Below are 57,671 nucleotides of genomic sequence, written 5' to 3'. Positions count from 1 at the left end.
CATCAATGTTTTTCCGGCTACTACGGGCGTACGGGAATTTACGAGATACTCAATATCACGCCCAGGTTACAGCAGGCACTGGTCGCCGGAGCGGGCGTCACTGAGCTGAGTAAAATCGCCCGTGAGCAGGGGCAGAAAACCTTGCAGGAAGCGGGAATGTTGCTGGTCGAGCAAGGCATTACCTCGCTTGAGGAGCTTTACAGAGTCACCGGCGAAGACACTGGCTTATGAGCGAAATCGGGGCTATTTCTAAAAAATGGAGGCTTTATCAATGGCAGGCAGTTGATACCCAGGGAAGCATTCAGCAAGGCAACAGCATTGAGATAAATAAAGACATCATCTACCAGCAGCTTTTTGCTGCTGGCTTACAGCCGGTCAGTATCAGGATGAGGCAACGCCTGAGAGGAAGTTGTTGGAAAAATCAGGATCGCGTCGCCTTTGTCAGACAGCTGGCGACACTATTGCAGGCCGGATTACCCCTGATGAATAGCCTGACGCTGCTGGGCAATGAGCATACGAAACCGGCATGGAACTGCGTGCTGTTAAATATCGCCAAAGGAGTTCGTGAAGGAAAGCCTCTTTCAGAGATGCTGGGGCATTATCCCGACACGTTCCCTGATATTTACCGGCAAATTATTTCGATTGGAGAACTGACAGGACAACTCGACAAATGCTGCCTGCAACTGGCGAGTCAGCAGGAACAACAGGCGGAGTTAAGAAATAAGGTGAAAAAGGCCCTGCGTTATCCGCTGATTGTCAGTGCAATCGCCACGATTGTTACCCTGCTGATGCTGACCCTGGTGTTGCCTGAGTTTGCGAAAATCTATGCATCCTTTGATGCTAAGTTACCGTGGTTTACTCAGATGTTAATCAACACATCAGAAGCATTAATCACAGCAGGCCCGTGGATAGCAGGAGGATTATTGTTTTGCTGTTTTGGGTATCTGCAAAAAATGCATCCGCACGTACGCTGGAAACGCCGTGAACAGATGCTTCTGCTGCGGTTGCCCCTGACTTCACGGCTGGTCACCGACAGCAGCCTCGGACAGATTTTTCAGACACTGGCCATGACACAACAGGCCGGAATGACGTTAATTGCGGGGCTGGCGGCGGCTTCTGCGTCTGTATCCAATTTGCATTTTCAGGCCGCGCTGAGCCAGATACGTGAGCAGATCATACAAGGGGTTCCGTTACACAAAGCTTTTGTTCAGTCACCACTGTTTCCGAGCTTATGCCATCAATTGATTAAAATCGGTGAGGAGTCAGGTTCTCTCGATGAGTTACTGCAAAAGCTCGCGCAACTGCATAATCATAAGGCGAATTCACTGGCGGATACGTTATCGCAAACCATTGAGCCGGTACTGATGGCGGTAATGGGCGTCATTGTGGGCGGGCTGGTGATTGCAATGTATCTGCCGATATTCCAGCTGGGGTCAGTGATGGGATAGGAAGAGGATAAAGCAGAAGGAGCAGAAAGCGGCGAAATCGAGTCTCGCCGCATCAGCCATTGCCGGCTTATTTGCTGCCGAACAACCGGTTTTCCTGTTCCGCGACGCGGATAAAGGTCGTGCGTTTTGTCAGTTCTTTAAGACGCTCAGCACCCACATAAGTACAGGCAGAACGCAGGCCACCGAGGACATCGCGCACAGTGTTTTCAACCGGACCACGCAGAGGTAATTTCACCGTTTTACCTTCTGCCGCACGGTATTCTGCAACACCACCGACGTGACGTTTCATCGCAGATTCTGAACTCATGCCATAGAAAAGCATGAATTTTTCGCCATTTTCTTCAACGACTGTACCTTCACATTCGTCATGCGCAGCCAGCATACCGCCAAGCATGACGAAATCAGCACCGCCGCCGAAGGCTTTCGCTACATCGCCAGGAACCGCACAGCCGCCATCACTGACAATCTGTCCGCCCAGACCGTGCGCCGCATCTGCACATTCAATTACAGCAGAAAGCTGCGGATAACCCACACCGGTTTTCACGCGAGTGGTACAGACAGACCCTGGACCGATACCGACTTTAACGATATCTGCACCTGAAAGAATCAGCTCTTCAACCATTTCGCCGGTGACCACATTACCGGCACAGATCACTTTATCCGGACAGGCTTCACGAACACGTTGCAGGAAACCGACAAAATGCTCGGAGTACCCGTTCGCTACATCCAGACAAACAAATTGCAACAGCGGGGAAAGAGCCAGAATTTGCAGAGTTTTAACGAAATCCGCTTCTGATGTTCCGGTCGACACCATCACATTGCGCAGGACGGATTCATCCGAAGACGTGATAAATGCCTGCCACTGTTCTACGGTGTAATGCTTATGTACCGCGGTCAAAAGACCGAAAGAAGCCAGAACGGTCGCCATACGGAATGTTCCGACGGTGTCCATGTTCGCGGCAATGATCGGTGTGCCAGACCAGCTGATACCAGAGTGTTTGAATGTGAATGTGCGTTCCAGTTCGACTTCGGAACGACTTTTGAGAGTGGAGCGTTTAGGGCGGATGAGTACGTCTTTAAAACCTAACTTCAAATCTTCTTCAATACGCATGACGGGTTTGTCCTGGTTTGGCGACGGGTCGCTAGGGTGTACAGCAAATTTTTAGACACCCTTTCCAGTGGTTTTATCATACACAGGAAAATGACAACGGCAAGATGGCTTTTGCAACTCACATCACAGACTTTTGATTGTGCTGCTGAATAGTTTTCGCATGAAAAGCGGGACGACGACGGCTTGCACTTAATCACAATCTCTTTATCATTTACCTGTCTAATTTTATCAGAGCATCCGCATGAGCTATATCGTTGCATTGACCGGAGGTATCGGGAGTGGCAAAAGTACAGTTGCCGAAAGTTTCGCCCGCCACGGTGTAAACATTGTCGATGCCGATATTATCGCCCGTCAGGTAGTAGCGCCGGGAGAACCTGCGCTGGATCAGCTCCATCAGCGATTTGGTAACGAAATTATTCTTGCCGATGGCTCACTGAACCGCCCGGCTCTGCGGGAAAAGATATTCAGTTATCCGCCTGATAAAGAATGGGTTAACCAGTTACTGCACCCCATCATTCATGCCAGAACACAGCAGCTTTTTGCACAGGCCGATACGCCCTATGTGCTCTGGGTAGTGCCATTGCTGATTGAAAATGGATTACAGACGCGGGCAAATCGCGTACTGGTAGTGGATGTTGAGCCTCAGATTCAGCTTTCACGCACCCTACTTCGCGACAGAATTAGTCGTCAGCAGGCAGAAAATATTATTGCTGCGCAGGTAAGTCGTGAAAAGCGGCTGGCCTGTGCGGATGACATCATTGATAACAGCGGTGACCCGAAATCCATTGAACCGCGTGTTGCCCTATTACATTGCCGCTATCTGGAATTTGCGGCATCAGTAAACAGACAGGATATTGCCAAGCATGACTGATGTAGCTGCAACCGTTCTTTTTGAACATCCCCTGAATGAGAAAATGCGCACCTGGCTGCGTATCGAGTTTTTGTTGCAACAGATGCACTCTAATGCACAAATCACTTCCATTGCTTCTGCCCTGTTATTTTTCCGTACCGCATCTGATTTGCTCGACGTACTGGAGCGCGGAGAAGTCCGTACTGATTTACTGAAAGAACTGGAACGCCAGCAACAAAAATTATCCCAGTGGAAAGACGTTCCGGGCGTGGATCTTTCAAGAGTTGACGGCCTGCGTAGCGAGCTCAAACAGTGCGCCTCCGTGCTGATGAAAGCCCCACGCATCGGACAGGCGCTGAAGGAAGATCGCCTGATTGCCCTGGTCCGCCAGCGTCTGAGTATTCCAGGTGGCTGCTGTAGTTTTGATCTCCCGACGCTGCACATATGGCTGCATCTGGCTCAGTCCCAGCGTGACAGCGAAGTTAAAAACTGGCTCGAAACGCTCGCCCCGCTGAATAACTCACTCACTATGGTTTTGGGGCTGATCCGCCAGTCTGGCGCGTTTCGTAATCAGATCAGCCTGAATGGTTTTTTCCAGGACAACGCAGAAGGCGCAGATCTGTTACGATTGCGCCTCTCGATGGAAAACCAACTTTATCCGCAAGTATCCGGGCATAAAACCCGTTATGCCATTCGCTTTTTACCCCTGGACAGCGAACATGGCGTGGTTCCCGCGCGACTGAATTTCGAACTTGCCTGCTGCTAGGAGTTGCACATGGATCCTGAAATTATTGAAGTAAATTGCCCGACGTGTGGCAAAACGGTGGTTTGGGGCGAACAAAGCCCTTTCCGCCCTTTTTGTTCCAAGCGCTGCCAGTTGATTGATCTCGGTGAATGGGCCGATGAAGAGAAACGCATCCCGAGTAAAGGCGATGTGAATGACCTGGACGACTGGAGTGAAGAAGAGATTTAAGTCAAATCATGAGTATGCAAAAAGGGGCTTTGGCCCCTTTTTTGATCATGTCATCCACAACAAGTGCGTCATCAGTACTGATTGTTTTTAAGGGCCGTTACGATGGCTTCGTTAGCCGGAGGAAACTCTTCCTCTTTCAAATCAGACTGTGCAACCCAGCGTTTAGGCTGCCCTTCTTTGCCATAAGGTTCACCTTGCCACTCTTCCACCAGGAAGAAATGCAACGTGATGATGCGGTCGGGGAAACGATGCTCCAGCGTTTTCAGCAGTACCGGTGATTGCGCATCGATTCCAACTTCTTCCTGCAATTCGCGGATCACTGCCTGATCCGGCGTTTCACCTGCTTCAATTTTCCCGCCGGGAAACTCCCAGAAACCTGCCATATGCGATGACACATCGCGCTGAGTAATAAAGATTTCTTTCTGAGCATTACGAATAATGCCGACTGAGATATTCAGTTGTTTAAGCGTCACAGTATCCACCTATCCGCTGACTGCAAAGACTGTCCTGTACGAACTTTTAGACAAAATTAAAGGCGGTGATTAGCCGCCTTTAAGATTAACACGATGACTTAGCCTGATATGTTACTTTTGCAGGCGGCCATGGCATTGTTTGTATTTTTTACCGGAACCGCATGGGCACAGATCGTTACGTCCCACTTTGCGTTCACCGGAGGCAGCCAGACGTGCGGCTTCCGCCACTTCGATTTCCTGCTGATCCTGATGACTCAGCTGCTGCTGACGGGCCAGATGTTCCGCTTCTTCACGGCGCTGGATTTCCATCGCTTCAATTTCTTCAGGCATACGCACCTGAACTTTGCTCAGCACGCTGACCACTTCATATTTCAGGGATTCCAGCATCGCAGCAAACATCGCGAAGGACTCACGTTTGTATTCCTGCTTAGGATCCTTTTGCGCGTAACCGCGTAAGTGGATGCCCTGACGCAGATAATCCATCGCTGCCAGATGCTCTTTCCAGAGGGAATCGAGGGTCTGCAACATTACGCCTTTCTCGAAGTTACGCATCATTTCAGCGCCAACCACTTCTTCTTTACGGGCGTAAGACTCTTTCGCGAGTTCCATGATACGTTCGCGAAGGGTTTCTTCATGCAGTTCCGGCTCTTTATCCAGCCACTCAGAAATCGGCATTTCCAGCTCGAAATCGTTTTTCAGGCGCTCTTCCAGACCTTTCACATCCCACATTTCTTCCAGAGACTGTGGTGGAATGTAGCTGTCGATAGTCGCTTTGAACACATCTTCACGGATGCTGGCAATGGTTTCGCTCACATCAGACACGTCCAGCAGTTCGTTACGCTGGCTGTAGATCGCACGACGCTGATCGCTCGCCACATCATCGTATTCCAGCAATTGCTTACGAATATCGAAGTTACGGCTTTCAACTTTACGCTGAGCGTTGGCAATCGCTTTGGTCACCCATGGGTGCTCAATCGCTTCGCCTGGTTTCATACCCAGTTTACGCATCATGCTTGATACACGGTCAGACGCGAAGATACGCATCAGGGCATCTTCCATAGACAGGTAGAAGCGTGATGAACCGGCATCACCCTGACGACCCGCACGACCGCGCAACTGGTTATCGATACGACGTGATTCGTGACGCTCGGTACCAATGATGTGCAAACCACCAGAAGCCAGAACCGCGTCATGGCGAATCTGCCATGCGGATTTAATTTCAGCAATTTTCTCGTCGGTCACTTCTTCGCCCAGGTTTTCAACTTCAACCTGCCAGCTGCCGCCCAGCACGATATCGGTACCACGACCCGCCATGTTGGTAGCGATGGTTACTGCGCTTGGCTGACCCGCCTGTGCAACGATGTCTGCTTCTTTGGCGTGGAATTTGGCGTTCAGAACGCTGTGAGCGATGCCCGCTTTCGTCAGCTCGTTAGAAACCACTTCTGACTTTTCAATCGAAATGGTACCGACCAGAACCGGCTGGCCCTTAGCGGTACACTGACGGATATCTTCGATAATCGCGCCAATTTTTTCCATCTCAGTCATGTACACCAGGTCGGCCATGTCTTTACGCACCATAGGGCGGTTAGTTGGCACAACAATGGTATCCAGTTTGTAGATAGAGCTGAATTCGAATGCTTCGGTATCCGCAGTACCGGTCATACCGGCCAGTTTTTCGTACAGACGGAAGTAGTTCTGGAAGGTGATAGAAGCCAGCGTCTGGTTTTCGTTCTGAATCTCAACGCCTTCTTTAGCTTCTACTGCCTGATGCAGACCGTCGGACCAGCGACGGCCTTGCATGGTACGGCCGGTGTGTTCATCGACGATAATGACTTCACCGTCTTTCACGATGTAATCGACATCGCGGGTGAACAGCACGTGTGCGCGCAGTGCCGCAGTCACGTGGTGCATCAGCATGATGTTAGTCGGGGAATACAGAGATTCACCTTCTTCCATGATGCCTGCTTCTACCAGCATTTCTTCGATCAGCACCAAACCACGTTCGGTCAGGTGAACCTGACGCGCTTTCTCATCCACAGAGAAGTGGCCTTCACCCTGGAAGGTGTCGGAATCCTCTTTTTCCTGACGGATCAGTTTAGGGATCAGTTTGTCCACGCGGGTGTACATTTCTGAGCTATCTTCAGCAGGACCGGAGATGATCAGCGGAGTACGTGCTTCATCGATCAGGATGGAGTCAACCTCATCCACCAGCGCGTAGTGCAGTTTACGCTGTACACGTTCTTCCGGGCTGAATGCCATGTTGTCGCGCAGGTAGTCAAAGCCGTATTCGTTGTTTGTACCGTAAGTGATGTCAGCAGCGTAAGCAGCACGCTTAGCCGGTGAAGGCATACCCGGCAAGTTGATGCCGATGCTCAGACCGAGGAATTCAAACAACGGACGGTTATTTTCGGCGTCACGCTGGGCTAAATAGTCATTGACGGTCACGACGTGAACGCCCTTTCCGCTCAGTGCGTTCAGGTAAGCTGGCAGCGTTGCAGTCAGCGTTTTACCTTCACCGGTACGCATTTCCGCGATGCAACGCTCGTTCAGAACCATACCGCCGAGTAACTGCACGTCAAAGTGACGCATCCCGAACACACGTTTACTGGATTCACGCACCACAGCAAAAGCTTCCGGGATCAGGTTTTCCAGCACTTCACCTTTTGCCAGACGCTCACGGAACTCATTGGTTTTCGCCTGCAGTTGCTCGTCGGTCAACTTTTGAATTTCAGGTTCCATGCGGTTGATCAGATCAACAACTTTACGCATGCGACGCAGTGTACGATCGTTACGGCTACCAAAAACTTTGGTCAATAATTTGATTAACATTATGCTTAATATCTCTTGGAGGCCATCTAAAAATGGCCACTAATTTATTGATTTATAGATAGAGTTTGAAATTACAGTCTGTTAAATCAGGAAGGTTGGCCCAGCACGAATACCTTGTACCTGTGCTAACCACAGGCCGGTCTGGTGCGGTAAAGAGAAGGTAAGGAAAGGTTGTTGCGTCTGACGGATGATAACCGGTGGCTTGGATTCATGGGTCAGTAAAGCATTCAGAGTGACCAGCAGGGCCAGTTGCTGAACGTGTAATGGTCCGGCTTCTTCAGCGACCACTTCCGGCGCGGCAACGGTATAAACCACCTGCGGAGCCAGAGCAAAAGAGAGATGACGGATAACTGTGCGCAACGCATGTTGCTGCCAGTAATCCACACCAAAAGACGGGCGGCGGTTCGCCTGGAGCAATGCAAGATTACTCAGCCCTGTACTACTGATGTTAAGACGGTTTAGACTTGAGGACGTATTGGGAACAGCAGGCAGTTCCGTTTGCGACAGGTTCGTTGACACGCCAAGGCTGGCCGCGACCATCCCCAAAAGGAGATGCGGCCAAAAATACCTTCTGCCAAATTGTCGCCAACGATTTAGAATGCCAATCACAAGTTTACAATCCGCCGGAGCCCGTCATGCGCGATAGTCGCCCACAATTATTAGATATCCTGTTCGATGACGCTTCTTCCACAGAGCAAAGCCCGCTGCGTATTGTTCAACAGCGTGCTGCGGCGTTATTAAAACTCAACCGCGCAGTCAAAGGTCTGTTACCGGCGCCCATGCAACCATGGTGTCGTGTCGGTAATTATCGACAGGGTGTTTTAGTACTCGAGATTGCTAATGCCAGCTGGATGATGCGATTACGCTATGAACAACCTGCATTACTCTCTGCACTTCGAGCGCAAATTCTACCATCTTTGTCATCAATCGACATCAGGATTAATCCTTCGCTCATGTCGAAAATGGAAAATGCTTCGCAGATTGCGATTAAAAATAAAGCAATCGCTTCAGAGTCCATGCCTGTCAGACATTTGAGTGCGCAAAGTGCTGAAGAATTAAGAGGACTGGCGAGCCGTAGCCCGGAAAAACTGAGGAAGGCATTAGAACGACTGGCTGAATTGGCCGGAGAGGGTGCCAAAACAACCAGTCGTAATAAGTAATACGAGTATCGATTACGCCATTACTGTGGAAGGCGCTTTAAAAGCCAGTGGCAATTCAGCTTCATCCTGGAAGGTGACTAATTCCCAGGCTTCCTGCTTAGCCAATACCGCTTGCAATAACTTGTTGTTCAACGCGTGGCCAGACTTGAATGCGGTAAACGCACCAATGATGTTATGCCCACACATGAACAAGTCACCGATAGCATCCAGCATTTTGTGACGAACGAATTCATCTTCAAAACGCAGGCCATCTTCGTTAAGCACGCGATAATCATCCACAACGATAGCGCAATCAAAGCTGCCACCCAGGCACAAACCACGTGACTGCAGGTACTCGATATCACGCATGAAACCAAAAGTACGTGCGCGGCTAATTTGGCGAACAAATGCTTCTGCGGAGAAGTTCATTTTGTAGCGCTGAGAGCTGGAATCGATCGCCGGGTGGTTGAAGTCGATAGTGAAGTCCAGAGAGAAACCATTGAATGGTTTGAACTCAGCCCACTTATCACCGTCTTCAACACGCACGGTTTCTTTGATGCGCAAGAATTTCTTGGCGCTGTTCAGCTCTTCAATCCCTGCATCCATCAGCAGATAGACGAAAGGTGCAGCACTACCGTCCATAATCGGCACTTCAGGCGCATCGACTTCGATAACAATGTTATCAATGCCCAGGCCAGCTAATGCCGCATTAAGGTGTTCAACCGTAGAAATACGTACGTCATGCTCATTAACCAGGCAAGTACAGAGCATGGTATCACGCACGGATTTTGCATCTGCCGGGAAATCAACCGGTGGATTCAAGTCAGTGCGACGATAGATGACCCCGGTATTTGCCGGTGCAGGACGCAGAGTCAGGGTGACTTTCTTGCCGGTATGTAAACCGACGCCCGTCGCCTGAACGATACGTTTTAATGTACGTTGTTTGATCATCGTTTTTATCTCGCAATGTTTATCCATCCAACCGACCTAAGCATACCTTAAGGTCGGCGGGACAGTTTAGCACAAAGAGCGGAGATCCTACAATTCGGACTAGTCTGCCTGCTTACGCAGGAAGGCAGGGATGTCCAGATAGTCGGGCTCTTTATTAGATTGCGCGCTTTGATCATTGACCACTTTAGCAGCGGGTTTCGTTTCCTGCGGCAGCGGAGACATCCCGTGCTGCTGATAACGATGATCCATCACTGGCTGTGCGGCTGGCTTATTTGTCACCAAAGTGATTTCAGGACGTTTGTCCATGCCAATACCGGTCGCAACCACGGTGACGCGCAATTCGTCATTCATTTCCGGGTCAAGGGAAGTACCGATAACCACGGTAGCGTTGTCAGAGGCGAAAGCACGGATAGTGTTACCCACAGTTTCAAACTCATCCAGACGCAGGTCGAAGCCAGCGGTGATGTTGACCAGAACGCCGCGAGCGCCTGACAGGTCGATATCTTCCAGCAGCGGGCTGGAGATCGCCATTTCAGCCGCTTCTTCAGCACGGTCTTCACCACATGCCACGCCGGAGCCCATCATGGCATAACCCATTTCAGACATAACGGTGCGCACGTCAGCGAAGTCGACGTTCATCAGACCCGGACGGGTGATCAGCTCTGCGATACCCTGCACCGCGCCTTTCAGCACGTCGTTGGCCGCACCGAAGGCGTCCAGCAGAGAGATACCGCGACCCAAAACTTTTAACAGCTTGTCGTTCGGGATAGTGATCAGGGAGTCCACATGCTTGGACAGTTCAGCGATACCCTGCTCGGCGAATGCCATACGCTTTTTGCCTTCGAAATTGAAAGGCTTAGTCACGACAGCAACGGTCAGAATACCTAAATCTTTAGCTACTTCAGCAACCACTGGCGCTGCACCGGTACCGGTACCGCCGCCCATGCCCGCTGCGATAAAGACCATGTCAGCACCTTCAAGCGCAGCGCGCAGGGCTTCACGGTCTTCTTCTGCAGAATTGCGACCCACTTCCGGGTTCGCACCAGCACCCAGACCTTTGGTAATACCGCTACCGATCTGAATAGTCTGGCCTACTGCCGTTTTACGTAACGCCTGTGCGTCGGTGTTAACGGCGAAGAATTCAACACCTTCGATGCGCTCGCGCACCATGTGTTCGACAGCGTTGCCACCGCCACCGCCGACGCCGATGACTTTAATCACCGCGTCATTGGTCAGTTCCATAGGTTCAAACATAGTTTCTCTCCGTTTTGTGCCTGTCGCGTCGGGATCAAAAACCTTAACAGCATGATCCCGTTGTTAAACCATTAAAACTCTTTTCTCAGCCAGCTGTTGATTCGTTTGAACCAGTTGCCCACTGAGGCGCGTTTTTCCACTTCGGCCTCACCGCTCAGGTGAGACTCCTTCCCGTAGTGCAGCAGCCCTACAGCCGTTGAGTAGTAAGGTTCCTGCGCATAATCTGTCAGCCCGGTGATGTTCAGGGGTTGCCCGATACGCACCTGGGTATGGAATACCCGCTGCGCACAGGCTGCCAGACCATCAATTTGTGCTGCACCGCCTGTCAGAACAATACCGGCGGCCAGATGATGTTTTACGCCTTGCTGGCGTAACTGCTCCTGCAATTGCAAAATTTCGTCGTTCACTAAATTCAGCAATTCTGTGTAACGTGGCTCGATAACTTCAGCCAGTGTCTGACGTTGCAGACTGCGTGGTGGACGTCCACCTACGCTCGGCACTTCGACGTTTTCGTCTTTGCCGACAATCGAACCTAATGCACAACCGTGGCGAACTTTGATCGCTTCGGCATCGGTCGGTGGTGTACCAAACGCATAAGCGATGTCGCTGGTGACCACGTTCCCGGCATAAGGGATAACCTTAGTATGACGTAGTGCGCCGCCGGTATAAACCGCGATATCCATGGTTCCGCCACCAATATCGACCACACACACACCTAATTCACGCTCATCTTCGGTCAGAACGGCATAACTGGCGGCCAGACCGGCAAAAATGAGCTGGTCAACTTTTAAGCCGCAGCGTTCTACCGCTTTAACAATGTTCTTCGCCATATCGTTATGGCAGGTAATCAGGTGAACTTTAGCCTGCATACGCACGCCGGAAAGTCCGACCGGGTTTTTGATCCCTTCCTGATAATCAATGGCATATTCCTGAGGGATCACATGCAGAACCCGATGTTCATCACGCACACGCACAGATTTTGCGGTATGCACGACGTTCTCTACATCTTCCTGTGTGACTTCCTCTTCTGAAATAGGAACCATCCCTATTTCATTCTGACAACTGATATGTTTACCAGACAAAGCAAGGTAAACAGAGGAAATCTGGCAATCCGCCATCAGTTCAGCCTGATCGATGGCGCGCTGTACGCATTTCACCACCGATTCCAGATCATTCACGCCACCCTTGTCCATGCCACGGGATGGGCAACTGCCCACGCCGATAATATTGACCATGCCATCGGGCAGAACTTCCCCCACCAATGCGGCGACCTTTGCCGTACCGATCTCCAGCCCAACTACCAGTTTTCTGTCCGTCGACTTGATCATTGTTGTTTAGCCTGTGCCTGATTCTGTTGCTGATTACTGTTTTGCTGGTCAATAAACTCTGGCGCCCAACCTACCGACGCACCGCTGTCATAACGTAAATCGACATAAGTGATGCGTTTCTTATCGGCCTCTGCCTGTTGCTGGAATCGCGGGTAGAGCTCGATAAAACGTTGTAAACGCCCCATCCGGTCATCTCTCCCCAATTCCAGCCGGACGTCATTATCCAGAGTTAACTGCCACGAGTGACGCGCACTCATTGCCACTGCTTTCAACTGGAACTTACCGGCGGCCAGCGCCTGGCTCATTGTTTGAAAGCCCTGCAAAACATCCTGTTCGCTGCCTTCCGGACCGTAAAGCAACGGCATTTTCTGTTTGACCACACGTTCAGCGGGTATGCTGAAAGATTTGCCCTCGGCATCTACCATATGCAAATCATTCCAGTGTGCGACCGGCACATACTCCACCAGGTGTATCTTCAATTCATTCGGCCATTGCTTACGGACGCTGACCTGTTTTATCCAGGGTAAACGCTCAATCTGCTGCTGAATGACGTTTACATCCTGCGTCATGAACGTTCCCGGAGCCCCTAAGGACAGGATCGCCTGACGAATATCATCATTGGTCGTGTAATGACGTTCCCCGGTAACCACTAACTGGGACAACGGCAGTCGGTTCGCATCCTGCATCCAGCCAACAACGGCCCACGCACTCCATAAAATCGTTCCTACAACCAACAACAGAAACACGATCCCAGCCAGCTGGCCACCGTTACTGCGACGGCCGTTGTTTTCGACCGTCTCACGCTCTCGGGTATTCAGGGCGGCTTGAGACATATCAGTCCGCCAGTGCCAGAATACGGGAAACGAGCTGCGGGAAACTTAACCCGGCGTGTTTGGCTGCCATTGGCACCAGACTGTGGCTGGTCATGCCCGGCGACGTATTTACTTCCAGCAGGTTAAAGCTGCCGTCGCTGTCTTGCATCACGTCAACACGCCCCCAGCCGCTGCAATCGAGCGCCTGATACGCCTGCAATGCCAGCGCAGAAAGCTGTTGTTCCTGTGCTTCGCTTAAACCGCTCGGACAGAAGTAATGTGTTTCATCAGACAAATATTTTGCCTGATAGTCATAAAATGTTCCGGCTGGCTGGATGCGAATGGAGGGCATCACGTCGTCACCCACGATGGCGACCGTGTATTCCGGGCCGCTCAGCCATTTTTCAATCAGTACGTTATCGTCATGGCGGAAGCCTTCCTGCAGGGCTGGCAGCAACTCTTTTTCCGTAGTCACTTTGCTCATGCCAACGCTGGAACCTTCGCGGCTGGGTTTGACGATTACCGGCAGACCCAGTTCGGCGATTTTTGCCGCCAGAGCGCCCTGCCCTGCTTCTTCAATTTGTGAACGATGCAGTACAACAAACGGTGCGACTGGTAAACCTGACGCCTGCCACACCAGTTTGGTGCGGAATTTATCCATAGTCAGCGCAGACGCCATTACACCGCTGCCGGTATAAGGCAAACCGATTTGTTCCAGCAAGCCCTGCAACGTACCGTCTTCACCGCCGCGACCGTGCAATGCGATAAAGACTTTGCTGAAGCCTTCTTCTTTAAGAAGCGCCACATTAAACGTTTTGGTATCGATGCCGTGAGCATCAATGCCTGATTCACGTAAGCCAGCCAGCACTGCGGCGCCGGACTGTAATGACACATCGCGTTCTGCGGAAGTACCACCCAACAATACTGCTACTTTCTCAGACATGATGTTCTTCACCTTTCTTCACTGGTTGCAGCTTTTGATCAGCCAATTTACGGGCCACTCTGCCGACATTACCGGCGCCCTGAACCAGAACTAAATCGTCACCTTCGAGGATCTGCGCCAGACTTTCCGGCACGGCTTCAATATCAGAAACCAAAATAGGATCCAATTTTCCGCGCGCACGGATGGTGCGGCACAGCGAGCGGCTGTCAGCGCCAGGGATGGGCGCTTCACCAGCCGGATAAACATCCAGCATGATCAGCACATCAACCTGAGACAGCACATTCGCAAAATCGTCGTACAAATCACGGGTACGCGTGTAACGGTGCGGCTGGAAAATCATCACCAGACGCTTATTCGCCCAACCTGCCCGTGCGGCTTTGATCGTCGCATCGACTTCCGTCGGATGGTGACCGTAGTCATCAACCAGCATCGCGCTACCGGCTTTGCCGTTCACATTTTCCAGCGCATATTCGCCCAGGAAATCGAAACGACGGCCTGTACCCTGGAAACCTGCCAGCGCGCGAAGAATGGCGTCATCACTGATCCCTTCATCTGACGCAACGGCTACTGCGGCCGCGGCGTTCAGGGCGTTATGACGGCCCGGCGCATTCAGCGTCACGCTTATCAGCGGCAAGTCCTGACGGCGCAGCGTAAAGTGTCCTTGCGCGCCGACCTGGCGGTAATTTTCGATAATTACATCCGCGTCTTCGCTGAAACCGTAAGTCGTCATATGACGGCCCACGCGTGGGATCAGCTCGCGGATCACCGGATCATCAATGCACATCACTGCACGTCCGTAGAATGGCAGGTTGTGCAGGAAATTAATGAACGTCTGCTTCAGGATTTCAAAGTCACCCTGATACGTATCCATATGATCCGCTTCGATGTTGGTCACAATTGCCACCATCGGTTGCAGATGAAGGAATGACGCATCACTTTCATCTGCTTCAGCAATCAGGAAACGGCTTGATCCCAGACGCGCATGGGTACCCGCCGCTTTGACCAGTCCGCCGTTAACGAATGTCGGATCCAGACCGGCTTCAGCATAAATACTGGTGACCATCGCTGTGGTCGTCGTTTTGCCGTGCGTACCTGCCACGGCGATACCGTGACGAAAACGCATCAGCTCAGCGAGCATTTCCGCGCGGCGGATCACAGGTATTCGCGCTTCACGTGCGGCAACGATTTCCGGGTTATCGGAAGAGATTGCCGTGGATACCACGACTACGCTGGCATCCAGCACGTTCTCAGGACGGTGATTAAAATAAATCGTCGCGCCCAGAGCGGTCAGTTGCTGTGTTACTGCGTTCGGCGCCAGATCGGAACCACTGATCTGATAGCCTTCATTTGCCAACACTTCGGCGATACCACCCATGCCGGCACCACCGATGCCAACAAAGTGAATGTGCCGGACACGATGCATCTCGGGCACGAAGGTACGCAGTTTCGCCAATTGTTGTGTATTCACGTTTTTATTCACTATTTCAGGTTACTGATTAATCCGTTTCTTACGGCTGGGACCACACACTGCATGGCCCGTTCAATTTCATTTTTTACTGGCGGCAACCACTTCTGCGGCTACACGCTCTGTCGCATCAGGAATAGCGGCTGCACGCGCAGCTTTTGCCATTTGCATCAGATGGGTTCTGTCCCATCCGGCCATCAGATCAGCGACGGCTGCGGCACTAAAGTCTTTCTGTTCAATAATTTTTGCAGCACCCGCTTTTTCCAGCGGCAATGCGTTCCAGTACTGCTGGCGGTCTTTATGCTGGAATGGCACAAAAATAGCCGGCAAACCTGCGGCAGCAATTTCACTGACCGTTAACGCGCCGGAGCGACAAACCACCACATCTGCCCAGGCATAAGCTGCTGCCATGTCATCAATGAATTCGGTGACTTTGTGCTGAGTCTGACCGACTTTTTCGTAAGCCTGATTCACTGACTCCAGCGCACCTTTACCGACCTGATGCCACAACGTAATTTTATCGCCCATCAGCGCCGCCACTTCCGGCATGCTCTGATTAAGCACCCGCGCACCCTGACTGCCGCCAATCACTAAGACTCTGATCGGGCCTTCGCGTCCGGCTAAGCGCGTTTCCGGCAATTCCAGTGCCAGCACATCCGTGCGTACCGGATTTCCCACGACATCCGCTTTCGGAAAAGCACCGGGGAACGCCTGCAATACTTTGGTAGCAATGTGCGACAACCCTTTGTTGGTCATGCCCGCAATGCCGTTTTGTTCGTGCAGCACCACCGGAATACCCAGTGACCATGCCGCCAGACCGCCGGGGCCGGAAACGTATCCGCCCATGCCTAACACCACATCTGGCTGAAAGCGTTTCATGATGGCCTTCGCCTGACGCCACGCATGATATATGCGAATCGGGGCGGTGAGTTGCGCTTTCAGACCTTTCCCACGTAATCCAGAGATTTTAATGAAATCAATATCAATGCCGTGTTTCGGCACAAGATCCGCTTCCATCCGGTCTGCTGTACCGAGCCAGCGAACTTCCCAACCTTGCGCGATAAGGTGATGCGCCACAGCCAGCCCCGGAAACACATGTCCACCGGTACCGCCAGCCATCACCATTAAACGCCGGGTATTGCCACTCATCGGGCACTCCTTACAAACGCCTGGGCTTTTGCCAGCCGCGTTTCAAAATCCACTCGCAGCAATAACACGATTGCCGTCGACATAATGATTAAGCTCGAACCACCGTAACTGATCAGCGGCAGCGTCAGACCTTTGGTCGGCAACATCCCCGCCGCCGCGCCCACATTGACCAGCGCCTGGAAGCTAAACCACACGCCGATAGAACAGGCCAAAAATCCGGAAAAACGCTGATCAATCTCTAATGCACGGCGCCCGATGGACATCGCGCGAAAAGCGACGAAGAATACCATCAACAGGGCCAAAACCACACCGAAATACCCCAGTTCTTCACCCAAAATGGAGAAGATAAAGTCGGTATGCGCTTCCGGTAAATACTCCAGTTTCTGTACTGAATTCCCTAAGCCCTGTCCCCAGAATTCACCACGGCCAAATGCCATCAGCGACTGGGTTAACTGGTAGCCGCTACCAAACGGGTCGGCCCACGGATTCCAGAAAGAGGTAACACGGCGCATACGGTAGGGTTCGGCAAGAACCAGCAGCACAACCGCAAACGCACCGGAACCGATAATCGCCAGGAACTGCCACATTTTCGCCCCCGCCAGGAATAACATCGCCAGCGTGGTGATAAACAATACGACGACGGTACCCAGGTCAGGCTGAGCCAGCAGTAAAACGGCCAGCACGACCATCACGCCCATCGGTTTGCAAAAACCCCAGAAGTTGCTGCGTACTTCATCTACCTTGCGCACCAGATAACTGGCGAGATAGCAAAACAGCGACAGCTTCGAGAACTCAGCAGGCTGAATACGCAATGGCCCGAGTGAAATCCAGCGCGAGGCCCCGTTGACGGAGCTACCGACCACCAGAACCACCAGCAGCATCACTACAGACAGCAGCAACAGCACGTTGCTGTACTTCTGCCAGACGGCCATCGGCACCCGAAGCGTTACCAGCGATAAACCAAAAGCCAGACCGAGATAAATGGCATCACGTTTAGCAAACAGGAACGGATCGTCTGCCAGACGCTGACCGATAGGCATGGAAGCGGACGTCACCATCACAAAACCCACGATCGCCAGACCAAAGGTCAGCCACAGTAACGTCCGGTCGTAAAGTACCAGCGTGACCGAGTCGCTTTCCTTGGCGCCCATCACCCAGTCATTAAATTTTGCGATGAGGCTCAGCCCCGGAATACGCAACCGCATCAGCCCAGCTCCTTCGCCAGCGCGGTGAAGACATCACCACGTTGTTCAAAACTGCGAAACTGATCCAGACTCGCGCAAGCCGGAGACAGGAGAACCATATCGCCGGAAGTCACGTGCTGACTGATTTCCCGCATCGCCTGTTCCATTGTTTCAAACAGGGAGGAAACATCAGGTCGCAACTCAGCAAGCTCCGCGCCATCACGGCCAAAGCAATAAATACGCAAATTATCGCCCTGCAGATAACGCGTCAGCGGTGCGAAATCAGCAGATTTTCCGTCTCCGCCCAGCAGCAGATGTAACGTCCCTTCAACCTGCAAACCGTTCAGCGCCGCTTCAGTGCTGCCCACATTGGTGGCTTTGGAATCATTAATCCAGCGCACGCCGTTGTGGTGCCAGGCTATCTGAAAACGGTGAGCCAGGCCGGTAAAAGTGGTCAGCGCTTTCAGGCTGGACGCATGAGGAATATTCACCGCATCTGCCAGCGCCAGAGCAGCCAGCGCATTAGTGTAGTTGTGGCGTCCGGTCAGCGGCATTTCACGGGTATTCAGCACTTTTTCACCATGAACACGCAGCCAGATATCATCCTGCTGACGGGTCAGATGGTAATCACCCACATCGACACCAAAACTCACACAACGTTTATCCGCGCCACGCACCGGCATGGTCAGCGCATCGTCCGCGTTAACAACACACAACGCAGCGTTTTCATACACTTTCAGTTTTGCCGCACGGTATTGCTGCAAACCAAACGGATAGCGATCCATATGATCTTCAGTCACGTTCAGAATGGTCGCCGCCGCCGCGTGAAGGCTGTGCGTGGTTTCAAGCTGGAAGCTGGAAAGCTCAAGCACGAACAGATCGTATTCATGATCCAGCATGGTCAGCACCGGCAGGCCGATATTGCCGCCCACGCCGACGCGCCAGCCCGCGGCTTTCGCCATTTCGCCCACCAGCATGGTGACGGTGCTCTTACCGTTAGAACCGGTGATGGCGACAATTGGTGTCGTCGTTTCACGGCAAAACAGTTCGATATCACCCACTATTTCCACGCCTGCATCAGCAGCAGCGATCAGTGCCGGCGTCGCCAGCGCAACGCCCGGACTGGAAATAATTAAATCTGCATCCAGCAGCCAGTCTTCGTTGAGCGAACCCAGGTGACGCTCAATGTTATCCGCCAGTTTATCGAGTCCTGGCGGGCTGACGCGGGTATCAATGACACGCGGCATCACGCCACGTGCTACAAAGAAATCAACACAGGACAGGCCGGTAAGACCCAGCCCGATGATGACCACTTTTTTACCCTGATAGTCAGCCATAATTACCGTACCTTCAGCGTCGCCAGGCCAATCAGCACCAGCATCAGCGAAATAATCCAGAAGCGCACGATGACGCGCGGTTCCGGCCAGCCTTTAAGTTCGTAGTGATGATGGATAGGCGCCATACGGAAAATGCGCTGTCCACGTAACTTGAAGGACCCAACCTGCAGGATCACCGACAGTGTTTCGACCACGAACACACCGCCCATAATCACCAGTAAGAATTCCTGACGCAGCAATACGGCGATGGTACCCAGCGCACCGCCCAGAGCCAGAGAGCCGACATCGCCCATGAATACTTGTGCCGGATAGGTGTTGAACCAGAGGAATCCAAGCCCGGCACCGACGATCGCCGTACACACGATCACCAGTTCACCGGCATGACGCAGATAAGGGATGTGCAGATAGCTGGCGAAGTTCATGTTACCGGTTGCCCATGCCACCAGCGCAAAACCTGCTGCGACGAAGACCGTTGGCATAATCGCCAGACCGTCCAGACCATCGGTCAGGTTGACGGCGTTACTGGTTCCCACGATCACGAAGTAGCTCAGCAGGATGTACATCAGACCGAGCTGCGGCATGATGTCTTTAAAGAACGGCACCACCAGTTCAGTCGCAGGCGTATCTTTACCAATGGCATACATGGTGAATGCCGCCGCCAGCGCGATGACTGACTGCCAGAAGTATTTCCAGCGTGCAATCAGGCCCTTGGTGTCTTTGCGCACGACTTTGCGGTAGTCATCGATAAAGCCCACGATGCCGTAACCAATCAGAACAAACAGCACGCACCACACATACGGATTGGACGGATACGCCCACATCAGTACAGAAATTGTGATCGACGCCAGAATCATCAGGCCGCCCATCGTTGGCGTACCGCGTTTACTGAAATGCGACTCAGGACCGTCGTTACGGACAACCTGACCGAAAGACATTTTTTGCAGACGGGCAATCATGCGCGGCCCGATCCACAGCGACAGGAACAACGCGGTCAGCAGGCTGACAATGGCGCGAAACGTCAGATAGGAAAAGACGTTGAAGCCGGAATAATATTTGACCAAGTGTTCGGCCAGCCAAACTAACATGTTGCATTCTCCTGTAACGCGCGTACTACCTGCTCCATTGCGGCACTACGTGAACCTTTAATTAAAACGGTAATTACCGCGTGTTCAGACAGTAAGCTCGTTAAACGGGCCGTCAGGGCTGCCTTATCCTCTAAATGCTCACCACATCCGCTGACATCACTGATGATGCGGCTGTCATGACCAATACTGAATACTTTGTCGATACCGGCGTCGCGGATGGCTTCGCCGACCTGACGGTGGCAGCTTTCGCTTTCTGCGCCCAGTTCCGCCATATCGCCCACCGCCATCACGCGGTAGCCAGGCATTTCAGAAAGCACCTGCGCCGCGGCTGTCATGGAACCCACGTTGGCGTTGTAGCTGTCATCAAGCAGGGTTTTACCTTCGCTAAGTGCGATTGGGAATAAACGCCCTTTGACAGATTGCAGGGTCGCCAGACCCGCGCGCACGTTCTCCGTCGATGCACCGACGGACATTGCCAGCGCAGCCGCAGCCAGTGCGTTAGCGATGTTGTGACGACCGGGGACCGGCAGCGAGACATTAATGCTGCCCTGAGGAGAATGCAGAGTGAACGCGGTATTCAGCGGACTGATTTTTACATCAGTCGCACTGAAATCGATGCCTTCACCGAAAGTCGGGGAGAAACGCCAGACGGTTTTACTGTCCAGCTTATGCTGCCAGTTCGCCCAGTCGTTGTTGTCGGCATTGATCACGGCGATGCCGTCTTCCGGCAGGCCATCGAAAATCTCGCCTTTCGCCCGTGCGACCCCCGCCAGGGAACCGAAACCTTCGAGATGCGCAGCTGACAGGTTATTCACCAGTGCCGTTTCAGGCCGTGCCAGCGCAGTCGTATAGGCGATTTCACCAAGATGATTCGCGCCCATTTCGATGACGGCAAAATCATGTTCAGCGGTCAGGCGCAGCAAGGTGAGCGGAACACCGATGTCGTTATTGAAGTTTCCTGCGGTGTACAGCACGTTGCCGCACTCACGCAAAATAGCCGCAGTCATCTCTTTTACAGATGTCTTGCCGGATGAACCAGTCAGGCCGACGACACGGGCCGGAACCTGCTGACGCACCCAGCCACCCAGTTGCCCGAGAGCAATGCGGGTGTCGGCAACCACTAACTGAGGAACCTCCACCGGTAAGCGCTTACTCACCAGCAAAGCCCCTGCGCCGGCTTTTACGGCGTCAGCAGCAAAGTCATGGGCATCAAATTTTTCGCCTTTCAGCGCGATAAACAAAGCGCCCTGGGTGACCTGACGGGTGTCCGTGGTCACACTGTCGATTTGAGTATCTGTGCCGATGAGCTCAGCGTTGAGCACATCTGTCAGAGTTTGCAGGGAAACCCGGATCATGCGATCACCCCCAGCAAACGTGCAACCGTGACGCGGTCGGAATAATCGAGGCGTTGATTACCGACCAGCTGGTAGTCTTCATGCCCTTTACCGGCAATCAGCACAACGTCTTCTTCTTTCGCCTGCATAATTGCGCTGGTTACGGCTTCTGCGCGACCATGAATTTCCTGCGCACGTCCTGCATCAAGCAGGCCAGCAAGGATATCGGCGACGATAGCACGCGGCTCTTCACTGCGTGGATTGTCATCGGTGACGATCACGCGGTCAGCGTATTGCTCCGCAATGCCGCCCATCAGCGGACGCTTGCCTTTATCACGGTCACCGCCGCAACCAAACACACACCACAGCGTACCGCGACAATGCAAACGGGCAGCCGCCAGTGCTTTTTCCAGCGCGTCAGGCGTATGAGCGTAATCAACGACAGCGGTAGGTTTGCCCGGTGCATTGAAGACTTCCATGCGGCCGCAAACCGGTTGTAGCTGAGAAGCCGTAGCCAGTAATTGCGCCAGCGGATAATCCAGGGAAAGCAGCGTTGCCAGCGCAACCAGCAGGTTGCTGACGTTAAATGCGCCCATAAGGCGACTATCAAACTTACCTTCGCCCCAGCTTGAATCGATATTTACGGTAGCGCCGTTATCGTGATAATTCACGCTGCGCGCCACCAGCCAGCGGCCTTTCCAGCCTTCCGGGATTTTGTCTTCCATACTGACGGCGACAGCATCAGGCGTTTTCGCTAACCAGCGCGCCCCGACTTCATCGTCAGCATTAATGATTTTCTGACCCACCTGATGCGAGGAGAAAAGCTGCCATTTGGCGTCTTCGTAACTCTGCATATCACCGTGATAATCAAGATGATCACGGCTCAGGTTGGTGAATGCCGCCGCGGCAAAGGGCAATGCGGCAACACGATGCTGAACCAGACCGTGGGAAGACACTTCCATCGCGGCAAAGGTTGCGCCCTGTTTCACCAGATCGGCCAGAATGTGCTGAACCTGCACGGCAGAACCGGTGGTGTTTTCTGCGGGTACCACGTTATCCAGCAAACCATTGCCGACGGTGCCCATCACGGCGCTGGTTTCGCCCAGTAACTGGCTCCACTGCGCCAGCAACTGCGTGGTGGTGGTTTTACCGTTGGTACCGGTTACGCCAACCAGACGTAACGCTTTGCCCGGTTGCTGGTAAAAACGTCCCGCCAGTTCTGACAGCAGGACGTTGAGATCTTCGAGATAAATGACCGGTACACCATGCATCTGGCAAACCGTTCCGTGTTCTTGTTCACCCTTTGCCTCGGCCACGACGGCAGCGACGCCCTGGGCAATTGCCTGGGGAATAAAACGACGCCCGTCACTGGTATGGCCTGAAACCGCGACAAACAGATCGCCGGCAGCCGCAACGCGGCTGTCCAGAATCATGTCTTTTAGCGCTGCTGCCGGGGCATCACTCACCCAGGGCGCTAAGATGTCGCGCAAATTACGATCTGCCACCTGAAGCCTCTTTTTGATTATTCACTATGTCTGCGTTTTCATCGGCAGTCAGCGCATCCGGTTCAACGTTCATGGTACGCAATACGCCGCCCATGATGGCGCCAAACACTGGTGCGGAAACGGCCCCACCGTAATATTTCCCTGCTTGTGGATCGTTAATGACCACCACAAGCGCAAATCTTGGATTGCTTGCTGGCGCAACGCCGGCGGTATAGGCAATGTATTTGTTAACGTATTTACCGTCCGGACCGACTTTCTTCGCGGTACCCGTTTTTATCGCAATACGGTAACCCTTGATCGCGGCCTTCACGCCACCGCCGCCAGGCAATGCGACGCTTTCCATCATATGTACGACGGTACGCACCAGCGGTTCAGGGAAGACACGTTCGCCGGATACCGGCGGATCAACTTTCGTGATCGACAATGGGCGATAAATGCCCATGCTGCCGATCGTTGCGTAGACTCGCGCTAACTGGAGAGGTGTCACCATTAGCCCGTAGCCGAAAGAGAAGGTGGCCCTCTCTATGTCAGACCACCGTTGTTTTTTAGGGTATATGCCACTGCTTTCTCCAACCAGCCCCAAATTGGTTGGTTTTCCCAATCCGAATCGCGAGTAAGTATCTACCAGCTCAGCGGAGGGCATCGATAACGCCAGTCGTGAAACACCGACGTTACTCGACTTCTGCAAGATGCCCGTGACGGAAAGCTCACCGTAACGCGCAACATCTTTAATCTCATGGCCATTGATCCGATACGGCAGGGTGTTCAGCACGCTGTTTTCGCGGACCACACCGTTTTTCAGTGCCGTCATCACCACCATCGGTTTCACTGTAGAACCCGGCTCAAAAATGTCGGTGATGGCACGGTTACGCATCACATCTTTCGGGGTATCCGGCATGTTGTTTGGGTTGTATGAAGGGCTGTTCGCCATCGCCAGCACTTCACCGGTCTGGACATCAACCAGCACGGCAGTACCTGATTCGGCTTTGTTAAACGCCACCGCATTATTCAGTTCGCGGTAAACCAGCGCCTGTAAACGCTCGTCGATACTCAGTGCGAGGTTGTGGGCGGCCTGACTGTCGACAGTAGAAATATCTTCGATAACGCGACCAAAGCGGTCTTTACGAATGGTACGTTCACCGGGTTTACCGGTCAGCCAGCGGTCAAAACTCTTCTCAACGCCTTCAATGCCTTCGCCATCAATGTTGGTCACGCCGATAACATGTGACGTCACCTGCCCGGCCGGATAATAACGGCGCGATTCCTGACGCAGGGAAATCCCCGGCAGTTTGAGTTTATGGACATATTCGCCAACGGCAGGGTTAACCTGACGGGCAAGGTATACGAAGCGGCCGTTTGGATTGGCATTAATGCGGGCGGAAAGCTGGGCAAGCGGCATGTTCAGCGCGTCAGCCAGTGCCTTCCATTTGGTATCGACGGTAATGCCGCCGCGATCGTTAATTTCTTTCGGGTCTGCCCAGATAGCATTGACCGGAACGCTGACCGCCAGAGGGCGACCGGAACGATCGGTAATCATGCCACGCGAAGTAGGAATGGTTTGTACGCGCAGGGAACGCAGATCCCCTTCTCTCACCAGCTTATCCGGGTTAATGACCTGCAGGTATGCCACACGCAACATCAGGCCAACCAATGCCAGCAGGATACAGGCGCACAACAACGCAAAACGCCAGCTAATAAAGCTGGCTTGATCTTCTGGACGCTTTAACTTCGCGGTGCGTGTTGCTTTCATTAGCTGCCTGTATTCTCCGTGCGCATTTTAAGGCTGAACCACAATGATTTCTTGAGATGGATCAACGTGCTGCATCTGCAATTTCTCCGTTGCGATGCGTTCTACCCGGCTATGATCGCCGAGAGCATTCTCTTCAAGGATCAGGTTGCGCCATTCGATATCCAGCGCGTCCCGTTCCAGTACTAATTGTTCGCGCTGAGCCGTCAGCAAACGCGTACGGTGAGCGGTTGTGACCACTAAGATTGCGCTGACCAGAACAGCAATCAGCAAAATCAGCGGGATCTTGCCATTGCGCAGAATATCGCTGGCAATAACCCCCACTAAACCGTGGCGTTCGTTGCCGATCACGCTGTCGTTCTCTCAGCAAAACGCAGAACTGAACTGCGTGCGCGAGGGTTTTCAGCAACTTCAGCGTCTGAAGGCATCATTTTACCGACGGACTTCAGCGAACGTCCGCCGAGCTCCGCGATTTGCGCTTCTGTCATCGGAATACCCGCTGGTACTTGCGCGCCACGACTGTGCTGGCGAATAAAACGCTTCACAATGCGGTCTTCCAGAGAGTGGAAACTGATCACCGATAAACGACCTTCAGGTGCCAGAATTTCCAGAGCGCCATCCAGCGCGCGTTCGATTTCTTCCAGCTCGCTGTTGATGTAAATACGGATAGCCTGGAAGCTGCGCGTGGCCGGATGTTTGTGTTTTTCACGAACCGGCGAAGCGTTGGCAATCAAATCCGCCAGCTCTTTGGTTCGGGTCATCGGCAGCTCACGGTTACGCTCAACGATCGCGCGGGCAATCCGCTTGGCAAAACGTTCTTCGCCGAACGTTTTCAGCACCCAGGCAATGTCTTCGGCTTCCGCTTTCATCAGCCATTCAGCTGCTGAATAACCGCGGGTTGGATCCATACGCATATCCAGAGGCCCGTCGCGCATAAATGAGAATCCGCGTTCAGGATCGTCAAGCTGCGGAGAAGAAACACCTAAGTCCAGTAATACGCCGTCGATCTTGCCTTCGAGGCCGCGATCACGCACATAGTCAGCGAGATCAGAGAAAGGTCCGTGAACAATCGAAAAACGAGGATCATCAATGGATTCTGCGGCTTTGATCGCTTGTGGATCACGGTCAATCGCCAGCAAGCGTCCGTCCGGCCCAAGCTGGGACAAAATCAAACGTGAGTGGCCACCGCGGCCAAAAGTTCCGTCTATGTAAATGCCGTCCTGACGAATGTTAAGGCCGTTAACGGCTTCATCCAGCAAAACGGAGGTATGTTTGTAGTTTTCAACCATGCTTATAATGACAAGTCCTGTAATCGGTCAGAAAGGGGTTCCTGAGACGATTGTTCAGCGTCGATGTCTTCCTTAACTTGTTGATACCAGGTCTGTTCATCCCACAGTTCAAACTTATTGAACTGCCCAACCAGCATCACTTCTTTTTCAAGCCCGGCGTGCTGTCGCAATGTCGTTGCAATCAGCAGGCGCCCGGCGTTATCCATCTGACATTCACTCGCATGCCCGAGTAAAAGGCGCTGAATACGGCGCTCAACAGGGTTCATGCTCGACAGACGGGACAATTTTTGTTCGATAACTTCCCACTCAGGGAGGGTGTAAAGGAGGAGACATGGGTGATGGAGGTCTATGGTGCAAACCATTTGACCTTGCGATTCTTCGCTCAGCAAATCCCGATAACGGGTGGGTACGGCAAGTCGCCCTTTGCTGTCGAGGTTAACCATCGTCGCGCCACGAAACATGACCGATCTACCCCTCTGTGACCTTTTTCACCACTTTCCCCCACAAATTCCCACAGAAAAGAGTTTACGGATGGTTTTAAAACCTTGTCAAGCCAGAGCAGAGAAGGTTTGGCATTATTTACGCAGCCAGGCAATTACTTAGCGCAAGGTGATGATGTTTTTTAGAAGGGGAGAGAAAATAACGTCATGATTAGTTGAAGAAATTTCGGAGGGTTAATAATTTCGTTTAAAAAAAAGCCAAACTGAACATTATTTAACTATTTATATTCTTCTGCTAGCTAACTCTCATTTCCTGACTGTTTTGCCATAACAAAAATCATTTTCAGTTTTTTTATGACTGTCACGTCTACATCATCATCATTTTGCCTGTCAACCCGCAGGACATCAGTCTTCCGGCTGATTCAAAACTCATCAGCAACGCGTCAGACCATAACTGCGGGAAATTAAGCGGGGAATTCTACAGCACTTTTGCAGGGAGCATTAACGTATTTTAGAAATTGATTGGCAGGTTTATATCAGTGCAGGAAAGACAAAAACATTTGTTAATAATTCAGCAGCCTGGGAATGTTCTTAATTTACCCATTCTGCTTATATGGGAATTTTCGTATTTGATTATCACAACCTGCAAGATGCTTTATTCATTGTTACTTATGAAACGTGTTGCTGAGACGGGAAAACAACGGGCAGTCAGGATGAATGCCCGCAGGAGGTTTATTTGCGGCTCAGACGGCCACGGCGGAACAAATTACGCCGGATACGGGTCAGCCCGGCTTTCGGTTTTTTCGGCTCATCGAGACAGGCCAACACCAGTTCCAGCACGCGTTCAGCCACATCCCGGTGACGCTGCGCCACAGCGAGAACCGGACACTCCAGGAAATCGAGCAACTCGTTATCGCCGAATGTAGCAATAGCCAGATCGACCGGCAGCCGCCCTTCCGTTTTCAGCGTCACGTCCATGACACCCTGCAACAACTGGAATGAAGTGGTAAATAACGCCTGTGGCATCGGGTTGGTTTTCAGCCATTCAGCAAAGACGACGGCAGCCGATTCGCGATCGTAGGCATTGGCGTAAAGGTATTTCGGCTGACGGGGATCATCAGCCCAGGCCTGACGAAATCCCTGTTCACGCAAGAAGCTCACGGAAAGCTCCGGCAGTGCGCCGAGATAGAGTACCGATTCAGCCGGGAACGTGCGCAGTTCCTGCGCCAGCATCAGTGCGTCTTCCTGATCGGCCCCGACCACGCTGATGAAGTGCTCAGGGTCAAGGGCACGGTCGAGCGCAATGATCGGGAAATCATCGTTAGCCCAGCGCTGATAGAAAGGATGTTCCGGCGGTAAAGACGTGGAAATAATGATGGCATCAACCTGACGTTGCAGAAGATGTTCGATGCAACGCATTTCATTATCAGGCTGATCTTCAGAGCAGGCGATCAGCAGCTGATAGCCACGCTGACGGGCCTGCCGCTCAAGGAAATTGGCAATTTTGGTGTAGCTGGTGTTTTCCAGGTCAGGGATCACCAGACCAATAGAACGGGTTCGACCGGCGCGCAGACCTGCTGCCACCGCGTTCGGGTGATAGTTATGTTCCTTCACGACAGCCATGACTTTCTCGACTGTCTTATCGCTGACACGATACTGTTTCGCCTTGCCATTAATCACATAACTGGCCGTGGTACGCGAAACGCCCGCTAACCTCGCGATCTCATCCAGCTTCACTGAGCAAACCCCTTAATAAAGATAATGCTTTATCTAACCGCAGAAGCCCCTGCCGGGCAAGGTGTTTTACCGAATCGCTTCACCTGACTCGCAAAAAAGAAAGCCCGGCTCATGAGCCGGGCTTTTAACTATCAGCAAAACTTCACATCTTGCTGATTATTTGAGCTTTAACGCATAATCTTGTCGCCACGCGAAACACCGACCACCCCGGAGCGTGCAACTTCCACAATTTCAGCCACATCACGGATACTGGCTAAAAATGCGTCAAGCTTGTCGCTGGTTCCCGCCAGCTGAACGGTGTAAAGCGTGGCGGTGACGTCCACGATCTGACCGCGGAAAATCTCAGTTGAACGTTTAACTTCTTCACGGCCATAGCCGGAAGCCTGCACCTTCACCAGCATGATTTCACGCTCAACATGAGCACCCTGCACCAGCTCGGTCACGCGCAGTACGTCGACCAGCTTATGCAGTTGCTTTTCGATTTGCTCAAGCACTTTGGCATCGCCGACGGTCTGAATGGTCATGCGTGACAGGGTTGGATCGTCAGTGGGTGCCACGGTCAGGCTTTCAATGTTGTAGCCACGCTGAGAGAACAGGCCGACTACACGGGACAACGCGCCCGATTCGTTTTCCAGTAAAACTGATAAAATCCGGCGCATGATCAGGTCCTCTCCGTTTTGCTTAACCACATTTCGTCCATCGCACCGCCACGGATGTGCATCGGGTAAACGTGTTCTGTTTCATCTATGCTGATATCCACAAATACCAGACGATTTTTCTGTTCCAGCGCCAGCGCCAGTTTGCTTTCCAGTTCATCCGGCGTGCGGATTGCGATACCCACGTGCCCGTAAGCTTCCGCCAGTTTCACGAAATCAGGCAGAGATTGCATATAGGATTGGGAATGACGGCCGGAGTAAATCATGTCCTGCCACTGCTTCACCATGCCGAGATAACCGTTGTTCAGGTTCACAACGATCACCGGCAAATCGTATTGCAGCGCAGTCGACAGTTCCTGAATGTTCATCTGAATACTGCCGTCACCGGTCACGCAAATCACCGTTTCATCCGGCAAACCGAGTTTTACACCCAGCGCGGCTGGCAGGCCGAAGCCCATTGTGCCGAGGCCACCGGAGTTGATCCAGTGTCGCGGCTTGTCGAATTTATAATACAGCGCAGCAAACATCTGATGCTGGCCGACATCCGACGTCACGTAGGCATCGCCTTTAGTCAGACGGTGCAGCGTTTCGATAACCGCCTGCGGCTTGATGGTGCCGGTATTTTTGTCGTAGCTCAGGCATTCGCGGCCGCGCCAGTTTTCAATGTTTTGCCACCAGTCGCGCAGCGCATCGAATTCCTGCTTTTCGTCGCTTTGTGCCAGCAATTCGAGCATCTGAACCAGTGTCTGTTTTGCATCGCCGACAATGGGAATATCCGCATTCACGGTTTTAGAGATCGACGTCGGGTCGATATCGATATGCATGACTGTCGCATTCGGGCAATATTTCGCCAGATTATTAGTAGTACGGTCGTCGAAACGCACACCTACGCCGAAAATCAGATCCGCACTGTGCATCGCCATATTGGCTTCGTAAGTGCCGTGCATACCGAGCATGCCAAGGCTCTGACGATGCGTGCCAGGGAAAGCGCCCAGCCCCATCAGAGAACTGGTTACCGGCAGATTCAGTTTCTCTGCCAGCTGCAGCAACTCAGCATCACACTCAGAGTTGATCGCACCGCCGCCGACGTACAGCACCGGTTTTTTAGCCGCCAGCAAGGTTTGGACGGCACGTTTGATTTGCCCGCGATGGCCCTGCACCGTCGGGTTGTAGGAGCGCATTGTTACCTGCTCAGGATAGGCGTAAGGCAGTTTGATCTGCGGATTCACCACATCTTTTGGCAGGTCGACGACGACCGGGCCAGGACGTCCGGTAGACGCCAGATAAAACGCTTTTTTCAGCACAGTCGGAATATCTTCCGCGCGCTTTACCAGAAAACTGTGTTTCACCACAGGGCGGGAAATGCCCACCATGTCGCATTCCTGGAACGCGTCATAACCAATGAGTGAACTGTGGACCTGACCTGATAGCACCACCAGTGGAATGGAATCCATATAAGCCGTGGCAATACCGGTGATCGCATTGGTTGCGCCGGGACCGGAAGTCACCAGCACCACGCCCACGTCACCCGTGGCGCGCGCATAACCATCAGCCATATGAACAGCACCCTGTTCATGTCTCACCAGCACATGATCTATCCCACCGACCGTATGCAGGGCATCATAGATATCCAACACCGCTCCGCCGGGATAACCGAATACGTGCTTAACGCCCTGGTCGATTAACGACCGGACGACCATCTCGGCTCCTGACAACATCTCCATGGTTTTGCCTCCAGGCTTTTTGTTTCTTCTATAGGATGACTTTTTATTTCAGCTAGCTGTTCTATCAGGCAACGATTTATGGGGAAACCGCTGAATTTTAGGACTTTCTATCGGGATTAAAAAACCCTGCTGTTCTTATTGGCGTTCACAAACCTAACTCAGTACCTTAGCGTCAGAATCTGAGTCAGGCAAACGCCAAAAAGGGTCAGGAAATATCGTTATATCGGCTCGCACTGCCTTCATTCTTCTGTCCGGCACAAAACACTGCCTGAGAGTAGCAACCAGTCAGAAATATCAGGAAGGCCCGAAAAATTACAGTATTAAATTATGTCCGTCACGGACATACAAATGAGGATGAAACCGGCAAACGCATGTTTGCCGGTAATTGCGCAGGGAAAAGGGGAAACAGATCCGGAAGGAATTACTCGCGGTAAAGCTGGTCGATTTCTTTCTGATAACGGCTGAAGATGATTTTGCGCCGCAACTTAAGCGTCGGGGTCAGCTCACCATCCTCCATCGTGAAAGGCTTGGTCAGCAGTACAAATTTTTTCACCTGCTCAAAACCGGCCAGCTCATGCTGGATCTCGCGCAACTGATGCGCAAACAGTGAAAGGATTTGCTCGTTTTTAACCAGTCCGGTGCGGTTGAGATAATCGATATGATGGTTTTGCGCGTAAACGTTCAGCACGTCAAAATCAGGCACAATCAGCGCGGAAACAAAGTGACGTTCATCGGCGATCACCGCAGCCTGCTCAATGTAACGATCCTGCACCAGCGTGCCTTCTATACGCTGCGGCGCAATGTATTTGCCGCCCGAGGTTTTCATCAGATCCTTCAGCCGTTCGGTGATGAACACATTGCCTTCTGCATCCATTTTTCCGGCATCGCCGGTTTTAAACCAGCCATCAGCCGTAAAACTGGCCGCCGTTTCTTCCGGCTTATTAAAATAACCTCTTAAAAGCGTCGGGCCGCGAACCTGGATTTCATTCTCTTCGCCAATGCGCACTTCAATTTCGGGTAACGCTGTACCGACCGAACCGAAGCGGAAATCGTTTTCTTCCCAGCAGGTAACGGTGGCGCAGGTTTCTGTCAGACCGTAACCGTATTTTATTTTCAAACCAAGTGATTCGAAAAACAAGATCACGTTATCGTCAAGACTGGCGCCCGCTGCCGGCAGAAAGCGTAAATTTCCACCCAGCAGATTGCGCAGCTTTTTCAGTACCAGTTTATCGGCGATGAAATACGCCGGAGAAAGCCAGAAGGGATAACGCGCTTTACGGCGTTCAGTCAGAAACTTCTCTTTGCCCTGCGCGACAGCCCAGTGGAACAGTCGTTTTTTTACGGTTCCGGCTCGGGCTACTTTGTCATGTATGGCGCTGAAAACTTTTTCATAGAAACGCGGAACCGCGCACATTACCGTGGGTTTAACGGCCTGCAACGCATCGCGCACCAAATCAGTTTCACGCAGGAAAACATTCTGCGCGCCACTGTGCATGACGAAGAAACTCCAGGCGCGCTCAAAAACATGCGCCAGCGGCAGAAAGCATAACGAGACATCGCGGTCAGAAATACTCAGGCGTTTTTCATGCTGCTTTAGTTGCGTCGCCATACTGACGTAATCGAGCATGACCCCTTTCGCCTCCCCCGTTGTTCCCGAAGTATAAATCAGCGTGAAAAGATCGTTGAGGTCACAGGCATTAACCCGCGCCTCACGTTCAGCCGCCACAACGCTGTCCTGAGGAACAATGCCTGAAACATGCCGGGCAATGGGCACACCGCGCAAATCAACGTCGTTATCGAGCACAAAGATATGTTTCAGTTGCGGACACAGTTCACGCAACGCCACCGCCGCATCATACTGACTCTGCCCGACAACGAACAAAATGCGGATATCGGCATCATTAAGCACATACGCAGACTGCGCGGGGGTATTGGTCGCATACACGGGCACGGTGACGGCCCGTAACTGCAAAATCGCCAGATCGGTCATCGCCCAGGCCATCGAGTTGTTTCCGCAAATGGCGATCCGCTCCTGGATACCCACGTTCTCCTGAAGCAAAACGTCGGACAGCGCATCGACTTTCTCACCTAGTTCACGCCAGGTGAGCGTGCTTTCAGCCACAGGCGACCATTCACGGAATGCAATTTTTTCAGCGCGACTGATGACTTGATGGCGAAAACGGGTGATCAGGTGGTAGTCATTTAAGGTTGGATTCATTGAGCGTCTATACCGGCGTCCAGCGCAATCAGATAAAGGAGGGAGCTTACTGCATTGCTCTGTTACAAAGATTTAACGCAGTCTACCGGCAAACATTGCACGGTGAAATCAAATTGTAGAAGCACAGGTGCTCTTTTGGAAAACCAGGAAGGACTTTTAGAAATGAAAAAAACCTGCGTGGCTCTAACGAGGCGCAAAAACCAGGCAGGATAAAAAACCACAAAGAAAACCATAACCAGCCATTTTTACTGTGGAAGGAAACACAGTAAAAATGGGACGTATCAGAGTCACTCGCTATAAAGAAATAATGCATTGGCTTAATAACGACTTCATCCACATATTGCCTTTATCTTTACTGGAAGATTCATGCCATGACAGATAACAAGTCAGGTTGTTCTTCATCCAGGGTAACGGGATAACGGACAGATTTAATATTCCGGCACTCGATTGTGCCATCCAGCGCGGTACCAGCGCGACCATATCTGTTTTCGACACTATTTCCATTACGCTGGAAAGATCTGTTCCCTGATAAGCAATCAGCGAATGCATTTCGGGGTCATCATAATAAGGTGAACTGAATGAATAAAAACGATCAAGCATCATGACCGCATGTTTTTCTTTCAGATATTTCTCATCTGACATATGCGGGCTGATCCGCGGATGTTTTTGTGCTGCAACCAGAACCAGTTCATCATTAAATAACGCCTGATTACAAAAGTCCGGGCGGTCGAATTTACGATAACTGATCATGAACTCAATATTCTGATAACGTAACTGATGCTCAATATTGTCGTTCACAATGGTTTGCAATTTAATACTGACATCCGTCGACAAAGTGTCGACCGCATTCAGTACCTGCGAAGTCAGACGCTTATCCAGCGGACTGCAAATCGCCACATTGAATTCACGAATACTCACGTTAGGATCGAAACCCGCTCCCGGGAGTTCGTTCATCACCAGTTGCAGAGCCTGACGGATAGGGCCAAATAACTGGCGCGCACGCATTGTTGGCTGGATCCCACGGCCAAAGCGGACAAACAAATCATCATTAAACATGATCTTTAACCGGGCGACAGCGTTACTCACTGCCGGTTGGGACATCCCCAACATATTGGCTGCGCGAGTAATATTTTGTAATTGCATCACGGCATCAAATACCGTTAACAAATTCAAATCTACATTGCGGAGGTGTGTTTCCGCTTCAGGAGGTTTAGTTTGATTGTCTGTAGTCAAATCGGACATTACATTTCCTATTCAAGATACCTCAGCTGTTTAAGGCTGATCATCCTTAATCATTCGTTTTTAATAAAATGTCACCGAAATGAATTCGGGCATACAAAAACCAGTAAATGAATGCAGTAACTGAATGCATTCTACTTTCAGAAAAAAATGGACTCTTATTTCCAATAATCAGAAAGATAAATGCTACTTTAATTTCATCTAGGCAAAACTGATGATATAAAACAATAAAATGTTTATAGAAACAACATGCGGAAAATGAATAATAAGTTAAGCGCCACTAAATCATTTATAACCCACTGTATTAAATAGTTTATTACTATTGACCAGATAAGTTAACGTCCATTTTAAGACGGTTTTTTTTCTTTACTGCCGCCTGAACGAACAAAAACCTTCGTTCCAGATACATTTGGTAAACTAGTTTATAATGCTAAATGAGATGAATTATCATTATTAAATTTCCACACCGTGAAGGTTGACATACCGCACACATTCCCGTATCACTTTAAGCACTGTTTGAACGATGTCCGTTCTGACCACCCAATTACGAGAAGCTGAAAACATATGTTCATGATCACCCGTCTCCTAGGCCTACTACTCAACGCAGAAAATTTGCGCGGTAAGCCAGTGGGCGAAAATCAGAACTGATTTCAACTTCCACAGACAATAAACCCGCGCCGATGCGCGGGTTTTTTTTTATCTCTCCGCAGGGCGCGAAAATAAAAGCAGACAAGGAACAACCCATGAGCGAGCAAGTCATTATTTTCGATACCACGCTGCGTGACGGTGAACAGGCGTTACAAGCCAGCCTGAGTGTTAAAGAGAAGATTCAAATTGCAATGGCGCTGGAAAGGATGGGCGTTGACGTAATGGAAGTAGGCTTCCCGGTCTCTTCTCCCGGCGATTTCGAGTCTGTACAAACCATTGCCCGTCAGATCAAAAACAGCCGGGTTTGCGGTCTGGCCCGTTGTGTGGACGGTGATATCGACGCCGCTGCCGAAGCATTGCGCGTAGCAGAAGCTTTCCGCATCCACGTATTCCTGGCCACCTCTACCCTGCACATTGAATCCAAGCTGAAGCGTTCGTTTGATCAGGTGCTGGAGATGGCAACTCACTCCGTGAAACGCGCCCGTAATTACACCGATGACGTCGAATTCTCCTGCGAAGACGCTGGTCGTACCCCGCTGGATAACCTGTGCCGTGTTGTTGAAGCTGCCATCAAGGCCGGGGCGACCACCATTAACATTCCTGACACCGTGGGTTACACCACGCCGGTTCAGTTCGGTGGCATTATCACCAATCTGTATGAACGCGTGCCTAACATTGATAAAGCGATTATTTCCGTTCACTGCCACGACGATCTGGGCATGGCAGTCGGTAACTCCATCGCGGCGATTCAGGCCGGCGCGCGTCAGGTTGAGGGCACACTGAACGGTATCGGCGAACGTGCCGGTAACACTGCGCTGGAAGAAGTGATCATGGCGATCCGCACCCGCAGCGACTACATGAACGTTCACACCAACATCAATCACAAAGAAATCTACCGCACCAGCCAGATTGTCAGCCAGATCACCAACATGCCGATCCCGGGCAACAAAGCGATTGTCGGTTCTAACGCCTTCGCGCATTCCTCCGGTATTCATCAGGACGGCGTGCTGAAAAACCGCGAAAACTACGAAATCATGACTCCGGAATCCATCGGTCTGAATCAGGTTCAGCTGAACCTGACTTCCCGCTCTGGTCGTGCTGCCGTTAAGCATCGTATGGAAGAAATGGGCTACAAAGAAGCCGATTACAATCTGGATCATCTGTATGCCGCGTTCCTGAAGCTGGCCGACAAAAAAGGTCAGGTTTTCGACTACGATTTAGAAGCACTGGTCTTCATTAACAAGCAGCAAGAAGAGCCTGAGTTCTACCGTCTGGATAACTTCAGCGTGCAGTCCGGCTCAAAAATTACCGCCACGGCATCAGTCAATTTGTCCTGCGGCGAAGAAATTATCACCGAAGCCGCCACCGGCAACGGTCCGGTTGATGCCGTATATCAGGCCATCAACCGCATCACTGGTTATCAGATTGAGCTGGTGAAATACCAGCTGAGCGCCAAAGGCCAGGGCCGAGATGCACTGGGCCAGGTTGACGTGGTCGTCTCTTTCAATGGCCGCCGTTTCCACGGTGTCGGCCTGGCAACGGACATTGTCGAATCCTCTGCAAAAGCGATGGTACACGTACTGAATAACATCTGGCGCAGCAAACAAGTTGAGATTGAAAAACAACGTTTGCAGCAGTCAGGTCAGCAACACAACAACATTCAAAATAATCAGGAAACGGTGTGAACATGAGCAAGACCCATCATATTGCCGTCTTACCCGGAGACGGAATTGGCCCGGAAGTTATGGCCCAGGCATATAAAGTTCTGGAAGCAGTACGTCAGCGTTTTGGTCTGAAGATCACCACCAGCGAATACGATGTGGGTGGCGCAGCCATCGACAAACACGGCAGCCCGTTGCCAGAAGCGACCGTTACCGGTTGCGAACAAGCTGATGCAATTTTGTTCGGTTCCGTTGGTGGCCCGAAATGGGAACACTTGCCGCCAAACGATCAGCCTGAGCGTGGCGCATTATTGCCCCTGCGCAAACATTTCAAACTGTTCAGCAACCTGCGCCCTGCCCGTCTGTATCAGGGTCTGGAAGAATTCTGCCCGCTGCGTGCCGACATCGCCGCAAAAGGTTTCGATATCTTGTGTGTGCGCGAACTGACGGGTGGCATTTACTTCGGTCAGCCTAAAGGCCGCGAAGGTCAGGGTATGCATGAGAAAGCGTTTGATACCGAAGTGTATTACCGCTTTGAGATTGAGCGTATCGCCCGTATTGCCTTTGAATCTGCGCGCAAACGCCGCAGCAAAGTGACCTCCATCGATAAAGCGAACGTGTTGCAGACTTCCATTATGTGGCGCGAAGTGGTTAACGAAATCGCCAAAGATTATCCGGATGTCAGCCTGAGCCACATGTACATCGATAATGCGACCATGCAGCTGATTAAAGACCCGTCACAGTTTGACGTGCTGCTGTGTTCCAACCTGTTCGGCGACATCCTGTCTGACGAGTGCGCGATGATCACCGGCTCGATGGGCATGTTGCCTTCTGCCAGCATGAACGAGCAGGCATTTGGTTTGTTCGAGCCTGCGGGTGGCTCAGCGCCGGATATCGCCGGTAAAAACATTGCTAACCCGATTGCACAAATCCTGTCTGCCGCGCTGTTACTGCGTTACAGCCTGGGTGCGGATGACGCGGCCAATGCCATCGAACAGGCTGTTAATAAAGCACTGGAAGCCGGACACCGTACGGGTGATTTAGCTAACGGTCAGCAGGCACTGGGCACCAGTGAAATGGGCGATATCATTGCCCGCTTTGTGAAAGAAGGGGCATAACATGGCCAAAACTCTGTATCAGAAATTGTTTGATGCGCACGTCGTTTATGAAGCACAAAACGAAACGCCATTGTTATACATCGACCGCCACCTGGTTCACGAAGTGACATCTCCGCAAGCTTTTGACGGCCTGCGCGCGATGGGTCGTCAGGTGCGCCAGCCGGGTAAAACCTTTGCGACCATGGATCACAACGTGTCCACGCAAACCAAAGACATCAATGCAAGCGGCGAAATGGCGCGCATCCAGATGCAGGAATTAATTAAAAACTGTGCGGAATTCGGCGTGCAGTTGTATGACCTGAACCATCCGTATCAGGGCATCGTTCACGTTATCGGTCCTGAGCAGGGCATGACCTTGCCGGGCATGACCATTGTGTGTGGCGATTCCCATACTGCTACGCACGGTGCGTTTGGTTCGCTGGCCTTCGGTATCGGTACATCAGAAGTGGAACACGTTCTGGCGACGCAAACCCTGAAACAGGGTCGCGCCAAAACCATGAAAATCGAAGTGACTGGCGATGCACCTGTCGGTATCACGGCGAAAGATATCGTTCTGGCGATCATCGGTAAAACCGGCAGCGCTGGCGGTACGGGTCACGTTGTAGAATTCTGCGGTAAAGCCATTGAGGCGCTGAGCATGGAAGGTCGTATGACCCTGTGCAACATGGCGATCGAAATGGGTGCGAAAGCCGGTCTGGTTGCGCCGGACGAAACCACGTTTGCCTATCTGAAAGGCCGTCAGTTCGCGCCAAAAGACCAGAACTGGGACGCGGCAGTTGAGTACTGGAAGACCCTGAAAACGGAAGACGGTGCGAAGTTTGACAGCATTGTCACCCTGGACGCGTCTGAAATCGCGCCACAAGTCACCTGGGGCACTAACCCGGGTCAGGTGATGGCGGTAAACCAGACCATCCCGAATCCGGCCTCATTTGCTGATCCGGTAGAACGTGCTTCTGCTGAAAAAGCGCTGGCGTATATGGATCTGCAACCGGGCATTAAACTGACCGATGTGGCGATCGATAAAGTGTTTATCGGTTCCTGCACCAACTCCCGTATCGAAGATTTACGTGCGGCAGCAGCCATTGCCAAAGGCCGTAAAGTGGCGAGCGGCGTACAGGCGATTGTGGTACCAGGCTCCGGTCCGGTAAAAGCGCAGGCGGAAGAAGAAGGTCTGGATAAGATCTTTATTGAAGCGGGTTTCGAATGGCGTCTGCCAGGCTGCTCAATGTGTCTGGCGATGAACAATGACCGTCTGGAACCCGGCGAGCGTTGCGCGTCCACCAGTAACCGTAACTTCGAAGGCCGTCAGGGTCGTGGGGGCCGTACGCATCTGGTCAGCCCGGCAATGGCGGCGGCGGCGGCGGTTACCGGCCGTTTCGCTGATATTCGTGAACTGAACTGAGGAAAACACCATGGCTAAATTTACCCAACACATCGGTCTGGTGGTTCCGCTGGATGCAGCTAACGTCGATACCGATGCCATTATTCCGAAACAGTTTTTGCAGAAAGTGACCCGCACCGGTTTCGGTCAGCACCTGTTTAACGACTGGCGTTTTCTGGACGATGCCGGTCAGGTGCCCAATCCTGATTTCGTGCTGAACAAGCCGCGTTACAAAGGCGCAAGCATTTTACTGGCACGCGAAAACTTTGGTTGCGGTTCTTCCCGCGAACATGCGCCCTGGGCGCTGACCGATTACGGCTTCCATGCGGTGATCGCGCCAAGCTTTGCCGATATCTTCTACGGTAACTCTTTCAATAACCAGTTGCTGCCGATCACCCTGAGCGAAGCAGAAATCGACGAGTTGTTTGAACTGGTAAAAAACAACGAAGGCATTCAGTTCGAAGTAGATCTGGAAGCGCAAACCGTGAAAGCGGGCGATAAAACCTATCCGTTCGTCATCGACAGCTTCCGCCGTCACTGCATGATCAACGGTCTGGACAGCATCGGCCTGACGTTGCAGCACGAAACAAACATTTCCAGCTACGAGAAAAATCAGCCTGCCTTTATGCAGTGATTATTGTCAGTTAGCGATTAAGAAGGCGGGCTCAGTCCCGCTTTCTTAATCAGCCTTAACCTCATACCAGAACCTCTGCCAAACTTCCCTCACAGAGTCACTCTGTCGTAAACTTCTTTGTCACCCTTATTTCGCTTAGCGCAAGAGGATAGTGGTATTTACTCGATAAAAATTCGGCTATTTCCAGCATCGGGTAGGCTGACACCGTTTTAAACAGACCATAGTTTGGATCGAGGAAAAAAGACTCAAACTCATTGTAACGAAAGGCGGCGACAGCATGGCATGCCTCTTCACCCTCATCTGTAAACTGGAACTTGATAATCATCCCGGATAAGGGATTCTTATTCTCGCGAGTATTCAGCGTGGTCATTGTCATAAAGGAACTTCGTTCATGCAAAGAATATTTTAAGCCGGGAACGGCAGTTATCATTTCTTTTTCACGCTGACGTCTATTCTTATAATTTACAGTAACTTCCTCATGCTCTAACTGGCTGAAGCCTTGAGCACTATCCTCGTCAGCTCGTCTTTCTGAATTTTCTTGCTTTCTGCGTGCCCGGTCAAAAAGCAGGCGCTGGCTTGCATAATCTGTGGGCAATAAAGCTTTTTCTTCAGGAGATTTCACGGGTGTAAACCATCCTGAAAACCAACGCCCTGAATATTGTGAAGACCGGTCTTTCAATATATCGCCTAACCAGGTAAGACAAAAGCCAAAACAATAACCCTCCGATTTATGTTCATCAGTGAATGAACCATAGTTTTTTTCAATAGAAGTAATCGTAATCATACTAAAAACATCTCCAACATTATCATCTAACGAAATACAATATCCATGAGAGGCTGTTTTTAATTATTCCTGGAAACTATAAATTCTAATAATGGCACAGCCTCTTTGTATACCTTATTAATATATTGAGTGACATCCTTCATAGGATAAGAAGAGGATGTTTTAAATAATCCTAAATTAGGATCGAGAAAAAAACATTCCGTGGCATTATAGCGAAAGGCTGCAACGGAATGGTAGCCGACCTCGCCCGGTATCTCAGAATACCGGAAAGCAATGATCGTCCCGGTGAGAGGATGAGCATGACCAGAAAGATTTAACCCGTTAAACAACATAAAATCATTACGTGCTATCAGTCGATATTGTAATCCGGGAACCCCTGTTATTTTTTCCTTTTCTGCCTGACGGAAATTTTTATAATTAACAAAGGCCTCATGGCGTCCTGTCTGACGTTTCGGATCCTGCTGACTCTCCCTGCAGCTTTTCAGATAGCTCTCATGCCGTCGGTATGCCCGCTCCAGTAATAGCCTTAGCTTCACAGTATCAGAGGGGATTAAGGCTTTCTTATCCGCTGTCAGTGGCGGGGAAAACCAACCGGAAAGCCAGCCTGGAAACCAGTTGCCCATTTTCTGTGCTGGCCGTTCTTTTAATATATCGCCAAGCCAGGTCAGACATAAACCAATACAAACGCCCTCAGATTTCTTCTCATCAAGAAATGAATTATATGTTTTCCTTATAAGTACAACCGGAATCATATCTTTCCCCTTTATCAGTATTTTAGAAAGCCGATAATATAGCCCCCTCCTTTAATTATCCAGACGGTAAGGAGGATTAGAGGGGGAGAAGAATGTTTATTCTTGAGGGAGAGTCCAGATAACTAATAAAAATTAAGTCATTGCAGAAATTTAAAAAACTAAATGTATTATTCAGCTGAATAGGTTAAAGAGCGAATTAATTGCTCTTTAACCCCACGTCATTCACACGTCTTTGACTTTATACATCAGCCCGAGCGCCACCACTGCCAGCACGGTTGCGGCCCAGTACACCGGATAATGGCCGAAGTTTTCCACGATAAAGCCCTGCAACAACCCCGCGCAAATCACACCAGTGGAAATGCTGTTGGTGAACAGTGTGGTCGCTGAACCCGCCCTTCCCGGCATCAGATCCTGAAAATATAACATTCCGATCCCGGCGACGATGCCGATGAAAATCGCGTTGAACAATTGCAGGATCATCAGCGCGGCTTTGAACTGAAACGCCACCAGTCCGGCATAGAAAATCACACCGCTTACCACGGCATACAGCATCAGCTTGCGCTTGCCGGTACGTTTGACCAGATAACCCGCCAGCAACATCGCCGGAATCTCCAGTCCGGCAGCGGTTCCCATCAGCAAGCCCGCCAGCCCTTCCGGCAGACCCAAATCACTGGTGATGTACAGCGGCATATCAATGACATACATGATATTGCAGGTCCACATCAGCAGGGAGGAAAAGAACAACAGCCGCACATCTTTGTTGCGCCAGGCGCTAACCGGCACCGCTTTTTCATCCACCGGTTGTTCAAGGCGCGGCACTGACGGCAGGAAGAAAAGGATCATTAATATGCTGCCGACAAACACTGCGGCGGCACTCAGGTACATCGGCGTAAAGCCGTAATTCAGCGCCAGCATAAAAGAGAGCGGCGGGCCCAGCACCCACGCCAGCGAGAGCATCGCACGCATCATCGAACTGAACATCACCACTTCACTGGCGGAGCGATCCGCATGTTCACGCGCCAGCGCAAAGAGCTGCGGCATTGACGCATTGCCTATCGCCGCCAGCAATACGCCAACGGTGATCAGCACCAGATAATCGCGGCTAAAGGCAAATACCAGGCTGTTACCCAGCGCCATCAGGCAGCAGAACATCAGCAATTTCCGCCGGTCGCCTTTGTTATCGGAACGGTTAGCCAGCAAAAAGCTGATCGCGATCCCGGCGATGGCGTTAACGGTATAAAAGAATCCCACCCACAGTGGCCGGACCTTCACTTCGTTAGTCAGAAACAGACTCAGCGTCGGTGCCTGTAATGCACCCGCCACGCCGCACAGCAAGGAGACCACCAGAAAGGTGACATAAATACGATTAAAACGAGGTTTTGGCATGACGTCGTCCCTGAGAAATGAATGTCTTACAGCACAATATACAGTGTATACCCAAAACAGTTCGAGTTGCAGAAAGGCGGCAAGCGCACGGATCCCGATGAGCTGACACAGGTCAGTGATTCGGGTGAGTAAGAGCGGCCAACGCGTCTGTGGCTCGAAATGTGAAGGGTATACGAATAAAAAAACCAGTGAGTTTCCTCACTGGCTGGTGACAATACACCATTACTCAGAAAATCGAATTTAGTCAGACCTGAAGTCACAGTCGCCGGCGGTATTGCTCGTCGTCCAGCGTTTCCATATCCCACTGCGTAAGACGGGACAGAATATCCAGACGGTATTGCACCGGAACCCAGGACAGCCAGTCTGCATGATTTTTAGAGGCGTTCTTTTTGATGGCTTCAAAATAACGCTGATAGAAACGGGCGTTCAGACTGCGTTTCATGCTGACCTCCGGTGATTCACAACAGGCTTTCGTTGAGAAACAGTATCAGCGTAATATGAGGAAAGATAAATTGATGAAAATTGCCCGTGGAGTTCCTCCTTTATGTCCTCGTCCCGTTTGCAACAACAGTTCATCCGCCTGTGGCAAAGCTGTCACGGTGAAGACACTGAAACGACGCTACAGGCACTGTCGGAAGTTCTGAGTTGCTCACGCAGACACATGCGCTCGTTGCTCAGCACCATGCAGGAACAGGGCTGGCTGACGTGGGATGCAGAAGCCGGACGCGGCAAACGTTCCACGCTGAAATTTCTGTATACCGGCCTCGCACTCCAGCAACAGCGCGCCGAAGAGCTGCTGGAGCAGGATCGTATTGATCAGCTGGTACAACTGGTCGGCGACAAAACCCTGGTGCGCCAGATGCTGCTTTCCCAGCTCGGCCGCAGTTTCCGTCAGGGTAAGCATATCCTGCGTGTGTTGTATTACCGTCCGCTGATTAATCTGCTGCCCGGTACCATGTTACGCCGCTCTGAAACCCATATTGCCCGGCAAATTTTCAGCGGCCTCACACGCATAAATGAGGAAAAAGGGGAAGTCGAAGGCGATTTAGCCCATCACTGGCAGGAAATTTCGCCGTTGCAATGGCGTTTTTATCTGCGCCCTGCCATTCATTTTCATCACGGCCGTGAACTGGAGATGGTGGATATCATTGCTACCTTCACCCGGCTGAAAACGCATCCGCTGTTCAGTAATCTGAAATCAGTCACAACGCCCACGCCAAATGTTATTGATATCCACCTGAATGAACCCGATCGCTGGCTGCCGTGGCTGTTCGGCAATATCCACGCGATGATCCTGCCGCAGGAGTGGCAGTCGCTGCCCGATTTTGCCCGCCATCCGGTCGGTACCGGCCCTTACGCCGTGGTGCGTAATCTGAAAACCCAACTGCGCATCCGCGCCTTTGATGATTATTTTGGCTTCCGGGCGCTGATTGACGAAGTAAATATCTGGGTGTTGCCGGAACTGAGTGAAGAACTGGTGCATTCCGGTGTACAGCTACAGGCCGATGAATCTGGCAAAAGCGAACTGGAAAGTCGCCTGGAAGAAGGCTGCTATTTCCTGTTATTTGACCAGCGTTCGCCGGTCGGACAATCCGCGGAAACCCGTCAGTGGTTGTGCGATTTACTTAATCCCATCGCCTTACTGAATAATGCCGAACCGATTTATCAGCGCTACTGGTCGCCGGCTTACGGCCTGCTGCCACGCTGGCACCATAAAGCGCCACAACCGCGTCCGCCCAGACCGCAAAACCTGACCCAGGTGACACTGACATTTTACGGCGAGCATTCCGAGCATCAGGCGATCTGCAATGCGCTGCAGCCGCTGCTGGCGTCCGAAGGCATTGAGCTGATTATTCAGGTCGTGGATTACGCGGTCTGGCACCGCGGTGACGCCAAAAGTGATCTGTGGCTCGGCAGCGCCAACTTTACCCTGCCACTGGAATTTTCACTGTTTGCGCATTTCTATGAATTACCGCTGGCGAAACACTGCTTCAGTGAAGAAATGGAAGATGACGCCGCGCAGTGGCATGCGGGGAATTTATCGATCGCCAAATGGAGTCAGAAACAAACGGTCAGCCATCAGATCCATCCTCTGTTTCATCACTGGCTGGTGTTGCAGGGGCAGCGCAGTATGCGCGGCGTGCGTATGAACACCCTCGGCTGGTTCGACTTCAAATCCGCGTGGTTTGCGCCGCCGGACAGTTAATCGGACTATCGCATCGCGCCGTTAGTCTCTAGAATGACATCCGTTCTCAACGGGGTGCCAGCACTTGTGAAAGCAAGTTTAAATATGGCTGAGACCTGATACCCGTCGAACCTGATCCGGTTAACCCCGGCGGAGGGATTTGAGACTGCGTGATGCTTACTCAAAATCCTTTGCCCTTTCATTTTTTTTGGAGCGCAAAGTTGAAAAAATTATTGTCCTGCCTGCTGTTACTTTCTGCACCTGTCTTCGCGGCAAAACCTGTCCTGACGGTTTATACCTATGATTCTTTCTCTGCCGACTGGGGTCCGGGCCCGGCGATCAAAAAAGCCTTTGAAGCCCAATGCGGCTGCGAGCTGAAATACGTTGCGCTGGAAGACGGTGTCTCTTTGCTTAACCGTCTGCGGATGGAAGGCAAAGACAGCAAAGCCGACGTGGTTCTCGGGCTGGATAACAACCTGTTGCAGGCAGCTGAACAAACCGGATTATTTGCCAAAGCGCCGAAAACCGCTGCCAGACTGACCGTACCAGGCGGCTGGGACAACACCACGTTCGTGCCTTACGATTACGGCTATTTCGCGTTCGTCTATGACAAAAACAAACTGAAGAACCCGCCAAAAAGCCTCGATGAGCTGATCAACAGCGACCAGAAATGGAAAGTCATTTACGAAGATCCGCGCACCAGTACACCGGGTCTGGGCCTGATGTTGTGGATGCAAAAAGTCTATGGCGACAAAGCACCGCAAGCGTGGGAAAAACTGGCGAAGAAAACCGTTACCGTCACCAAAGGCTGGAGCGAGGCTTACGGTTTATTCCTCAAAGGTGAAAGCGATCTGGTGCTGAGCTACACCACGTCTCCGGCTTACCACATCGTGGAAGAGAAGAAAGATAACTACGCGGCAGCAGATTTCACCGAAGGCCATTATATGCAGGTCGAAGTGGCGGGTCAGTTGGCGAACAGCCAGCAACCGAAACTGGCTGAAGAGTTCATGAAATTCGTTACTACGGAAGATTTCCAGAAAGTGATCCCGGCCGGCAACTGGATGTATCCGGTGATCAACACCCCGCTGCCTGACGCTTTTAAACAGCTGACGATCCCGGCTAAATCCCTGCAATACAGCGCACAGGATGTCGCCACTCACCGTTCACAATGGATCCAGGCATGGCAGAACGCCGTCAGCCGTTGATCCCGCGCTGGTTGTGGCCGGGCGCCATCGCCTCGCTGCTGATGTTGCTGGTGGCTATGCTGGCGTTAGGCTCTCTGTGGCGTCATGCGCCACAGATGAGCGGCGCCTCGCTGTGGCAGGATCCTTATCTCTGGCATGTGATCCGCTTTACCTTCTGGCAGGCGCTGCTTTCGGCGCTCTGTTCTGTGCTGCCCGCCATTCTGCTGGCGCGTGCGCTGTTCCGCCGCCGCTTCCCCGGACGTCAGCTGTTACTACGTTTATGCGCGATGACGCTGGTATTACCGGTTTTGGTGGCAGTCTTCGGCATTCTCAGCGTTTACGGACGACAGGGCTGGCTGGCGCAGATTTGCGGCTGGCTGGGCGTGGATTACCGTTTCTCGCCTTATGGTTTACAGGGCATTTTACTGGCTCATGTGTTTTTCAATCTGCCACTGGCAGCCCGACTCTTATTGCAGGCGCTGGAGAATATCGCCGTCGAACAGCGTCAGCTGGCTGCGCAGCTTGGGATGAACGCCTGGCAGCAATTTCGCTTTGTTGAATGGCCTGCCATTCGCCGGCAGATTTTCCCCGCCGCTGCATTGATTTTTATGTTGTGCTTCGCCAGCTTCGCCACGGTGCTGTCGCTGGGCGGCGGTCCGCAGGCGACCACCATTGAACTGGCGATTTTTCAGGCGTTAAGTTACGACTACGATTTAAGTCGCGCGGCCACGCTGGCGCTAATCCAGCTGTTTTGTTGTCTGGCGCTGGTCTTGCTCAGCCAGAAACTCAGTCAGGCGTTGCCGGTCGGACAAACGCATTCTCAGCGCTGGCGTAACCCGGACGATTCCAGGCTGCGGCGCATCGCAGATGCCGTGCTGATCGGCCTGGCGTTAATGCTGATCCTGCCGCCGCTACTCGCCGTGATTACCGACGGTATCAACCGTGCAGCAGTCGGTGTTTTACAACAACCTGCACTGTGGCTGGCATTATGGACATCCGTGCGTATCGCGCTGGGCAGCGGAATAGTGTGTGTTCTGCTGACTATGATGCTGTTGTGGAGCAGTCGCGAACTGCGATTACGGCAGAGAAATGGCTGGGCGCAGGCGATGGATCTCAGCGGGATGCTGATCCTTGCGATGCCGGGCATTGTGCTGGCAACCGGCTTTTTCCTGCTGCTTGGCGATACGACAGGTTTGCCGCAATCGCCGTGGCCGCTGGTGATCATGACCAATGCGCTGATGGCGGTGCCTTATGCGCTAAAAGTGCTGGATAACCCGATGCGCGACGTGGCCGAACGTTACACGCCGCTGTGCCTTTCACTGGATATGCACGGCTGGCAGCGCCTGCGCTGGGTGGAACTGAGCGCGCTGAGGCGCCCGATTGCGCAGGCGCTGGCGTTTGCCTGCGTGCTGTCGCTGGGGGATTTCGGCGTGATCGCCTTATTCGGCAATGAGAACTTCCGCACCCTGCCGTTTTATCTGTATCAGCAGATCGGCGCCTATCGCAGCCAGGACGGCGCGGTGACGGCGCTGTTATTGCTGCTGTTATGTTTTCTGTTATTCACCCTGATTGAGAAATTACCGGGCCGCCATGCTGACGCTGAATAAACTGACGTACCTGTACGAACACCTGCCGATGCGCTTCGATTTACAGATCGAGGCCGGTGAGCGCGTGGCCATTCTCGGGCCGAGCGGCGCGGGAAAAAGTACCCTGCTCAGCCTGGTCGCTGGTTTCCTGGCACCGGTCAGCGGGCAGATCCTGCTTAACGGTGCAGATCACAGCGCGACACCACCGGCAAAACGTCCAGTGTCGATGCTGTTTCAGGAAAACAATCTGTTCTCGCATCTGACGGTGCGTCAGAACATGGGGCTGGGGTTACATCCGGGGCTGAAACTCACCGCGCAGCAGAAGCGCGAACTGGAAGACATCGCCCGACAGGTCGGGCTGGAAGAGTGCCTGGATCGCTTACCGTCGCAGCTTTCCGGCGGGCAGCGTCAGCGTGTCGCACTGGCGCGCTGCCTGTTACGCAGCCAGCCAATTTTATTGCTCGACGAACCGTTTTCGGCACTCGATCCGGCGCTGCGCAGTGAGATGCTGAGTTTGCTGGATAAAGTGTGCGGGCAACGTCATCTCACATTGCTGATGGTGTCGCATAATCTGGACGATGCGGCGCGGATTGCCCCCCGTACACTGCTGGTTGTCGATGGCCGGATTTTCTACGACGGACCGACGCAGGCACTGGCCGACGGCAGTGCGCCGGAAGCCAGAGTATTGGGGATAGATGTTTCAGGAGCGGACGTTTAGGACATCCGCCTGACATCAGCGGGTGATCACTTTCCACAGCAGATGACCGTAAACCGGCATCATCGGCTGTTTGCTTAGCATCACCAGACTCACTGCGGTTGCGATCAGACTCAGCACACAAACGACGCGCAGACGCGGCAGGGGCAACCATTTGGTCATCGCATCAGGTGAAGCTTTGCCCGACCGGAACCAGCGCCAAAGCAACCAGGCACTCAGCCAGATCAGCACCACGGCGGCAAACAGCATCCATTTGAACACTGAACTGTTGTGGCTGGCCGGAATATCAATCGCAACGCCCGCCAGAATCCCCGGCAGGAAATACACCGGCGGCCAGGTGATGCAGCCGATGATATTCGGCGGTGCAAATTTATAAGGCGGCAGGTTCAGCATACCGGCCACCATCGGCACCAGCGGGCGCGTTGGCCCGATGAAACGACCGATAATGACGGTGGCAAAACTGTGCCGATCCAGCGCATATCCGGTTTTATCCAGTAATGACTGGTAACGCTTAAGGAAGCGCCAGCGGTGTAACGGTTCCTTGAAGCCGCGGCCAATGAAATACGAGGCCCAGTCGCCAAAGAAACAGCCCAGACCCGCCGCCAGCCAGGCTTCGTACAACCCGACCTGACCGCTGCCGATCAGCGTGCCGAGCGTCGCCATCATCACGGTGCCGGGCAAAATCAGCCCGACCAGCGCCAGCGACTCGAAGAAAGCCACCACAGCGACAATAATTAATGCGAAGCCCACCGACTGAGCGACCAGATGTTGTAGATAGGCTTCCATAAATTCCCAGAATTCAGTTACGTCTGCGCCAATTGCGCAGATAAATGAGACAAGTGTGAGTTTTCTGCATTCTCATTGTAGTAAATACATCAAGCGGCTGAATTGTCAGCGCATGAACTATCACAGTCAACCGCGTAATTGTATACGTATTTGGCAGAAACCTGAGCCATAGACAAAGACTGTATAAATAACCATACTCTGTCTTTGCAGTTCATCTTTTATTTCATCTGTTCCGAGGCGCTTATTAACGCAAATTCCGTCCCTTCATCTGCCCGTTCCCCTGACACGGCGCCGCGTCAGGGATTTGTGCTGACCCGCCACTGGCGCGACACGCCGCGGGGTACGGAGGTGGATTTATGGCTGGCGACAGACGACGGCCCGCAAAAAGTACGCCTGCCCTTGCAGGAATCGGTGGCGTTTATTCCCGCTGAACAGCGTGCGGCGGCAGAGCGTATTCTCATTGATGAAAAAAATATCAGTCTGCGTCCGTTGCCGTTGCAGGATTTCCATTCCCGCGCCGTTCTTGGGCTTTACTGCCCGCAACACCGGCAGTTAATGCGGATTGAAAAACTGCTGAAAGAAAATGGCGTCAATGTTTTCGAAGCGGATATCCGCCCGCCGGAACGCTTCCTGATGGAACGCTATATCACCGCTCCGGTCTGGTTCAGCGGCAAACCCGGGCCGGACAAGCTGTTGCTGGACACCAAAATGAAACCGGCGGAAGACTACCGCCCGCCGCTGAAACTGTGTTCGCTGGATATCGAAACCAGCGGCAACGGCGAGTTGTATTGCATCGGGCTGGAAGGCTGCGGGCAGCGCCACGTTTATATGCTCGGTCCGCCCAACGGCGATCCGGATGCTCAGTTCGATTTCAACATGGTTTACGTCGACAGCCGCCCGCAGTTGCTGGAAAAACTCAATGAGTGGCTGGAGACTTACGATCCCGACGCGATAATCGGCTGGAGCGTTGTGCAGTTCGACCTGCGGGTTTTACAGAAACATGCAGACCGCTACAAAATCCCGCTGAAATTCGGGCGCGGTGGCGGTGATCTTGAATGGCGTGAACATGGCTTCAAACAGGGGCACTTTTTTGCTGCTGCCGCTGGCCGCCTGATTATCGACGGCATTGAAGCACTGAAATCCGCATTCTGGAACTTCAACTCGTTCAGTCTGGAATTCGTCTCGCAAAGTTTATTGGGCGAAGGCAAAGCCAGTGACAATCCCTATCAGCGGCTGGCCGAAATCGAACAGCGTTTTCGCGAAGATAAACCGGCGCTGGCACGCTATAACCTGAAAGACTGCGAACTGGTGACGCGTATTTTCGCCAAAACAGAGCTGATGCCGTTTTTGCTGGAACGTGCTTCGGTGACTGGTCTGGCGGTAGATCGCAGCGGCGGTTCAGTAGCGGCGTTCACCCATCTTTATTTACCGCGCATGCACCGCGCCGGTTATGTCGCGCCAAATCTGGGCGAATTAGAGGGCGAAATGAGCCCTGGTGGCTTTGTAATGGATTCGCGCCCCGGTTTGTACGATTCCGTATTAGTGCTCGATTATAAAAGCCTGTATCCGTCGATTATCCGCACCTTTCTGATCGACCCGGTCGGGCTGGTTGCCGGACTGCAACAGCCTGACGACGAACACTCGGTGCCGGGTTACCGCAACGCCCGCTTCTCGCGGGAAAAACATTGTTTGCCGGAGATCGTCCGCCAGATCTGGATGGGCCGCGAGGAAGCTAAAAAGCAGAAAAACAAACCACTCTCACAGGCACTGAAAATTATCATGAACGCCTTTTACGGCGTGCTCGGCTCCAGCGGCTGCCGGTTCTTTGATCCACGCCTCGCATCTTCTATTACGCTGCGCGGGCACGACATTATGCGCCAGACCCGTGAACTGATTGAGGCCGAAGGCTATCAGGTGATTTACGGGGACACCGATTCCACCTTTGTCTGGCTCAATAAAGCCCATTCGCAGGAAGACGCTAACGTCATAGGTCGTCATCTGGTGGAACAGGTCAATGTCTGGTGGAAAGCGCACCTGCAACAGGAATACGGGCTGGAAAGCGCGCTGGAACTGGAATTCGAAACGCACTATCAGCGCTTCCTGATGCCGACCATCCGCGGTTCGGAAACCGGCAGCAAAAAACGCTATGCCGGCCTGGTGAATGACGCCGACGGCGAGCACATCGTTTATAAAGGGCTGGAAACCGTGCGCACCGACTGGACGAAACTGGCGCAGGAGTTTCAGCAGGAACTGTATCAGCGTATTTTCCACCGGCAGCCTTATCAGGATTACGTCCGCGATTATGTGGCGCGCACGCTCGACGGCGAATTTGATGACAAGCTGGTGTACCGCAAACGTCTTCGCCGCAAGCTGAGTGATTACGAAAAAAACGTCCCGCCGCATGTTCGCGCCGCAAGGCTGGCGGATGATTATAACGTTCAGCACGGGCGCGCAAAACAGTATCAGAACGGCGGCTGGATAAGTTACGTGATGACCACGTCCGGGCCTGAACCTCTGGAGAACCGCCAGTCCCCCATCGATTACGATCATTACATCGAACGTCAGCTGGAGCCGGTTGCCGACGGTATTTTACCTTTCCTCCATGACGACTTTGCTACACTGATTACAGGTCAGATGGGATTATTCTGAGCAAAAAAGGGATTGCTCTTTGATTCGCAGGTGACGAAAGGCTTACCTTCCATTACCATAGCGCCCTTTCCCATTTCTGAAACATCCTCACACAGCGAACTACTCCGCGCCTTATGGCGGGGAAAGAAAACTATTGCCCGAGAAAGTTCACGGGCTGAACACGCATTGCGCAGTCGTCGTATACCGAGCAAACAACACAGAGAGAGATTATGCCGTTTACATTGGGTCAACGCTGGATAAGCGATACGGAAAGCGAATTAGGATTAGGGACCGTAGTAGCGCTGGACGTGCGCATGGTTACTCTGCTTTTCCCCGCCACCGGTGAAAACCGTTTGTATGCCCGAAATGATTCCCCGATCACCCGCGTGATGTTCAATCCCGGTGACACCATCAGCAGTCATGAAGGCTGGCAGTTACAGGTCGAAGAAGTCCTGGAAGATAAAGGCCTGCTGACTTACATCGGCACCCGTCTGGACACCGAAGAAACCGGCGTCGCGATGCGTGAAGTGCTGCTCGACAGCAAGCTGACGTTCAGTAAGCCGCAGGACCGTCTGTTTGCCGGTCAGATTGACCGTATGGATCGCTTCGCCCTGCGTTTCCGCGCCCGTAAATATCAGCGCGAACAGTTCCGTCTGGAATTCGGCGGCCTGCGCGGTATGCGCGCCAGCCTGATCCCGCATCAGCTGCACATTGCTTACGAAGTCGGTCAGCGTCACGCGCCGCGCGTTTTACTGGCCGATGAAGTGGGTCTGGGTAAAACCATTGAAGCAGGTATGATTATTCATCAGCAACTGCTGTCTGGCCGTGCTGAGCGCGTATTGATCGTGGTGCCGGAAACCCTGCAACACCAGTGGCTGGTAGAAATGCTGCGCCGCTTCAACCTGCGTTTCTCTCTGTTTGATGACGACCGCTACGCCGAATCCGTGCATGAGGCGACTAATCCGTTTGAAACTGAACAGCTGGTGATCTGTTCGCTTGATTTCGTGCGCCGCAATAAATCCCGCCTTGAGCAGCTTTCTGATGCGGCGTGGGACATGCTGGTGGTCGACGAAGCGCACCATCTGGTGTGGAGCGAAGACGCGCCAAGCCGCGAATATCAGGTTATCGAGCAACTTTCCCAGCAAATCCCGAGCGTTCTGCTGCTGACGGCGACGCCGGAACAACTGGGTCAGGAAAGTCACTTTGCGCGTCTGCGCCTGCTGGATCCGGATCGTTTCCACGATTACGAAGAATTCATTGAAGAACAACAGCAGTATCAGCCGGTGGCCGATGCCGTCACGCTGTTACTCAACAAAGAACCTCTGACGCCGGAAGCGCTGACATTGCTGGGTGAAAGTGTCGGCAACGCCGATACCGATGCCCTGCTGACCGCCGCCAATAAAGGCGATGAAGCGGCAGCGAAACAGCTGGTTTCCATGCTGATGGATCGTCACGGCACCAGCCGCGTGCTGTTCCGTAACACCCGTAACGGCGTGAAAGGTTTCCCTGAGCGTCATCTGCACGCGGTGAAACTGCCGCTGCCGACGCAGTATCAGACCGCGATTAAAGTCTCAGGCATTATGGGCGCGAAGAAAACCGCCGAAGCCCGTGCGCACGACATGCTGTACCCGGAGCAGATTTATCAGGAGTTCGAAGGCGAGAACGCCACCTGGTGGAACTTTGATCCGCGCGTCGAATGGCTGCTCGGTTATCTGACCGCTAACCGTGACGAGAAGGTGCTGGTGATCTGCGCCAAAGCCGCCACCGCATTGCAACTGGAACAGGTTCTGCGTGAACGTGAAGCAATCCGTGCCGCGGTGTTCCACGAAGGATTGTCGATCATTGAACGTGACCGCGCTGCCGCTTACTTTGCTTCTCAGGAAGAAGGCGCGCAGGTGTTGCTGTGTTCCGAAATCGGCTCCGAAGGCCGTAACTTCCAGTTCGCCAGCAAAATGGTGATGTTCGATCTGCCGTTTAACCCGGATCTGCTGGAGCAGCGTATCGGGCGTCTGGATCGTATCGGCCAGCAAAATAATATCGACATCATGGTGCCTTATCTCGAACAGACCGCGCAGTCGGTGCTGGTTCGCTGGTTCCATGAAGGTCTGGATGCGTTCGAACATACCTGCCCGACCGGCCGTACCATTTATGACAGCGCATATGAGCAACTGATTGCCTTCCTGGCCACGCCTGCCGAGCAGGCTGGTCTGGACGAGTTTATTCTCACATGTCGCGCCGAACATGATGCGCTGAAAGAGAAGCTGGAAAATGGCCGCGACCGTCTGCTGGAGATGCATTCCAACGGCGGCGAACGTGCGCAGCAACTGGCGAAGGAAATCGGCGAGCAGGATAACGACGTTAACCTGGTCAACTTTGCGCTGAATCTGTTCGATATCGTCGGCATCAATCAGGAAGATCGCAGCGACAATCTGATCGTACTGACGCCTTCCGATCACATGCTGGTGCCGGACTTCCCGGGGCTGCCGGAAGACGGTTGTACCGTCACCTTCGATCGTGAACAGGCGCTGTCCCGTGAAGATGCGCAGTTCATCAGCTGGGAACATCCGATCGTGCGTAACGGGCTGGATCTGATCCTGTCCGGCGATACCGGCAGCTGTGCGGTATCGATCCTGAAAAACAAAGCGCTGCCGGTGGGTACCCTGCTGGCTGAGCTGGTTTACGTGGTGGAATGTCAGGCGCCGAAACATCTGCAACTGACCCGTTTCCTGCCTCCGACGCCGGTGCGTATGCTGATGGATCGTAAAGGCACCAATCTGGCGGCGCAGGTCGAATTTGAGAGCTTTAACCGCCAGCTGAACGCCATCAACCGTCATAACTCCAGCAAGCTGGTGAATGCGGTGCAGCAGGACGTTCACGCGATGCTGCAACAGGCAGAAGCGGAAATCGCTGAGCAGGCACGCGCGCTGATTGAAGCGGCCAAAGTAGAAGCCGACGAGCAACTGACCCAAGAGCTGGATCGCCTGAAAGCACTGAAGGAAGTGAACCCGAACATTCGTGATGACGAACTGGAATCGGTAGACTCTAACCGTAAGCAGGTGCTGTCGAATCTGAACGATGCCAGCTGGCGTCTGGATGCGATCCGCCTGGTGGTGGTCAGCCACCAGTAAGTCCGACGGGATGCAGCCGGTCTGCATCCCTTCTTTATTTAAACCCGAATGCAGACTGAAACCGCTATGAGCGAACATCAACCCATAATCCCTGAACCGTCAAAAACCCGGCCGCTGGAGAATTACAATCCGCCGACCGATCCCTGGTTACAGGTGATTTTTCAGGATGAGCACATCATGGTGGTCAATAAACCCAGCGGGCTGCTTTCAGTACCCGGCAAACTGGCGGAGCATCAGGACAGCCTGATGACGCGCATTCAGCAGCAATTTCCCGAGGCTGAATCCGTCCATCGTCTGGATATGTCGACCAGCGGCGTGATCGTCGTGGCGCTGACCAAAGAGGCTGAGCGTGAGCTGAAACGTCAGTTCCGCGAGCGCGAAACCAAGAAAGTGTATATCGCACGGGTCTGGGGACGGGTTGAAGAAGATTACGGCATTATCGATTTACCGCTAATTTGCGATTATCCCAACCGGCCAAAACAGAAGGTCTGCCATGAAACCGGCAAAAAGGCGCTGACGCAATACGAAGTGATGTCATGGGATGATGACGGCACCACGCGGGTGAAACTGCGGCCAATCACCGGACGTTCGCATCAGTTGCGCGTACACCTTCTGGCGCTTGGTCATCCGATTCTGGGCGATAAATTCTATGCGCATCCGCAGGCACTGGCGGCAGCAGATCGTTTGCAACTGCACGCCCAGGAATTATCGTTCTACCATCCGATAACGGATGCGCCACTGGTGTTTAATTGCGAACCGGATTTTTAATTATTCATATAATGCATATTTCTTAAGTCATTTTTAAGCAATATGCATTATATTCCCATCACCTTGATTTATTAGATTTTAACTACCCGTAAAATAGTACCTCCCCTTAGCCTGTTATTCCCTTAGCTGTCATTACTCTTCCTGCAACTGTTAACATCCCCTCCTTTTTAATAATTTCATCCTCAGGGAAGATAATAATGAAATGGAAGCCTAAGCTGCTCAGTAGCTTAATTGCATTGGCGCTGTTTGACGCCGATGCCGGGATAATGCGTGAAGATGTTTCTGTGCAGGACTATCGCGACTTTGCCGAGAATCTGGGAAAATACGAGGCTGGCGAAGAGAATATCGAAGTCTTTAAAATGGATGGCACATCAGCCGGTGTGCTGAACTTTCCTATGCCTGATTTTGGCGCTGTCAGCAGTCTGGGTATCGCGACATTAATTTCTCCCTCTTATATTGTCAGCGTGGCCCATAACGGTGGGTATACTTCCGTTGACTTTGGGAATCACGCAAAATACAGAACCACCTATAAATTAATCAGCCGAAATATTCATCCAGCTTATGAAACATGGGGGAAAGATTTTCATGTTCCCCGCCTGAATAAAGTCGTGACCGATGCCGCACCCGTGCCAATGGTGGATACGCAGCAAGTACGTAATAACCCTGAGCGTTATGTTTACTATGCACGGGTTGGCTCAGGAACACAGTATCAGGTCGATCCGGTCACCAAGAAACCCGTTTATCTCACCGGTGCTTACAACTGGAAAAGTGGCGGCACGATGGTTAATCCCACTTTTGAACCTTCACGTTTACGCTGGGTTAACTACGGGCCACCAGACTCACGCGCTCAGCCATTCAGCTCTGCCATACAAGCGGGCGACAGCGGCAGTCCACTTTACGTTTATGATAACCTTGAAAAAGAGTGGAAAATCTATGGTGTTTCACCCTGGGGAGGTACCGGAAAAACGGGTTACGATTATTTAAGTTACACCCTGGATATGCAGTTGAATTTCCTCAATGGCGTTATTGCTGAAAATACCGATCCGGATGTGACTGATATCGCCGCCGATGGCGACATTCACTGGACTGCGGCCAATATTACCCAGGGCGAAAACAGCTGGCAGTGGCACGGTGTTAACACGGCACTACCTTCGCAGGCCACGAATGATGAACTCAATGCCTCGAAAGACCTGCGCTTTGCCGGTGATGGCGGCCTGATCGTACTCGACAGCGCCGTCAATCACGGTGCTGCAAAGCTGCAGTTCTCTAACGATTACCGGGTCGTGTCGGCGGAAGGTGCAGACAGTACCTGGGTAGGCGGTGGTATTGAAGTGGATGCGGATAAAACCGTTGACTGGGAAGTGAACGGTTTAGATGGAGATACACTGCATAAAATCGGTGAAGGCACACTGTACGTCAATGCTGTGGGCAATAATGGCGGCGCGCTGAATGTTGGCGACGGTCTGGTGGTTCTGGCACAGCAAGCCAATGAGGCGGGTGAGCAAAAAGCCTTCTCCAAAGTCACCATTGTCAGCGGCCGTCCGACGGTGCAGATCGGCGGTGAAAATCAGATTGAAAGCAGCGATATTTATTTTGGTTACCGTGGCGGCAACCTGGATCTGAATGGCTATGACATGGCTTTCAGCACCATCAATCACAGTGATTCTGGTGCCGCGATTATTAACAGCAATGCAGACCAGATCAGCACCCTGACGCTGAACAACAGCAGTAACCAGACCTTCGTAGGCCATCTCGGCAGTCAGGAAACGGCATCAAATTTAAACGTCGATTATGCTCCTGATTCTTCTGCGGGCATCTGGGACCTGGCGGGCGGTGCCGATCTGAATCAGCTTTCCGTGCAAAACGGCATTCTAAGACTTGTCGGACGCCCGACACCGCATGCCGGCGACACTGTTTTCAGTGATGACTGGATTGATGAAACCTATAATGTTAACCAGGTTGATGTCGCCAGCCATGCCACCCTGCGGGTGAATGAACATGCCACGCTGAATGCCAACGTTAAGCTCAACGAGCAGGCAAACATGATGCTGAACAGCAAGTCGCATCTGAGCGGTCAGGTTGAATTAGCCTCCGGCAGTGTGATTTC

Annotated in this window: 48 protein-coding genes and 1 riboswitch (2 of these 49 running past the window's edge); of the genes, 18 read left to right on the top strand and 30 right to left on the bottom strand. The window is 52.3% G+C overall.

The window, feature by feature from the left end:
* Together gspE and hofC are read left to right on the top strand one after the other, a co-directional pair.
* A protein-coding gene (gene gspE / locus EC840_RS19750) for a type II secretion system protein GspE (protein WP_132966695.1) crosses the window boundary here: on the top strand, positions 1-231 show its final stretch. The gene continues 1,263 nt to the left of window position 1, outside the view; the window shows 231 of its 1,494 coding nt (coding positions 1,264-1,494); the start codon falls outside the window, past its left edge; the stop codon is at positions 229-231.
* On the top strand, positions 228-1,448 hold the full coding sequence (gene hofC / locus EC840_RS19745; RefSeq protein WP_132966693.1) for a protein transport protein HofC: 1,221 nt from the start codon (positions 228-230) through the stop codon (positions 1,446-1,448). Before gspE ends, hofC begins: the two co-directional genes overlap by 4 nt.
* Before the next feature lie 67 nt (positions 1,449-1,515).
* On the opposite strand, the gene EC840_RS19740 is transcribed toward hofC, so the two are convergent.
* Entirely contained in the window at positions 1,516-2,559 is a 1,044-nt protein-coding gene (locus tag EC840_RS19740; RefSeq protein WP_132966691.1) for a GMP reductase, read from the bottom strand.
* Between the two features lie 241 nt (positions 2,560-2,800).
* Here EC840_RS19740 and coaE point away from each other — a divergent pair, with 241 nt between their 5' ends.
* The 3 genes from coaE to yacG are packed head-to-tail and all read left to right on the top strand — an operon-like array spanning position 2,801 to position 4,382.
* Positions 2,801-3,430, top strand: a complete 630-nt coding sequence (gene coaE / locus EC840_RS19735; protein WP_113876348.1) for a dephospho-CoA kinase — start codon at positions 2,801-2,803, stop codon at positions 3,428-3,430.
* The gene (gene zapD, locus EC840_RS19730) at positions 3,423-4,175 is read left to right on the top strand and encodes a cell division protein ZapD (RefSeq protein WP_113876347.1); all 753 of its coding nucleotides are present in this window, start codon (positions 3,423-3,425) and stop codon (positions 4,173-4,175) included. Before coaE ends, zapD begins: the two co-directional genes overlap by 8 nt.
* Before the next feature lie 9 nt (positions 4,176-4,184).
* Complete coding sequence (gene yacG / locus EC840_RS19725) at positions 4,185-4,382, top strand: DNA gyrase inhibitor YacG (RefSeq protein ID WP_112286938.1); 198 nt, start codon at positions 4,185-4,187, stop codon at positions 4,380-4,382.
* Between the two features lie 71 nt (positions 4,383-4,453).
* Here the strand turns inward: yacG and mutT are convergent, their stop codons facing one another.
* The 3 genes from mutT to secM all read right to left on the bottom strand — a co-directional run bounded on the left by mutT (position 4,454) and on the right by secM (position 8,293).
* Positions 4,454-4,855: an 8-oxo-dGTP diphosphatase MutT gene (mutT, locus tag EC840_RS19720; protein ID WP_132966689.1), complete on the bottom strand. Its 402-nt coding sequence runs from the start codon at positions 4,853-4,855 to the stop codon at positions 4,454-4,456.
* Positions 4,856-4,966: 111 nt separating this feature from the next.
* Positions 4,967-7,684 (bottom strand): preprotein translocase subunit SecA, encoded by a 2,718-nt coding sequence (gene secA / locus EC840_RS19715; RefSeq protein ID WP_132966687.1) that lies wholly within the window; start codon positions 7,682-7,684, stop codon positions 4,967-4,969.
* An 81-nt stretch (positions 7,685-7,765) separates the two neighbouring features.
* Positions 7,766-8,293 carry a secA translation cis-regulator SecM gene (gene secM, locus EC840_RS19710; protein ID WP_112286940.1) on the bottom strand — a complete coding sequence of 176 codons (528 nt, stop codon included), beginning with the start codon at positions 8,291-8,293 and terminating at the stop codon, positions 7,766-7,768.
* A gap of 26 nt (positions 8,294-8,319) precedes the next feature.
* Here secM and EC840_RS19705 point away from each other — a divergent pair, with 26 nt between their 5' ends.
* Complete coding sequence (locus tag EC840_RS19705) at positions 8,320-8,844, top strand: DUF721 domain-containing protein (RefSeq protein WP_112286941.1); 525 nt, start codon at positions 8,320-8,322, stop codon at positions 8,842-8,844.
* 12 nt (positions 8,845-8,856) lie between these two features.
* Here the strand turns inward: EC840_RS19705 and lpxC are convergent, their stop codons facing one another.
* The 21 genes from lpxC to leuO form a co-directional block, all read right to left on the bottom strand.
* A complete protein-coding gene (lpxC, locus tag EC840_RS19700; protein ID WP_112286942.1) occupies positions 8,857-9,774 on the bottom strand; it encodes a UDP-3-O-acyl-N-acetylglucosamine deacetylase in 918 nt (305 codons plus the stop codon).
* Between the two features lie 99 nt (positions 9,775-9,873).
* On the bottom strand, positions 9,874-11,028 hold the full coding sequence (gene ftsZ, locus EC840_RS19695; protein ID WP_112286943.1) for a cell division protein FtsZ: 1,155 nt from the start codon (positions 11,026-11,028) through the stop codon (positions 9,874-9,876).
* Between the two features lie 71 nt (positions 11,029-11,099).
* On the bottom strand, positions 11,100-12,356 hold the full coding sequence (ftsA, locus tag EC840_RS19690) for a cell division protein FtsA (protein WP_009634688.1): 1,257 nt from the start codon (positions 12,354-12,356) through the stop codon (positions 11,100-11,102).
* Positions 12,353-13,189: a cell division protein FtsQ gene (gene ftsQ, locus EC840_RS19685; protein ID WP_112286944.1), complete on the bottom strand. Its 837-nt coding sequence runs from the start codon at positions 13,187-13,189 to the stop codon at positions 12,353-12,355. The genes ftsA and ftsQ overlap by 4 nt, the downstream gene beginning before the upstream one ends.
* Position 13,190: 1 nt before the next feature.
* Positions 13,191-14,111: a D-alanine--D-alanine ligase gene (locus EC840_RS19680; protein WP_132966685.1), complete on the bottom strand. Its 921-nt coding sequence runs from the start codon at positions 14,109-14,111 to the stop codon at positions 13,191-13,193.
* The gene (murC, locus tag EC840_RS19675; protein WP_113876410.1) at positions 14,104-15,579 is read right to left on the bottom strand and encodes a UDP-N-acetylmuramate--L-alanine ligase; all 1,476 of its coding nucleotides are present in this window, start codon (positions 15,577-15,579) and stop codon (positions 14,104-14,106) included. The genes EC840_RS19680 and murC overlap by 8 nt, the downstream gene beginning before the upstream one ends.
* Positions 15,580-15,657: 78 nt before the next feature.
* Positions 15,658-16,725, bottom strand: a complete 1,068-nt coding sequence (gene murG, locus EC840_RS19670; protein ID WP_120161922.1) for an undecaprenyldiphospho-muramoylpentapeptide beta-N-acetylglucosaminyltransferase — start codon at positions 16,723-16,725, stop codon at positions 15,658-15,660.
* The gene (gene ftsW, locus EC840_RS19665; RefSeq protein WP_112286947.1) at positions 16,722-17,930 is read right to left on the bottom strand and encodes a cell division protein FtsW; all 1,209 of its coding nucleotides are present in this window, start codon (positions 17,928-17,930) and stop codon (positions 16,722-16,724) included. Before ftsW ends, murG begins: the two co-directional genes overlap by 4 nt.
* Positions 17,930-19,246: a UDP-N-acetylmuramoyl-L-alanine--D-glutamate ligase gene (gene murD / locus EC840_RS19660; RefSeq protein WP_129639721.1), complete on the bottom strand. Its 1,317-nt coding sequence runs from the start codon at positions 19,244-19,246 to the stop codon at positions 17,930-17,932. Before murD ends, ftsW begins: the two co-directional genes overlap by 1 nt.
* Before the next feature lie 2 nt (positions 19,247-19,248).
* Positions 19,249-20,331, bottom strand: coding sequence for a phospho-N-acetylmuramoyl-pentapeptide-transferase (gene mraY / locus EC840_RS19655; RefSeq protein ID WP_112286949.1), 1,083 nt, complete (start codon positions 20,329-20,331; stop codon positions 19,249-19,251).
* Positions 20,325-21,686 carry a UDP-N-acetylmuramoyl-tripeptide--D-alanyl-D-alanine ligase gene (murF, locus tag EC840_RS19650; protein WP_132966683.1) on the bottom strand — a complete coding sequence of 454 codons (1,362 nt, stop codon included), beginning with the start codon at positions 21,684-21,686 and terminating at the stop codon, positions 20,325-20,327. The genes mraY and murF overlap by 7 nt, the downstream gene beginning before the upstream one ends.
* Positions 21,683-23,170: a UDP-N-acetylmuramoyl-L-alanyl-D-glutamate--2,6-diaminopimelate ligase gene (gene murE, locus EC840_RS19645; RefSeq protein ID WP_132966681.1), complete on the bottom strand. Its 1,488-nt coding sequence runs from the start codon at positions 23,168-23,170 to the stop codon at positions 21,683-21,685. Before murE ends, murF begins: the two co-directional genes overlap by 4 nt.
* The gene (locus EC840_RS19640) at positions 23,157-24,920 is read right to left on the bottom strand and encodes a peptidoglycan glycosyltransferase FtsI (RefSeq protein WP_112286952.1); all 1,764 of its coding nucleotides are present in this window, start codon (positions 24,918-24,920) and stop codon (positions 23,157-23,159) included. Before EC840_RS19640 ends, murE begins: the two co-directional genes overlap by 14 nt.
* Before the next feature lie 27 nt (positions 24,921-24,947).
* A complete protein-coding gene (gene ftsL, locus EC840_RS19635) occupies positions 24,948-25,268 on the bottom strand; it encodes a cell division protein FtsL (protein ID WP_112286953.1) in 321 nt (106 codons plus the stop codon).
* A complete protein-coding gene (gene rsmH, locus EC840_RS19630; protein ID WP_112286954.1) occupies positions 25,265-26,206 on the bottom strand; it encodes a 16S rRNA (cytosine(1402)-N(4))-methyltransferase RsmH in 942 nt (313 codons plus the stop codon). Before rsmH ends, ftsL begins: the two co-directional genes overlap by 4 nt.
* Before the next feature lie 2 nt (positions 26,207-26,208).
* Positions 26,209-26,667, bottom strand: a complete 459-nt coding sequence (mraZ, locus tag EC840_RS19625) for a division/cell wall cluster transcriptional repressor MraZ (RefSeq protein WP_112286955.1) — start codon at positions 26,665-26,667, stop codon at positions 26,209-26,211.
* Positions 26,668-27,378: 711 nt separating this feature from the next.
* Positions 27,379-28,383: a catabolite repressor/activator gene (gene cra, locus EC840_RS19620; RefSeq protein ID WP_113876342.1), complete on the bottom strand. Its 1,005-nt coding sequence runs from the start codon at positions 28,381-28,383 to the stop codon at positions 27,379-27,381.
* A gap of 167 nt (positions 28,384-28,550) precedes the next feature.
* Complete coding sequence (ilvN, locus tag EC840_RS19615; RefSeq protein WP_013577020.1) at positions 28,551-29,042, bottom strand: acetolactate synthase small subunit; 492 nt, start codon at positions 29,040-29,042, stop codon at positions 28,551-28,553.
* Positions 29,043-29,044: 2 nt separating this feature from the next.
* Complete coding sequence (gene ilvI, locus EC840_RS19610; protein WP_113876341.1) at positions 29,045-30,763, bottom strand: acetolactate synthase 3 large subunit; 1,719 nt, start codon at positions 30,761-30,763, stop codon at positions 29,045-29,047.
* Between the two features lie 421 nt (positions 30,764-31,184).
* On the bottom strand, positions 31,185-32,981 hold the full coding sequence (locus EC840_RS19605) for a long-chain fatty acid--CoA ligase (protein WP_132966679.1): 1,797 nt from the start codon (positions 32,979-32,981) through the stop codon (positions 31,185-31,187).
* A gap of 294 nt (positions 32,982-33,275) precedes the next feature.
* On the bottom strand, positions 33,276-34,223 hold the full coding sequence (gene leuO, locus EC840_RS19600; protein ID WP_112286959.1) for a transcriptional regulator LeuO: 948 nt from the start codon (positions 34,221-34,223) through the stop codon (positions 33,276-33,278).
* Between the two features lie 740 nt (positions 34,224-34,963).
* On the opposite strand from leuO, the gene leuA reads away from it, so the two are divergent.
* Genes leuA through leuD form a run of 4 tightly spaced genes read left to right on the top strand, consistent with a single transcriptional unit; the run spans position 34,964 to position 39,662 of the window.
* Positions 34,964-36,553: a 2-isopropylmalate synthase gene (leuA, locus tag EC840_RS19590; protein WP_112286961.1), complete on the top strand. Its 1,590-nt coding sequence runs from the start codon at positions 34,964-34,966 to the stop codon at positions 36,551-36,553.
* A gap of 2 nt (positions 36,554-36,555) precedes the next feature.
* On the top strand, positions 36,556-37,647 hold the full coding sequence (leuB, locus tag EC840_RS19585; RefSeq protein ID WP_113876339.1) for a 3-isopropylmalate dehydrogenase: 1,092 nt from the start codon (positions 36,556-36,558) through the stop codon (positions 37,645-37,647).
* A 1-nt stretch (position 37,648) separates the two neighbouring features.
* Positions 37,649-39,049, top strand: coding sequence for a 3-isopropylmalate dehydratase large subunit (leuC, locus tag EC840_RS19580; protein ID WP_112286963.1), 1,401 nt, complete (start codon positions 37,649-37,651; stop codon positions 39,047-39,049).
* A 10-nt stretch (positions 39,050-39,059) separates the two neighbouring features.
* On the top strand, positions 39,060-39,662 hold the full coding sequence (gene leuD / locus EC840_RS19575) for a 3-isopropylmalate dehydratase small subunit (RefSeq protein ID WP_113876337.1): 603 nt from the start codon (positions 39,060-39,062) through the stop codon (positions 39,660-39,662).
* A gap of 97 nt (positions 39,663-39,759) precedes the next feature.
* On the opposite strand, the gene EC840_RS19570 is transcribed toward leuD, so the two are convergent.
* From EC840_RS19570 to sgrT, 4 genes are all read right to left on the bottom strand, one after another.
* Entirely contained in the window at positions 39,760-40,446 is a 687-nt protein-coding gene (locus EC840_RS19570; RefSeq protein ID WP_181955504.1) for a hypothetical protein, read from the bottom strand.
* A gap of 59 nt (positions 40,447-40,505) precedes the next feature.
* Positions 40,506-41,198, bottom strand: a complete 693-nt coding sequence (locus tag EC840_RS19565) for a hypothetical protein (RefSeq protein WP_132966677.1) — start codon at positions 41,196-41,198, stop codon at positions 40,506-40,508.
* A gap of 222 nt (positions 41,199-41,420) precedes the next feature.
* Positions 41,421-42,584, bottom strand: coding sequence for an MFS transporter (locus tag EC840_RS19560; RefSeq protein ID WP_132966675.1), 1,164 nt, complete (start codon positions 42,582-42,584; stop codon positions 41,421-41,423).
* A gap of 256 nt (positions 42,585-42,840) precedes the next feature.
* Positions 42,841-43,026, bottom strand: a complete 186-nt coding sequence (gene sgrT / locus EC840_RS19555; RefSeq protein ID WP_112286968.1) for a glucose uptake inhibitor SgrT — start codon at positions 43,024-43,026, stop codon at positions 42,841-42,843.
* 102 nt (positions 43,027-43,128) lie between these two features.
* On the opposite strand from sgrT, the gene sgrR reads away from it, so the two are divergent.
* From sgrR to thiQ, 4 genes are all read left to right on the top strand, one after another.
* A complete protein-coding gene (gene sgrR, locus EC840_RS19550; protein ID WP_113876333.1) occupies positions 43,129-44,790 on the top strand; it encodes an HTH-type transcriptional regulator SgrR in 1,662 nt (553 codons plus the stop codon).
* Between the two features lie 40 nt (positions 44,791-44,830).
* Positions 44,831-44,946, top strand: a riboswitch (TPP riboswitch).
* A 44-nt stretch (positions 44,947-44,990) separates the two neighbouring features.
* Positions 44,991-45,974 carry a thiamine ABC transporter substrate binding subunit gene (thiB, locus tag EC840_RS19545; RefSeq protein WP_132966673.1) on the top strand — a complete coding sequence of 328 codons (984 nt, stop codon included), beginning with the start codon at positions 44,991-44,993 and terminating at the stop codon, positions 45,972-45,974.
* Positions 45,950-47,560: a thiamine/thiamine pyrophosphate ABC transporter permease ThiP gene (thiP, locus tag EC840_RS19540; RefSeq protein ID WP_129639712.1), complete on the top strand. Its 1,611-nt coding sequence runs from the start codon at positions 45,950-45,952 to the stop codon at positions 47,558-47,560. The genes thiB and thiP overlap by 25 nt, the downstream gene beginning before the upstream one ends.
* The gene (gene thiQ, locus EC840_RS19535; protein WP_112286971.1) at positions 47,544-48,257 is read left to right on the top strand and encodes a thiamine ABC transporter ATP-binding protein ThiQ; all 714 of its coding nucleotides are present in this window, start codon (positions 47,544-47,546) and stop codon (positions 48,255-48,257) included. The genes thiP and thiQ overlap by 17 nt, the downstream gene beginning before the upstream one ends.
* A 15-nt stretch (positions 48,258-48,272) precedes the next feature.
* Here thiQ and EC840_RS19530 read toward each other — a convergent pair whose 3' ends face one another.
* Positions 48,273-49,040: a DedA family protein gene (locus EC840_RS19530; RefSeq protein WP_112286972.1), complete on the bottom strand. Its 768-nt coding sequence runs from the start codon at positions 49,038-49,040 to the stop codon at positions 48,273-48,275.
* Positions 49,041-49,283: 243 nt separating this feature from the next.
* Between EC840_RS19530 and EC840_RS19525 the strand changes: the two genes are divergently transcribed.
* The 4 genes from EC840_RS19525 to EC840_RS19510 all read left to right on the top strand — a co-directional run.
* Positions 49,284-51,689: a DNA polymerase II gene (locus EC840_RS19525; RefSeq protein WP_132966753.1), complete on the top strand. Its 2,406-nt coding sequence runs from the start codon at positions 49,284-49,286 to the stop codon at positions 51,687-51,689.
* Positions 51,690-51,898: 209 nt separating this feature from the next.
* Positions 51,899-54,796 (top strand): RNA polymerase-associated protein RapA, encoded by a 2,898-nt coding sequence (gene rapA / locus EC840_RS19520; RefSeq protein WP_132966671.1) that lies wholly within the window; start codon positions 51,899-51,901, stop codon positions 54,794-54,796.
* A gap of 66 nt (positions 54,797-54,862) precedes the next feature.
* Positions 54,863-55,564 (top strand): bifunctional tRNA pseudouridine(32) synthase/23S rRNA pseudouridine(746) synthase RluA, encoded by a 702-nt coding sequence (rluA, locus tag EC840_RS19515; RefSeq protein WP_113876330.1) that lies wholly within the window; start codon positions 54,863-54,865, stop codon positions 55,562-55,564.
* Positions 55,565-55,761: 197 nt separating this feature from the next.
* Positions 55,762-57,671 carry the 5' portion of a S6 family peptidase gene (locus EC840_RS19510; RefSeq protein WP_132966669.1) on the top strand. The gene runs 1,885 nt beyond the window's last position, so 1,910 of the gene's 3,795 nt are visible here — the first part of the coding sequence; it begins with the start codon at positions 55,762-55,764; its stop codon lies off the right edge, out of view.

The organism is Rahnella sp. JUb53 (assembly GCF_004346065.1).
GTDB lineage: Bacteria > Pseudomonadota > Gammaproteobacteria > Enterobacterales > Enterobacteriaceae > Rahnella > Rahnella variigena.
This window is presented reverse-complemented; position numbering and strand designations above follow the sequence as displayed.

Bases quoted from the DNA above. Each gene is read 5' to 3' on its own strand.
- leuC (WP_112286963.1), top strand. From the start codon at position 37,649: ATGGCCAAAACTCTGTATCAGAAATTGTTTGATGCGCACGTCGTTTAT.
- EC840_RS19560 (WP_132966675.1), bottom strand. From the start codon at position 42,584: ATGCCAAAACCTCGTTTTAATCGTATTTATGTCACCTTTCTGGTGGTC.
- coaE (WP_113876348.1), top strand. From the start codon at position 2,801: ATGAGCTATATCGTTGCATTGACCGGAGGTATCGGGAGTGGCAAAAGT.
- EC840_RS19640 (WP_112286952.1), bottom strand. From the start codon at position 24,920: ATGAAAGCAACACGCACCGCGAAGTTAAAGCGTCCAGAAGATCAAGCC.
- ilvN (WP_013577020.1), bottom strand. From the start codon at position 29,042: ATGCGCCGGATTTTATCAGTTTTACTGGAAAACGAATCGGGCGCGTTG.
- EC840_RS19570 (WP_181955504.1), bottom strand. From the start codon at position 40,446: ATGATTACGATTACTTCTATTGAAAAAAACTATGGTTCATTCACTGAT.
- rsmH (WP_112286954.1), bottom strand. From the start codon at position 26,206: ATGGTTGAAAACTACAAACATACCTCCGTTTTGCTGGATGAAGCCGTT.
- ftsW (WP_112286947.1), bottom strand. From the start codon at position 17,930: ATGCGGTTGCGTATTCCGGGGCTGAGCCTCATCGCAAAATTTAATGAC.
- rluA (WP_113876330.1), top strand. From the start codon at position 54,863: ATGAGCGAACATCAACCCATAATCCCTGAACCGTCAAAAACCCGGCCG.
- EC840_RS19530 (WP_112286972.1), bottom strand. From the start codon at position 49,040: ATGGAAGCCTATCTACAACATCTGGTCGCTCAGTCGGTGGGCTTCGCA.
- murF (WP_132966683.1), bottom strand. From the start codon at position 21,686: ATGATCCGGGTTTCCCTGCAAACTCTGACAGATGTGCTCAACGCTGAG.
- murD (WP_129639721.1), bottom strand. From the start codon at position 19,246: ATGGCTGACTATCAGGGTAAAAAAGTGGTCATCATCGGGCTGGGTCTT.
- thiP (WP_129639712.1), top strand. From the start codon at position 45,950: ATGGCAGAACGCCGTCAGCCGTTGATCCCGCGCTGGTTGTGGCCGGGC.
- ftsZ (WP_112286943.1), bottom strand. From the start codon at position 11,028: ATGTTTGAACCTATGGAACTGACCAATGACGCGGTGATTAAAGTCATC.
- sgrR (WP_113876333.1), top strand. From the start codon at position 43,129: ATGTCCTCGTCCCGTTTGCAACAACAGTTCATCCGCCTGTGGCAAAGC.
- leuO (WP_112286959.1), bottom strand. From the start codon at position 34,223: ATGTCCGATTTGACTACAGACAATCAAACTAAACCTCCTGAAGCGGAA.
- hofC (WP_132966693.1), top strand. From the start codon at position 228: ATGAGCGAAATCGGGGCTATTTCTAAAAAATGGAGGCTTTATCAATGG.
- leuD (WP_113876337.1), top strand. From the start codon at position 39,060: ATGGCTAAATTTACCCAACACATCGGTCTGGTGGTTCCGCTGGATGCA.
- EC840_RS19565 (WP_132966677.1), bottom strand. From the start codon at position 41,198: ATGATTCCGGTTGTACTTATAAGGAAAACATATAATTCATTTCTTGAT.
- secA (WP_132966687.1), bottom strand. From the start codon at position 7,684: ATGTTAATCAAATTATTGACCAAAGTTTTTGGTAGCCGTAACGATCGT.
- murG (WP_120161922.1), bottom strand. From the start codon at position 16,725: ATGAGTGGCAATACCCGGCGTTTAATGGTGATGGCTGGCGGTACCGGT.
- leuA (WP_112286961.1), top strand. From the start codon at position 34,964: ATGAGCGAGCAAGTCATTATTTTCGATACCACGCTGCGTGACGGTGAA.
- ilvI (WP_113876341.1), bottom strand. From the start codon at position 30,763: ATGGAGATGTTGTCAGGAGCCGAGATGGTCGTCCGGTCGTTAATCGAC.
- EC840_RS19605 (WP_132966679.1), bottom strand. From the start codon at position 32,981: ATGAATCCAACCTTAAATGACTACCACCTGATCACCCGTTTTCGCCAT.
- rapA (WP_132966671.1), top strand. From the start codon at position 51,899: ATGCCGTTTACATTGGGTCAACGCTGGATAAGCGATACGGAAAGCGAA.
- EC840_RS19705 (WP_112286941.1), top strand. From the start codon at position 8,320: ATGCGCGATAGTCGCCCACAATTATTAGATATCCTGTTCGATGACGCT.
- sgrT (WP_112286968.1), bottom strand. From the start codon at position 43,026: ATGAAACGCAGTCTGAACGCCCGTTTCTATCAGCGTTATTTTGAAGCC.
- mraY (WP_112286949.1), bottom strand. From the start codon at position 20,331: ATGTTAGTTTGGCTGGCCGAACACTTGGTCAAATATTATTCCGGCTTC.
- mraZ (WP_112286955.1), bottom strand. From the start codon at position 26,667: ATGTTTCGTGGCGCGACGATGGTTAACCTCGACAGCAAAGGGCGACTT.
- yacG (WP_112286938.1), top strand. From the start codon at position 4,185: ATGGATCCTGAAATTATTGAAGTAAATTGCCCGACGTGTGGCAAAACG.
- lpxC (WP_112286942.1), bottom strand. From the start codon at position 9,774: ATGATCAAACAACGTACATTAAAACGTATCGTTCAGGCGACGGGCGTC.
- zapD (WP_113876347.1), top strand. From the start codon at position 3,423: ATGACTGATGTAGCTGCAACCGTTCTTTTTGAACATCCCCTGAATGAG.
- ftsQ (WP_112286944.1), bottom strand. From the start codon at position 13,189: ATGTCTCAAGCCGCCCTGAATACCCGAGAGCGTGAGACGGTCGAAAAC.
- leuB (WP_113876339.1), top strand. From the start codon at position 36,556: ATGAGCAAGACCCATCATATTGCCGTCTTACCCGGAGACGGAATTGGC.
- EC840_RS19740 (WP_132966691.1), bottom strand. From the start codon at position 2,559: ATGCGTATTGAAGAAGATTTGAAGTTAGGTTTTAAAGACGTACTCATC.
- EC840_RS19680 (WP_132966685.1), bottom strand. From the start codon at position 14,111: ATGTCTGAGAAAGTAGCAGTATTGTTGGGTGGTACTTCCGCAGAACGC.
- thiQ (WP_112286971.1), top strand. From the start codon at position 47,544: ATGCTGACGCTGAATAAACTGACGTACCTGTACGAACACCTGCCGATG.
- ftsA (WP_009634688.1), bottom strand. From the start codon at position 12,356: ATGATCAAGTCGACGGACAGAAAACTGGTAGTTGGGCTGGAGATCGGT.